The following is a 57,671-nucleotide window of genomic DNA, read 5'->3' on the forward strand; positions in this document are numbered from 1 at the left end:
TCGCTGGTTGAGCGCCGGGCATTGCTTAGTGATGCCGCCCAGCTCACCCATGCGTGGCTGTCGGCATGGCTTAGGCAGGGAGCCAGCAACAGTATCCGGCTTGACCGGCTGGCTGAAAAGGTCTGGGGGCCGCCCAGCAAGTCTGTTGCCACCAATCGCAAACGCAGAGAACGAATCGGCAAAGCGCTGGATGATATCGGCAAACTGCATGGCTGGCAGGTACTGATCGAGGGCCGGGGAGCTACTGCGAAAGCGACCATCAAACGCCCACGGTCAGTCGAGCGCGAGTAGTACCGTATCAACGGTCACGCTCTACCGTATTAACAGTCACGTTTTACCGTATTAACGGTCACGTCTAGGCTTCCAAAAAATCGCTGGAAAGCCCGCCAATACTGGCTTTCCGCGACCTCGCCAAAATCCGTACTAGTAGTTACTAAGAACTACTACCTGCGCGGCACAGCCCGCGCCTGGAAGGCGCGGGCTGGCCTTGCTGATTGAACGCCAAAAAGAAGGCCTTCACCCCCGCCCGCTCCGAGCCCCGATGACTGCCCGGCCTATTTCGGGGGCTGGTGAAACGGCACTGAAAGCACACCCGTGGCCATAAGAATAATCAGAATATTATTCTTCTTATTATTATGGATGGGCTGACCATACTGATTTCGACGTCAAGGCAAGCACTCCTTTCCCTTTTTGGCGTTAAAACGCCGGGTAGCGCCCGGCACAGTCAGTACTGGTGATGAGACTTTTCAGCCAGGGGGGGGCGATTATACGTAGGGGGGGTCCGATTATGCGTACCGCCCCTACGCGACAGGTAACTTTAATGGCAACGGTCAGGCATCAAGATTGCCGTTACGATCTTGGGGTTCTGGCCGCCACGAAACGGCTTTCATGATGAAGGGATAGCATACCGGCAGCATCAGCCAGGCAATCCATGACCCGGTGATGACGAAGCCGACCAGCAAAAGCACTATTCCCAACCAGGCTAGCAGATACCAAACAGGAGCTTGCGGGCGTTCATTGATCATCGTTCAGTCTCCGTGCAGGTGACATGTAGGGCTGCTGTGAGCCGTCATGCTCGCTACTTGCCGGTTCAAAGGGGGGGCGATTATGCGTGGCTTGGGGGGTCTGATTATGCGTACTACCGCCGTCAGTAGAAGAAGCGCCTCGGATAGTGCCGCTCATGGCACCGGTCTGGCCGCTGTTCTGCTGGCCATCCGTATGTGCTGGCTCGCCACCTTCCGACATGCCGAGCCGTTCAGCCCGAAGCTTCTGCGCCATCGAGCCACCGAAGGAACCATGACTGGCGTTGTAGTCACCCATGATCTTGCCCCCCAGGGTTTCACCTGCCGCTTTCGTCAGATTCTTCATGGTCTGACCGGCGTGGGCCATGCGCCCAGCCCCCGATGTAACACCAGCCGCCGATGAACCATTACCTGGCATGGGAAGCGGCCCTGTTCCAGCACTTGGTGCACTACCACCGCCTGGCGAACCAGCAGTTGGAACACCCAGGAAGGAACTGCCGCCCGGTGATCCACCGGCTGGAGCTGCTGCTGAGGCAAACGCTCCACTGCCACCGAGCTGCTCACCCGCCAGCTTTGAAGCCTCACGTACGGCCATAGCGCCGCCCGCCGCGCCTACAGCAGCCCCTACAGCAACAGACCCGGCAGCCCTTGCCATACCGCCTACAGTCGGCGTTGCACTGCCGAGAGAAGCCCCGTTGATGATTCCCTGCACCGCGTCAGGAATCATCTTCACCAGAATGGCCATCATCAAAAGCACACCAATGATGGCGAGAATGGCACGGAACGACTCGTGATCCTGATTCACCGCCCACTGGTGGATAAACTGCTCACCCGCGCCGATGACCAGGAACATGACATAGAGCTTGGCACCGATGCTGATAGTGTAAGTGATGTATTTTTTGGCGTAATCAACCGTCCACTGAGAGCCACCAAAGCCTAACAAGACGATTCCCGCTGCTGTCACCACATACATTTCAGCCAATACAAAAAAAGCGTAGGCAGCAATTAGCGTATATAGGATCACAACCGGCAGCGCCAGAATGGTGTAAGCAATCCTGCTCAAGCCACTGCCTGCTGAAATAATATCGCCACCAAGGGTAAATCCGCGCTCCAGGATTTCCGGCACACTCAGGCTCAAGCTGGTACTGGTTGCCTGACCACCGATCCATATCCAACCCTTGATCATGGTTTCCGCCAACTGCTGGCCACCCTGGATCAGAAACAGGAAGAACCCAGTGAAGATCACCAACCTGACGAACTCAGCCACGAACTCGCCCAAATCTGCATTTCGCAACACCATCTGACTTGCTGACCAGGTATAGGAAATTACCGCAAGCGATAGCAGCAGCCAGGTCGCTACTTGCTGCAGCGGGGCGTACCACAAAGCTACAGAGTCTCGGAAACCCTCTTGAAGCTCGCGGACTATATCGCCATCAGCAGCGGCGACAGGCCCGCTGAGCAGCGCCAGGCCAGCATAGAGCAATGGATATAGCCAAGATCTCATTGCCCATCCTCCCCGGCTCCTGAGCCGAACAGATCATCACTGGTGATAGGACGCTGCGAAGATGGCTGGCTTTCACGCGGAGCAGTAGCCCGCTCCCAGGCGGCATCTTCTTCCGCCTTGCCGGTCTGCCACAAGGCCGCTGCGGTTGCGATAGTCGCCATCAGCCCAACAATCACAATCACAATTTTGGTATTGGTATTCATTTCTCACTCCTCAAAACAGGTCATTGGCCTGGATGGGCTGCTGGGTATCAGGGTTGTTATCACGCGGCGCAACTGCACGATGCCAGGCAGAATCGTCCTCTGCTTGCCGATCCACCTGACCACCTACATGGCTGGCCTGTAGCTGAATTTGAGCCATTTGGAGCTGCCGGAGCTTTTGGAGCTGTTCCACCTGCATGGCAGCGATAGAGCCCCCCGCCTGGAGCAGTTGCTTAGTACCGGCCGCGCTTTCCATTTGCGCTTCGATGGTGCGAAGCGCAGAGTCTTCCCGGTCGAATTGCTGAGCCTGGAGACCAGCCGCCCGGAGTGCCCCACGTACGCTGTCATGGTTAGATTGAGACCAATCTAGGTACCGCTCTGCCAATTCATCATGGGTGCCTTGCTGGCGTTTCGAGTAGTATTCGAAGTCGCGGTATTCTCGCTGATAGTCTTCGTCGATCTGCCCAGAGCTATAAGCCACAGCCCGGCCAGTGGACACGATACTGGCCAGCGCCTGTAGATCCGCCAACGCTTGTTGTTTGATTTGGTTGGGCAGGTTGCGGAAGTTCTCATACATAATTTCATACTGCCGAATTTGATAGGCCAGGTTTTCCGCTTCCTTAATGGCTATATCCAGCAACTCAGCATTATTAAGTAACTGAGTTACTTCCGTGGCTCCACCTGTTAAGCCTCCACCACCAGAATATACTGGTAATGATACAACCAGGGTTCCAATCAATATAAACACGGTGATTTTTTTCTTCATTGATCGCATCCTCTTATAAATCTCCTGACATACAACGCAAACTGGTTGTAGTTGATTTTTATTTCTCCATTAGTATGCAAAACTCTCCACACATCCACAGCTGTATAACCCTGATCTAAAGCTATTTTGATTTGGTCAATATTTTTCAGGAAAGCTACTTTTCCATTAGTGGGTGGCTTATTAAGTCTAGCAATACGAAGTTCTTCTATAAGCTCCATAGGCAATCTCCTCTTATCAAGCTATAAAATGATACCCTTGCAACAAACAGAGAACACTTACGATATATCGTAACCAACTGTTTTAATTTGGAGGTTTTAGTTCTTATCGCACAATAAGCGCACTGCAACCGCACTTTCCCGCACAATAGCCGCACTACAACTGAAACTTGTCATTAAGGGGATTAAAATTAAGATATTTATTAATAAATATTCTAAGAAATTATAGAATCCAGAATAAATATGCTTTCGAAGCGGCATAAAGCGGTATCATGCGATGGATTAGGAGGGCAGGATAGGTATTTGCTATACCGCCGCAAACGTTGGTATGGCAAATCCATGAATTTACTCGCCCTGACGGGCTCAACAATCCTACTTACAAAGGAAGCAACTACCGCTGCCAATACAGCAAGTTAAATATTAGGTTATCAAAGTTTGGAACTTTTTTTCAGGAATAAGCAACAGAAGGAAACGACTAAAGCCCGGCTAAAAATGCATTAAATGCATATCACAATATAAAAATTAAATATATCCAAAACGAAAACAACTACTTGGGTAAAACATATTTCCCAAAAGTATCAACATGAAGACTATTCATAAAACTAAAGAGAGCATCAAACACCTCATTCAATTCATTTTTACTAGTTCTTCCAAATGCAATACTCAAAGACATGTCTACATCTTTTCTTGCTCTAACTTTAGAAGAAACCAAATCAAAATCTGAAGATTTTAAAATGATAAACATTGCTTCTTCCATGCTTATCATTCTTGCCCAAAGCGAATCAACTAAAGCCATTCCTTCAATCTTTGATAGCGCCACGAAAGCTCTCTTATCACCACTAAGCAATGAGTCATCACTCGACTCATACAGTGCAGCGAATAATATTGCTTCACCGGTATCAATATCGGGTCTATTAAGCTCTAAAATTGGGTTGGCAGACTCAGCAATAATTTCCACTTCTAATGCGTTTTCAACCAATAACCTTGCCTGCTCCACTGACTCCGGAGAACCGAGCTTTTCCAAGGCCTTTTTATCATCCTTAAGCTTCAGTTGAAACTTCAGTTGAGGTAGCACTAAAAGGTCATCTAAGCCACACTTTAGAGCGCCAGTGAGCTCATCTAGCAACTGGTATTGACAAATTTTCTTTGCAACATCACTGTCTAGGAGGTACAAATCAACTACCTTAATATCCTTGAACTGATAAGATGTATTCTTTACTTTCATCACCAAGCCGTGAAAGGTCTGAATTTAAGTAAAATCTTTCCTTCAACACTTCAACTGCACTAACACGCTGCTCTATAAAGTTTAGAGCCTGACTTGCTCGAATCCAGTCATCATGCTCCTTGGCGTAAGAAACTATTAAGTGTCCAGCATCTATACCCATCTGTGCCCCGATTCCAATTGCAGTGGCAGCGAGTACTGCTGATGAGGTCTGTCGAGGAATAAGATCAGTAACGTCAATATTTCCATTTCGCAAAATATTAAGTGCAAAAAGATCAGCCTCTATTTCCTGCCTATCTTTACGAATAGTCGCACTACCCTCCAATCCTTCGCTAATCCCTGAAACCTCTTCATCTATTAAAGCGCCATTGTTTTCAAGATGACCACAAACAATGTGAGCTAACTCATGAGCTAGTACGAACAACTGTTTTGCATATTGGGAGTAGTTAAAACCAAGGAGTATTACCGGTCGACCATCAACCATTACCGCCATCCCAGTCATACGCTTTGTATTTCTAGGCATTTCCTTCAAAAATAAGACAGGTATACCAGACAACCAGCAGAAATCTAGTAATCCTTCATAATCCACGCAATTTTTACCTGATAATTGGAGTATATTTTCATATAAGAGCTTTGGATTACACGAAAGTGGTTTGTATGGAACCTGAGAAGTTATAACAGCTATGCGAGCTGCAGCGACTCCTAGGTTTGCAGCCACATTTAACTCATTAACATTTGTATCAATTCTACGCTTAAAATTAGTATGGGTCTTATTTGATTGAGGTTGAATACACAAAACTCCATCTTGACCGAATTTAACATCGAGGCCTAAACGTTGCTGGAGAATCAGTGCGAACTGTAGAGCCCCTGCGCTTGTTTTCAGCAGACTATTATCCCACCACTCCGGCAAGAAACGCGTAACAAAAGAGCGCGGGTAACCCGCTGCTTGAAGAGATTGAAAAGCTGCTTTAACTGTTATCGGAGTCTTTGAATCACGCATAATATACTCCTTTAACCTCTCAGCCCCTATCATACATCCGTAGTCTTACACTCACACCATAACGAACAATGAGCAATGCAACGATCTGAACTACACACTACACACTACTCACTACTCACTACTCACTACTCACTACTCACTACTGTATCAAACACCAGCAAACGCATGTATAAGAGCATGTTATTATTAACCCGGCCGTAATTTATGTTAGGTCGATACACGAAGCCATTGAGCTTCGAGGTCATCTAAAGCACATGTAAATCGCGGCTTACTAAATATGGTCAAGCACCCCAGGCTTCAAGTTCAAGAAAAGCTCTTGGACTCCTAAATTGCTCAACAAAGGTCTTACTGAGCTTCTCTGGCTAATCATAGATTGTTTTTTATGCAGCTGTGATTCATGCAACCCTACTAGACTGGCTCGTGAATCACTTGCTGCACAATATTTTTTCTTAAAGCAGCACTACAGCTCATCACTTACATAGGGCATTGGTCTGACTTTACTCAACTGCCTTATTGTAGCATATTTGACGCACTTAGAATGTAAAAAATTCACTTTTTCAAGGTTTAGACGAGACGAGCATGGCTCAAAGATGGCAAAATAAAGCTCGTTCCGAGAGACCCAGATATGCGCGAAACCGAAATCAAGCAAGCACTTACTCAACACCTAGGAGCATCGTCTCCCGGTGTATCTACTGTATTTTTAGAAGAGCTTTCCTTGAGCGGAGGAGAGGTGCGTGCCGATTTGGTCAGAGTTGAGGATATGCATTGTTTCGAGATCAAAAGCGCGGGCGACTCCCTCAAGCGCCTTGTAGGACAGGGATCCAGATATGCCAGAGTTTTCGATCACATCACCCTCGTCACGGCGGCAAAACACTTAGAAAAAGCAAGGCCAATGCTACCTGCATGGTGGGGAATCATTGTAATACCTGAATCCCAAGGTAAACCATTCAAACAAATTAGGAAAGCACGTGCAAACAAAAGGCATGAACCAGAGGTTTTAGCTACACTGCTAAATCGAGAAGAAGCGCTTAGCATCCTTAATGATAAGGGTATAACCAGAGGATTCAAAAGCAAAAGTCTCTATGTTATTCAAGCCAAGGTAGCGGAAGTCCTTAGTCTTAGCGAGTTAAGAATAAATGTACAAAAATGTCTACTTTCTAGAAACAATAGATAAGGTACTATTCAAGAATCAATACTGCTCTTTAAGAACGTATGCTATATGGTGACTCCATGCTTCTGTTATATGATAGTGGCCACACTTCTTATTCTTAACAGGGATGTTTGCATCCGCACGGTCCGCAATCAAATCATCGCCAAACGAATATCCACGCCCCTTGAAATCTGAAGAGTAGTTATTCACAAGAATCGTAGAAATTGCAATAGAATCTTGCGTAGTCTTTCCATCAGCCCTCAAAACAAGCCAATCGTTATCACGCGTATATCGTATAGCGATTCGGTTACTACGCAATTGTTTTATGTCTTCAGTCCAGCCTGGAGCCAATATACCGTAATCTCCATAGCCTATAGCTTTATCAATCCTTCCTGAGACAACAGTCCAAAAATCCCAATCCCGCCGCCTAAAAGTTGCCACACCAGTTTTAATTGACGCAAGACTTTCTGGATAAGCTCCTGATATAAGATGCAAGCTTAATGCGTCAAAGTTCATTAATGATTGAATAGATGTAGAAAATAAATCCACATCCTCCTCACTCCAAGAGAGAGGGCTAACTCCTAAATCAACAATAATTTTATAAGAGATATTCGATTGTTTTAAAACTTTAACTGCTCGTTTAACTAGGACTACATCATTATCATTAATTAGTAGAGAGTCCTTCCGCAATCTAATTACAATATATGAGACTTTAGTTACAGTACTCAATAGTTTAGAATCCATAGCAATTATATCAGCTGGACTAAACACCGGTCTTACAGGCATAGATTTTTGAATTGAATTATTTAAAAAAAACAACAATTCATGACTACGACTTGAAGTTAATTTACCTGAAGGGTTGGCATAGTCCACAAGAGTCTCATGTGGCCAAACTGTGTTTAAGTTTAATAGTATATTTTTATGCTGATCTGAATCACGCACTTCGATACAAGGCAGCAGTCGCGACTTTATAGTACTGTCTACTTTTTCAAGCGCTTTTTGTTCCCAGCGCTGCCATTTTATAACCGGAATATAGGTAAAAATCGAACTAACCACGCGTCCCTCCTTGGTATTATCTACCGTTCAAATACAACACTAACTACTTGAACATACTATCGATCTACTTTGCATATAGTAACAAACATTAACATAGCGACTCGCATCGGTACAGTACTGGTACATCCATAAGCTTGCTCACCTTACCCAAAAATACGCTAACTTACTGTCACCAAAGTACTTTCCCTTACGCTCAACTATACCAATATACCATTGATTTATAAAGACTTATGGTTTAATATTCAAACTCATAATCCGTTGGTCCCAGGTTCAAGTCCTGGTGGGCCCACCATTTCAAATCAGTAAATTTAAAGTACTGTCAGCTCATGGAGCTGATGTTGCCTATCCCCTCTACACACCAAAGCTTGCAAAATCATCTCACCGGAACCATTTCGACACGCGGTCTTTGTGAATATTGCAGCCTTGAAATAAGCTCAAAGCAGTGTAATGATCGAACTGATCACCCATCACCGAGAGCCTCTATGAATATTACAGATCTGATCGATGTTACCCTGCCAGCAGATGATACTGATTCATTCCTGCCAGATGCCCATAAAATCATCAGTGGCAGCCCAGTTCAGCGCGTCTGGAATCTGATGAGTTCCGCGGATGAGCGCTTTCACAGTGGCATCTGGGATTGCCAGGCCGGACACTGGCGCATTCAGTATACGGAAGATGAGTATTGCCACATTCTGGAAGGAGAATCGATCATTCATGACGGCCAGGGTGGCAGCAAACAGGTCTGTGCCGGCGATCACTTTCTGATACCTGCCGGGTTCAGTGGCTCCTGGGAAGTGCCGGTTTACTGCCGCAAAATCTACGTGGTTTATGAATAAACCAGATAACGTCCAGCCGATACATGACCATTCAGGACCACCGATTCAGGAGCCACCCATGCGCATCGCAACCCTCGGCCCTGCCGGCAGTAATCACGAACTGGTGCTGACACGCTATATACAACGCAAGCAACTCCTGCAGGCCGAGATACTGCTTATCAGCCACTTTGAAGACGCGTTTCAGGATCTGATCAGCGGTCGCATTGATTACCTGCTACAGTGCACCGCTCACCCTTCACACGGTGAATGCGTCGGGCGCTTCATGCATCGCGCCTTTCCGATAGACTGTTTTATTGATGAGAGCAAACCTCTGGCCCTGCTGGCACGCACCGATACCCCACACCCGCAGCGTCTCGGACTGCAGCCTGCCACACGCCACTACACAGATTTGAGTGAGTTCTCTACCCAGATAGATCTTCCTTCCATTGTCACTGTGGCTGAGCAACTGCTGAGCGGGGAGATCGAAGCTGGCATCTGTGCCGAAGAGGTACTGCAGCAGCACCCGGATCAGTTAAGGCTGCTCAAACCTCTGGGTGCTGCGCTGGATGTATGGGTGTTGTTCGGCAGGCACAAAGCGGGCATGGAGGCGTAGCACGCCCCCGCATCCGCTCGCTGTTCACTTAACACTGACTTACATAACTCTCAGCTTACTTAAAAAGCAAAGATCACAGCCGCACCGATCACCACCAGCAGCAGTCGCAACCAGGCTGCGCGACGCGCAATCACACCGTAGGAGATAGCCGTCAGACCGATAGCGATCTTGACGCCGTCATAGATCGCCGCTGTTGGATCAAAGGCAAGGCGAATCACATCCGGATTGGCGACCATCGCCAGCGGGATGATATAGAGACCTATCCCCAGCGCCATCGCCTTGATCGCGACTTTGAGCCAGTTCTCATCCACCATCCCTGCCGCAATGAACACACACCCACAGACCGGCGGTGTGATCGTTGACAGCAGCGCAAACCAGAACACAAACAGGTGTGCCAGCAGCGGCTCAAGCCCCAGCGCTATCAAGGCCGGCCCCGCCACCGACACGCAGATCACATAAGCCGCAGTAGTTGGCACCTCCATTCCGAGCACCAGACAGGCCAGCGCGGTCAGCAGCAGTGCCGGCCAGAGCATCTGGTTCGAGAGCGACAGGATGCCCGAAGTGATCTTGACGCCAAGCCCCGTCAGCGAGAGCACGCCGATCACCAGCGACGCACAGATGATGATGGCACCGATGATCGCCACCTGCCGGCCCGAGGTGACCGCCGCTTCGGCCATTTTTCTGCCGAATCCTCTGATCGAGAACTTCAGCTTCACATCAAAGAAGAGCAACAGCATACCGGCAAAGATCGCCACACTGGCTGCATACTGGGGTGTATAGCCGCCAAGGAAAATACGTTCCAGCAGGAGAGCAAAGGGCACGGCAAAGAACAGCGAGGTGATCCACACCTCCTTGCTGCTTGGCCTGTCACTCTCAGCCAGAGGGCGCAGTTCATGGCGCGTGGCATAGGCATTGATCCCGACCCAGACGGTCACGAAATAGAGTATCGCCGGCAACAGCGCTGCTGCCATGATCTGGGTATAGGGGGTTCCGGTCAGCTCGACCATGACAAACGCACCCGCTCCCATGAGCGGCGGCATGATCTGCCCACCAGATGAGGCCACAGCTTCGACAGCACCCGCCAGCGAACGCGGATAGCCCAGCCTGACCATGCTGGGGATGGTGATGGCGCCGGTGGACGCCACATTGGCAGATGCGGAACCAGAGATCGAACCCATCAACGCTGAGGAGATCACCGACACCTTCGCAGCACCGCCACTGAGACGTCCGGCAACCACGTTGGCCATGTTCATGAAGCCTCGCCCGGCCTCACCGGCATTCAATACGGCACCGAAAATCACGAAAATGGCGACCACGCCAACACTGACACCGGTCAGAGATCCCCACAATCCACCTTCGGCAATGGTCAGGGTACCGACAAAGCTCTGCATCGGCAGCCCCGGATGACCGAACTGGCCAGGAATATGCTCACCGAAGACGGCATACATCAATGCGACAACCGCCACCATCGGCAGCGGCCAACCTATGGCACGTCGCGCGGCCTCCAGCACCAGAACAATCAGAAAAACACCGATGACCATCTGTAGGGGAGTATCGATAAATCCATACTGATTGGACAAGGCGCGTTCATTGAACACGATATAGGCACAAGCCGCCATACCAAGCAGCGTCAGTACCCAGCCACTGTAAAGCTGCAAGCGGGTGCGGGCGGCAAAGATCAGTATCCAGGGCAGTGCCAGCGCCAGATGTATCGGGCGGCTGATCAACGCAGGCGTCAGGCCGTAAAAGATCAGTCCCAGATGAAAGACCATCGTGATCGCCCCGAGTACAACCCAGGCTGGATGAAAGGACAGTTCAGTATTGGCAGATGTTGCTGTGGAGAGTTCTGTTGCAGATGAAATCGACATATCCTGCGTTCCCGGTCAGGCAAAAGCCTGCCACAGCCGGATTCGGCCATGGCAGATTCAGTGGATCAGCGCAGGCTATCCGGCACTGCGATTCCGGCTTCATCATAATAGCGCAACGCACCCGGGTGAATACCACCGGCGATATTGGCGACCATATCAGGCGTGATACTTCCCCACCAGGCGGTTTCAGCAGCCATCGCATCACGACGCTCCCAGAAGGTTTTGGTCAGCGTGTAAGCAGTATCATCGTCCATAGCGGTCGTGGTATAGGCGATAACCGGCAAAGAGGTGGTCTGAACATCCTGATCAACACCGGTATAGGTGCCTGCGGGGATGGTCTGGCGTGCCGCACCGGTCAGGGCTATCTGCTCGTCGGTCAGGCTGACCAGGCTGATCTTTTTGCTGGCAGCGGTTTCAATGACGTTGGGCGTAGGAAAGGAGCTGGCTGTGACAAAGGCATCTATCTGGCCATTTTTCAGCGCATCCGGGCCACTGCCTATCTGAGCATCGGCTACGCGGACTTTATCTGTCAGGCCAAAGAGTTCCAGATAGCGTTCCGCTTCACGAGCTCCGAAGGTTCCGCGCCCGATCAGAATATGCTTGCCCTCCAGCTCTTCAAGACCGATCACCCCATCGCCATCGGCGACCACAAAGTGCATGGTGATGGCAGGAATCGGGAAGAGCCCACGGATATCTTTAAAGCGCTCGCTCTGGCGTTCAGCAAAAGGCCCCTCACCTGCTACGGCCTGATTGATCAAGCCTGGCGGCGTGGTGAATACGTAGTTACTCTGGCGCGCCATCACTTCCATGACGTTCTGCACCGAGCCCTGACTCTCTTCCAGCGTCAGTATGACATCGCCACCGGTGCCGATACGAATCGCTTCAGAGAGCTCAACACCCATCTGATAATAGGCTGTACCGGCAGAGGCTGATTTATAGGTGACACGGGTTTCGGCATGAGCTGTAACGGCTGTCGCACTGACGGCAATAACCGCAGCGGTGAGCAGATGACGTGCTGAAGGGAAAAGTCTGAATCCGGACATGTGTAACTCCTGTATTTTCCAATGAAGGAAAATCTGTTCATTCATTATTTTTATGGAACACTATTTGGATAATGCATGATTTTGATAGATCAATGTTTTCTATAGCGATGATAAGTGTGACAGTATCCTGTCATAATTAATTAAGAATCTCGAATATATAGTGGAGTTACGCAAATGCCAAGCAGAGTTGCCGTTGTCATCGGTGCCGGTGGTGGTATCGGCAGCACCATCGCAGCTGAATTGATCAAGGCGGGGGATAAGGTGTATCTGCTCGACCTGGAAAGCAATCGTCATCGGCTGATGGAAGAGCTGGTGCAGAGGTCTGGCGGCCGAGCCGAGTTCATCCCCTGTGACCTGAGTGACTCAGAAAGCATTCGATCCGCTTTCAAAATCCTGGCCGACACAGACGGCAGGCTGGATTGCTGCATTAATGCTGCCGGAATTATTCGACGCGGTGCGTTTGTGGAGCTCAGCGAGAAAAGCCTGTTTGAGATGGTCAACATCAATATCACTGGCAGTTTTATCGCACTGCAGACAGCTGCTGAGCTGATGATAACCTCTGGTGGTGGCCGTATCGTTAATCTGACATCCGTGCATGGCTTGAGAACAACCGATCAGCGCGCTGCCTATGCGATGTGTAAAGGTGCAATGCTCTCACTGACCAGAGCGCTGGCTGTCGAACTGGCACCTCACGGCATACTGGTCAATGCGGTGGCTCCTGGCCCTGTATCAACCGGTATGCAGGAGGGCACTTCGGCTTCCCGTTCACGCTGGCAAAGCAGTACTCCCCTCGGGCGAGTGGCCAGCAGTATCGAAGTGGCTCGCGCCGTAATGTTTCTGGCATCTGCCGAGAACAGCTTCATCAATGGCGACACACTCATCATTGATGGCGGCGCCAGCGTCTCGATGGGATCCATTACTGAGCAGTCATAATATGCTATGGTCAGCAAAAAGAGTGCAGCCAAGGAATTTCATGGAGTACAGGCATAGCTATGCAACTGCAGATCAATAACCGACAGCCCCTTACAGTTTTTCTGCTGGCCATCTTCCTGTGCTTGCCGGTAACCGCGCAAGCACGTGATGCCGAAACTCAGTACCGAAAGGGGCAGCAGCATCGACTGCAGGCTAGCAAGCCATCAGAAGTAGCACTAGCAGAGTCCTATCTGCTCAAGGCTGCCAGACTGGGCCACCTCGCCGCCCAGACCGAACTGGGTACTCTTTACTATCTGGACTTCCCAGACTCACCACGACTGGATTCTGCACATTACTGGTGGCAAACAGCCGCCCGCAGCGGTGACCCTCGTGCGCAGCATCTGCTGGGACTTTTCTATCTTAATGGCCAGATCAGCGGTCAGGAAAAAGGCCAGCCGGATCTGGTACGAGCCCATGCATGGACCAGTCTGGCTGCCGATGCAGACCTTCCAGAAGCCTTGGACACACTCAGATCTCTGGAGGAGAAGCTCGACAGCACGCAGATCCAGGTTGCACGTCAGTTTCGAGAATCCCTGCCGGTGATGCGTCAGGCTGTGGCAGCACGCACTCAACCTCGCTCTGTACCGACACCCTCACCTGTCGCACTGTCATCATCAGTTGCGCGGCCCTCATCACCTGCTCTGACCTCACCAACCGCTCCGCTCGAAGAGGTCAGCGAAAGCGTACCAGCAGGCTATTTCGTTCAGAGTGGCGCACTGGCTGATGCCACTATTGCCCAGCGAGAGTTACAGCGCATACATGCCAGAATAGATCGCAATACCCATAAGGGCTTCGTAAAACCGCTGAACAATGCCAATGGACGCTGGTTATATCGTCTGTTGACCGGTCCTTTTGCCGAGCGCAGCGAGGCTGCCAATCTCTGTGCAGAACTGAAGGATCTGGGAGAGGATTGTTTTGTGGTAGCTGAGTTTCCCGATACAGATACCTGACCTCTAACTCCCTTGGATTCTTCTTATGTCCAGCACTTCAAGCTTCAAAGCTCTGTGGCGCCTGCTGCAATACGCTCGCGGCTATCGCCGTCGTATCATCGCAGCCTCCACCTGCTCGGTGATCAACAAGATTTTTGACATAGCACCCGAGATTCTGATCGGTATCGCCATCGATGTGGTCGTCAATCGTGATGAGAGTTTTGTCGCTCGCCTGGGTTTTGTCACGCCGGAGCAACAGATCATGATGCTGGGCGTCCTGACCTTTTTCATCTGGGCCGGTGAATCCCTGTTTGAATATCTCTATCAGATTCTGTGGCGAAATCTTGCACAGCGCCTGCAGGCCGATCTGCGACAGGACACCTATGAGCATCTGCAGCAACTGGATATGGGCTATTTTGAGTCGCAGAGCTCCGGTCGTCTGGTGTCGATCCTGAATGATGATGTCAATCAGTTGGAGCGCTTTCTGGATGGTGGCGCGAATGCGATGATCCAGGTGGTGGTGACGGTGCTGGCCGTAGGCGCGGTATTTCTTGTGCTGTCCCCCCAGATCGCGCTGCTGGCCTTCACCCCGATTCCGGTGATCATCTGGGGCGCCTTCTATTTCCAGCAGAAAGCCAGCCCACTCTATATGGATGTGCGGGAAAAGGTCGGTGAACTGGCCAGCCGCCTGGCCAACAATATCGGCGGCATAGCCACCATCAAGAGCTTTACGGCCGAGGACCGGGAGGCAGAGCGCCTGCGGGTCAGCAGTGAAGCCTATGTTGAAGCCAACCGCCAGGCGATCAGAATCAGCTCCGCATTCATTCCTGTGATCCGCATGGCGATTCTGGTGGGTTTTCTGGCCACCTTTATTGTCGGTGGTCTGAAAACACTCGATGGCACACTGAATGTCGGCGCCTATGGTGTGCTGGTCTTCCTCACTCAGCGCCTGCTCTGGCCACTGACCGGTCTGGCCCAGGTGATTGATCTGTTTGAGCGTGCCATGGCCAGTACGCGACGCATACTGGATCTGTTGCACACTCCGATTCATGTCAGCAACGGCCATCTGAAGCAGCTACCTGAAACGGTCAGAGGGGAAGTGGTATTTGATCAGGTCAGTTTCACCTACCCTTCCAGCCAGGCCGGTATCAAGGATATCAGTCTGACCGTCAAAGCCGGTACCACCCTCGCGTTGGTCGGTGCAACCGGGTCGGGAAAATCAACGCTGATCAAACTGCTGCTGCGCTTTCACCAGGCGGATCAGGGCAGAGTATTTCTGGATGGAACGCCGATCGAAACCCTGGATATGAAGGCCCTGCGTGGCCACCTTGGACTGGTCAGTCAGGAGGTGTTTCTGTTTGAGGGGACAATCCGCGACAACATCGCCTACGGCAGACCCGATGCCAGCGACGAACAGATCATTGACGCCGCCCGCTCGGCCGAGGCCTGGGAGTTCATCACCCGCTTGCCAGAAGGGTTGAACACGGCAGTTGGTGAGCGAGGCGTGCGCCTGTCCGGTGGGCAGCGTCAGCGCCTGTCACTCGCCAGGGCCTTGCTGAAGGACCCCGCCATACTGATTCTGGATGAAGCAACCAGTGCCGTGGATAACGAAACGGAAGCCGCCATCCAGCGCTCACTCAGGCATATTGCACACCAGCGCACGGTGATCATGATTGCACACCGACTGTCGACCATCGTGCATGCCGACAACATCGTCGTGATTCATCAGGGTGAACTGATTGAACAGGGTAACCATGAACAGTTGATTGCCGCTGGCGGACTCTATGCCCAGCAGTGGAAGGTGCAGACCGGACAAATCAGTGAGGTGGAGCCGATCCCTGGCACCGCCTTCTGAAGCATGCCGTGATCAGGCAGGCAGCAGGGACGCCGCCACCAGCAACATCAGGCATCCGATCACTGAGTCAAACCAGCGCCAGCGGGTCGGTGAGCTGAGAAAACGGCTCAACCGCCCCGCCATGCTGGTCAGCGACACAAACCAGAAGCAGGATGCCATCGCCGCACCCAGGACAAACAACGCTGGAGCCGCCTGTTGTGCGCCAACACTGCCGATCAGTATGACCGTATCCAGATAGACGTGCGGATTGAGCAGCGAGATCATCATCGCCTGCAACGCAATACCGCCAGCACTTGCAGTCGGGCCAGCTGCGTTTGTCTGCAGCCCGCTCGAGCCCTGCCAGGCCCTTCGAAAAGCACCGATAGCCAGCCAGCTCAGCAAGCCAATCCCCAACCAGGTCAGCACCGGCACCAGCAGCGGTACATAGCCCTGCACGATACTCAGACCATATACACCCAGAATGATCAATGAGGTATCTATCGTGATACACACTGCCGCAATCACCTGCGGATGCTCACCCCGGATACTTTTACTCAACACCCAGGCATTCTGCGCCCCTATCGCTATGATCAGGCCCAGTGCGACAACAAATCCGGTTAGCAGTGATCCCATAATACCCTCTTGCTCCTCACTCTATTGAGTGACAGAGCTTAGGCCTGCCGCTATTATTAATCCAACGAATAATAATACTGATACATTAATAATACTTATGATTGATTATCGCCTGTTGAGTGCTCTCGCTGCCGTAATCGAACAGCGCGGGTTTGAAAAAGCCGCACAGAAGCTTCATCTGACACAGTCGGCGATCAGTCAGCGCATTCGTCAGCTGGAGAATCAGATGGGGCAGCCTGTTCTGCAACGCTCGACTCCACCGAAGCCGACCGATCTCGGTATCCGCCTGAACAACCACTATCAGCAGGTAAGACAACTTGAGGCCGGCCTTGGGCTGGTCAATGACAGGATGCCTCGGGATCTGGTGATCCGCCTGACAGTGAATGCCGATTCCCTTGCCACCTGGCTTGCACAGGCACTGGCCGCTTCACACCTGCGCGATGAAGTGACCTTTGATCTGGTGGTGGAGGATCAGGATGTCGGCCTGAGTCGTATGCGACGAGGTGAAGTGATGGCCTGCCTTTGTGCGGAAGGGAACCCGGTGAATGGCGGGAAATCGGTGTTTCTGGGTAACTTCCGTTACCGAGCTCTGGCCAGCCCTGATTTCATTTCACAATACCGACTGCATGAAGATCTGCTTCAAGGGCTTCAGCAGGCGCCTTGTCTGATTTTCAATAATGACGACCAGCTACAGCACCGTTTTCTGCAGCAGGCAGGTCTTGGTGCACCTGCACGCGTGCACTTCTGCCCGTCATCCGAGGGATTCATGCAACTGGCACAGGCTGGACTGGGTTACGGCATGATGCCGGAACTTCAGGCCGACTCACTGATAAAAAAGGGTTTACTGTGCGATATCCAGCCTGATTACTGCCTGGATGTACCGCTTTACTGGCACTACTGGCAAACCGAAAGCCCGGTGATGCGTCGACTGCGCGAAGGTGTCATACAGACTGCAAAACACTTTTTACGCGACTGAAAAGGTTGCTTTTCATCAAAACCACTGCTGCAACTGAGCATATTATACGTATATTCCCTAATACAATCAGCGAGTTAAGTGTTTATAAGCACTAATTGTAGACTCTAATCATTACCGCTATACTTCGATGGCTCTATTTTGAGCCACCAGGATAACAATAAGAAGTCGCATAACCTGTTCCGGTGTCTGTCCCGTTTTAATATCTGGAACAGCAGGTCGACGCACTCCGAAGCGATTCCAGGCCCTTTTATTCAAAGAGCGCTTCAAGTAGGTTTCAACCAGAGATCTACCAGATATTAACCAAGTTCAACCAGTTTTCGAACGGAGCATACAACCCCTATGAGTTTGTTCTGGATACCCCTGCTGCCTGCATTGGGTGTGTTGGTGCCGCTCTTCACCGAGCGTTTTGGACGCACACGCTGTGCCTGGGCGACAGCCGTAGCTCCGGCTCTGGCGTTGATTCTGGTTCTGCTGATGTCACCCAGCGTGTTCCGTGGTGAAACGCTTATCGCAACCGTCAACTGGATACCGGCACTCGGCATGAGCCTCTCCTTCCGTCTGGATGGACTGGCGCTGCTTTTCTCGCTGCTGATTCTCGGCATCGGTCTGCTGATCATCCTCTATGCTCGCTATTACCTGTCATCCAAAGACTCGATGAGCCGTTTCTACGCCTATCTCATCCTGTTCATGACAGCCATGCTGGGAATAGTGCTGTCCAACAACCTGATCCAGCTATGGATGTTCTGGGAGCTGACCAGTATCAGTTCGTTCCTGCTGATCAGCTTCTGGTCGGATAACTCTGATGCGCGCAAGGGTGCCCGTATGGCGCTCACCGTGACAGGTGCCGGTGGTCTTGCCCTTTTGGGTGGTCTGATCCTGATCGGGAAAATTGTCGGCAGCTACGATCTTGAAGTGGTGTTGAACAGTGGCGATCTGATCAAAGAGCATGCAGCCTACCCCATCGCGCTGGGCCTGGTGTTACTCGGTGCATTCACCAAATCGGCACAGTTCCCCTTTCATTTCTGGTTGCCGCATGCGATGGCCGCGCCGACACCGGTCAGCGCCTATCTGCACTCAGCGACCATGGTCAAGGCGGGTATATTCCTGCTGGCACGTTTTTATCCGGCATTGGCTGGCACCGATATCTGGTTTGTCACCGTCAGCCTGACCGGTCTTGCCACCCTGTTGATCGGTGCTTACGTAGCCCTGTTCAAGCACGATATCAAAGGACTGCTGGCTTATTCCACGGTCAGTCATCTGGGATTGATTACACTGTTACTGGGGCTGGGTACGCCACTGTCGGCAGTCGCTGCGATTTTTCATATCATCAACCATGCCATCTTCAAGGCCTCTCTGTTCATGGCGGCCGGCATCATTGACCATGAAACCGGCACACGAGATATGCGCATTCTCTGCGGACTATGGAAATATATGCCCCACACCGCCACTCTGGCGATGGTGGCTGCCGCCTCCATGGCCGGCGTGCCCTTGTTGAACGGCTTTCTGTCCAAGGAGATGTTCTTTGCCGAAACCCTGCACCAGCACACACTGGGTTCGCTGTCCTGGATGATCCCTGTGCTGGCAACGCTGGCGGCAGTTTTCTCGGTGGCCTATTCGCTGCGTTTTATTCACGATGTATTTTTCAATGGTGAGCCGGAAGACCTGCCCAAAACACCTCATGAGCCTCCACGCTTCATGAAGGTACCGGTCGAGATACTGGTGGCACTGTGTCTGCTGGTGGGTATTTTCCCCGGGTTTATCGTGGGGGGCTTACTGCACACCGCCTCCTCTGCCGTGCTGCTCGGAGATGTTCCTGAGTACAGCCTGTCGATCTGGCACGGATTCAACCTGCCGCTCTTGATGAGTTTTGTGGCACTGGCACTCGGCATCATCATCTATCATAACCGCCGCAAAATGTTCAAATTCCAGAGCCAGTTCCCTGAACCGGATGCCAAGCTGATCTTTGAACATGCCATCGTGAAGCTGGTCGATATCTGCCGTCGTTTCGTTGATCTGTGCGACAACGGTTCACTGCAGCGCTACATGTTCCTGCTCTTGTTGATGGTGGTGATCTTTGCCGGTAAGCCGCTGCTTGGTCTTTACGAGATTGAAGGATTGCGACCCCAGTTGCCGGTCGATCTGTTTACCCTGACCATGGCTGCGATCATGGTAATGGCAGCCATTGCAACAGTCGTCTGGCACCGCAAACGCATGCTGTCACTGATCACACTGTCGGTTGTCGGGCTGGTCGTATCCGTAGCGTTTGCCTACTTCTCAGCGCCTGATCTGGCGCTGACACAGTTGTCGGTTGAGGTGGTGACAGTCATTCTGCTGATGTTGGCACTGTTTTTCCTGCCGCAGAAAACGCCCAAGGAATCCAGCCCTCGCAGAGTGGTACGGGATCTGAGTATCGCTGCACTGATCGGTGGCATTATCGGCACCATCAACTACGCCATGCTGACGCGCCCCCTGTCCAGCATTTCGGACTACTTCCTCAATAACAGTGTATCCGGTGGCGGTGGCACCAATGTCGTCAACGTGATTCTGGTGGATTTCCGCGGCTTTGATACCTTGGGCGAAGCCTTGGTGCTGGGCATTGCTGCTCTGGGTATCTTCAAGCTGATCAACCGCATGCGCCTGTTCATGCCGTCCGGTGATGAGCAGGGGCGCCCCTGGACGCGCGACAGTCACCCGATGATTCTCGGCTCCGTATCCCAGGCCTTGCTGCCACTGGCACTACTGGTATCTGTCTATATTTTCCTGCGAGGCCATAGTCTGCCGGGCGGGGGCTTTATTGCCGGCCTGATTACTGCCGTAGCGATTATTCTGCAGTATATAGCCCACGGAGTGGATTGGGTGAAACCACGCCTGCGCATCAACTATGAGTGGGCAGTTGCAGTCGGCGTATTGATCGCAGCCCTGACAGGTATGGGAAGCTGGCTCTTTGGCAAACCCTTCCTGACCAGTTGGTTTGACTACTTCTCGCTGCCGTTTGTCGGCAAGTTCGAACTGGCCAGTGCCATCGCTTTTGACCTGGGTGTCTATATCACGGTTGTATCAGCCACACTGCTGATTCTTGCCAATCTTGGCAAGCTGACCACTTCACACCGAGCGACCATTAAGGAGAGTGATTGATGGAAGCGCTGTTTGCCTTCTGCGTGGGTGTTCTGACAACCTGCGGCGTATTCATGGTACTGCGTGGGCGTACCTTTCCGGTTGTGGTCGGGCTTACACTCCTCGGCTACGCCGTGAACCTTTTCCTGTTCTCGAGTGGTCGCCTGAGCATTGATGCGCCTGCCGTGATCAGCGGTGCTGAGCGTTACAGTGACCCACTACCCCAGGCACTGGTGCTGACTGCCATCGTGATAGGCTTTGCCATGACGGCCTATGTCGTGATCCTGGCTCTGCGTGGCCGAGCGGATCTGGGTAATGATCATGTCGACGGCCGCCTGCCGGAAGCTCCATCTCGTCAAGAGCGGGAGAAATCCTGATGCTGCATCTGGCGATTCTTCCCATTCTGATTCCGATGATCGGTGGACTGCTTCTGGTTTTGCCGCCCCTGCAAAACACGCTGTCACGTCAACGTATCGCATCCATCAGTATCTGCTCGCTGCTGCTGATCGCTTCGATTGTGCTGCTTCACAGCAGTTATACCGAAGGCACGCGCCTGTATATTCTGGGTAACTGGGTGCCACCTTTCGGTATTGTCCTGATTGCTGATCCTCTGGCAACGCTGCTGGTGACCCTGACCAGCCTGCTCGGTCTGGCTGCCCTGCTTTATGGTTGTGCCGGAGATGATCAGAAAGGGATGCATTTCCATACCCTGATGCTGCTGCAGATTGCAGGCGTCAACGGAGCATTTCTGACCGGAGATCTGTTCAACCTCTTCGTATTCTTCGAGATCCTGCTGATCGCCTCCTACGCTCTGCTGATTCATGGTGGCGGCAAGCAGAAAACCCAGGCCAGCCTGCACTATGTGATCCTCAACCTTGTGGGCTCCAGCATCTTCCTGTTTGCACTGGGCATCATGTACGGCATTCTCGGCACGCTGAATATTGCCGATATGGCCGTACAGGTCCGCGGACTCGATCCTGCCGAGCAGGCAATTGTGAAGGTTGCCGGTCTGCTGTTGCTGATCGTGTTTGGGCTGAAGTCAGCGATGCTGCCACTGCATTTCTGGCTGCCACGCACCTACTCATCGGCCAGCGCGCCGATTGCAGCACTGTTTGCGATCATGACAAAAGTAGGAATTTACAGCATTTTCCGTGTTCATACCGTCATTTTCGGTGATGAAGCAGGTGCCTTGGCCAATATCGCTCAGTTCTGGCTCTGGCCACTGGCACTTTTGACGCTACTGATCGGTGCTGCCGGAGTTCTGGCCAGCCCGAATCTGAGAATGCTGACCGCCAATCTGGTGATCATATCGGTCGGTACCCTGCTGGTGGCTGCAGCGCTTGGGCGTGTCGATGCCACCGCTGCTGCACTCTACTATCTGCTGCACACAACACTTGTTTCCGCTGCGATGTTCCTGATCGCCGACCTGATCGCACAGCAGCGCGGCAAGGCAGGCGATCGTTTTGTTCCAGCTCGCAGCATGGTGCAACGACACCTGCTGGGTGGGCTCTACTTTGTGGCCGCACTGGCACTGGTGGGCATGCCCCCACTGTCCGGTTTCGTCGGCAAGGCACTGATGATGCAGGCGGCTCAGACTGCGTCCGAGATGGCCTGGATCTGGCCTCTGATACTCCTCAGCGGACTTGCCGCCCTGATCGCTCTGTCGCGGGCTGGCACGACGCTCTTCTGGCAGGTCACCGGCACGGCGCGCGATGGCGAACCAGCCAGGAGAATCCAGTTGATGGCGGTTGCCATACTACTGTTGTCGTCGCCTCTGCTGGTCATCTTCGGCGGACCGATGACCGAGCTGACGCAAGCCGCAGCAACACAACTGCATGACACAGCTTATTCGGTTGATGCATTACTGCCGCTTTACCTTCCGGGAGGTGCAAAATGAAAGCCAAGCCCACCTACCGCTGGCTGCCAATGCCCTATCACAGCATTCTGCTGTTTATCACCTGGCTGCTGCTGAACAACACCATCGATAACGGACACCTTGTGCTGGGCGCATTTCTGGCCTTAGTGATTCCGCTGCTGACGGCAGGTCTGAGCAAGCCACAACCCGCCATGCATAAACCCTGGCTGACCATCAAACAATGCTTGCTGGTGTTGGGCGATATCGTCACGGCCAACATTGAGGTCGCAATACAGGTGATGGGGCCTCTGGAGAATCTCAATCCAGCCATGGTCGCTATTCCACTGGACCTGAATGCAGAACTGCCGATCACCCTGCTGGCGAGTACCGTATCTCTGACCCCCGGCACGGTCAGCGCAGAAGTATCCAGCTGTCGTGGCTATCTTTATGTGCATGTACTTAACCTGAAGGATGAGCAAGCGTTGATCAACACCATCAAGCAGCGCTATGAAGCCCCATTGAAGGAGATTTTCGAATGCTAGCCATCACCATCAACCTGGTCAGTGCCATCGTCTGTATTGCTCTGGTTCTGAATCTATGGCGGCTCTTTGTCGGACCTGAGCTACCAGACAGACTCCTGGCGCTGGATACCATGTATATCAACTGCATTGCCCTGATCATTCTGCTTGGTATGTGGCTGGGATCACCTCTCTATTTCGAGGCTGCCCTGCTGATTGCAATGCTTGGATTTGTCAGTACAGCCGCTCTGTGCAAGTACCTGCTCAGCGGCGATATCATCGAATAAGGACACAGTGCGCATGAATTTTTTCATCGAGTTGATCATCTGTATCTTTCTGTTGATCGGAGGGTTGTTCGTGCTGGTGGGTTCGGTCGGACTGATACGACTGCAGGACTTCTATACGCGCCTGCATGCCCCTACCAAAGCCACCACTCTGGGAATGGGCGGGCTGCTGATCGCCTCCATGATCATGTTCACGATTCAGGGAGGTGGGCTGAGTGTGCATGAGCTGCTGATCACGCTGTTTCTGTTTATCACCGCACCCGTCAGTGCGCACATGATGGCCAAAACCGCTCTGCATCAGAAAACACGCATGATGAAACGTACACAGAATCAGGAATTGTCTGAAACAGCCAGACTTCAGGAGCCGCCAGTTGATAAAAAAGCGACAGCCACTGAGTAAACCTGAATTCAACTCCTTGTGAATATGCGCCCATATCTCAAGGTGAGAAAAAAGTCGCCATATTAAGAAGTACTGGATATTGAGAGGGAGTTGGCAAACAATCCAACTCACGTTATAGTTTCGCCGCTGCTATTCAGGTCATAGGCAGCCTCATGCAGGAGCCCGCATGAGTCATTTTCAACAAGGAGCGTTTCATGAGCAAGCCCGCCGCCCGCTTAGGCGACAAACACGTCTGTTCGTCCACTACCAGCAAAGGCACCCCGATCACCAGCGGCTCTCCGGATGTCTTCATCGGTAATCATCCGGCGGCACGTGTGGGCGATACGGTGGCATGTGGTACGCCTCCAGCGGTGATCACCACCGGCTCCTCCAGCGTATTTATCAATGGCCGACCAGCGGCACGCATGTTGGATGGCACTTCCTGCGGTGGTGTGATTATCGAGGGGCTGGGCACGGTACTGATCGGTGGCGGCTCCGTCGGTGCGCCACGTGAAGGCGAAGCTGATACAGTTGCACCTTGCTCCCCGAGCTGCGGCAACCCGGTCAATCCCATTCTCGGCGCCAAACTTCTGCCCGCCAGTACCGATTTTGCCCTGCCGGCACCAGCTCCGTTTGTTTTCAGCCGCGGCTATGTGTCCAGCAATGCACAGGTCGGGATTCTGGGACAGGGCTGGTCGGTGACGGGGAACAATCTCCGGCTGACACTGGAGCCGCCTGAAGAGGAGGAATCAGACGCGTCTGAGGCGGCCTCTGAGTCAGCGGGTATCCCTGATCTGACTGCTGAAGCACCCAATGACGACTCCGCTGCACAGTCGAAACCCTCCCTGATCCTGCAGGATGCCCACGGGCGGCGTATACGCTTTACCGCGCTTGAATCCGGTTGCATGGCGTTTTCCGACACCGAGCAGTTCTGGCTCGCCCGCGGTGGTCTCTGGTCACCCGAGGATCACCCGCTGCAGCACCCTGCGTTCCAGGGCCTGAACGAGATCGATACGCTGAATGACACCTACTACTTCGTGTCTACCGGCCAGCGGGTGTATCTGTTAAAGCCTGGCCCTGTCCCTGACAGCTGGCAACTGGCCGCTGAGTACACGCATCAGGGCTACTGCACCCAGTATCAACGCGATGCTGCCGGTAATATCCAACAGGTGATCGACAGCGCCGGACGCCGGTATCATTTTCACTACCAGTCGTCGCCCGCGTTGCAAGACGGCGATCCCGGTGTCCGCCTGACCTCGGTCAGTCTGCTATCTGATCATCTGCAGGTGGCCAGTGATGTGGCAGGTGGTGTTGTAGGTGGTGTTGTAGATAGCAGCGACGATGAGGCGGTCGGCACGCTGGTCAGCTTCAGCTACAACGCCAGTGGTGACCTGATCGCCGTGCATGACCGGGCCAACCGGATCGTGATTCAGTATCAGTGGCAGAATCATATCCTGACCGGTTATACCGTCCCCGGGCGCCTGACGATGCGCTACGAATGGAGCGAGCACACCCCCGAAGGCAAGGTGCTGCGCCAGATAGAGGTGGACGGCCTGACCCGCACCTATGACTATCAACCCACCCATACAAGCGTGACCGACAACCTCGGGCGTGAAGAACGCTATGCGTTCGTCGGCAGCGGCCCCGGTCTGCGCTGGCACGCCCACCACCGGGCCGATGGCAGTGAACTGCATTTCAACTACAACGGCGATGGTCAGCGCATATCTGAGATCGATCCGCTGGGCGGAGTTACTGTCTTCCAGCGCGACAGCCTGGGCCATCTGAGCAGCTTACGTCTGCCCACCCGAGAGATCTATACGTACCGACGCGACCCTCTGGGCCGTCTGACCAAGGTGACCACACCCGATAATGCCGTGCGCCAGTTTACCTATGATGATCGGGGCAATCTCACGTCGATCATCGATGCCAATGAGCACCGTACCCGCTTCGAGTACGGACTCCGGGCGTTACCCGATCGCCCCACACGTTGGATCGATCCCGAGGGCGCAACCCATCGCTATACCTGGACATCCCTCGGTCAGCTCGCCAGTATCACTGACTGTTCCGACCACACCACCCAGTATGTCTACAACGCACTGGGTCAGTTGATCCGTACCACCGATCCACTGAAACAGATCACTGAGTTTGCCTACAACGCTGTTGGCCAGCGCATCAGCGTCACCCTGCCGGATCGCACCCAACTGAAGTACGCCTATAATGAGCACGGCTTGCTGACCCAGGCCAGCGATGCCAAGGGGGTGTACCAGACCCTGCGCTATGATGACCAAGGCCAGGTCATCGCCGAGACCGATGCCAATGGCCATACCCGTCAGTATCGTTACGATATCGCCGGTCGGTTAACGGAGATCATCAATGCCCAGGGCGCATCCTACCACTTTGAATATGATGTGATGGATCGGGTGGTGCGCGAGGTCGGCTTTGATGGTCGGGAACGCCGCTATACCTATAACCGATGTGGCGATCTGATCCAGCAGCAGGAAGTGGTCAACGCTGAAACGCACACAACCAAGATGTATTATGACGGCGTAGGTCGCTTGCTGGCCCGTGAACTGCCCGCCACCGAGTTGTCGCCGACGCTGCTGGAGCAGTATCGTTATGATGCCGCCGGTCGGATGATTCAGGCGGATAATATCTATGCCCGGGTGGAGTGGGCCTACGACCCCACCGGCGCACGCCTGATAGAACAGCAATGGCATAAGAACGCGCACCTCGCGCTGCAATATGCCGAGGCTAATCCACCGGAACACAATGATCAGCTTCTGCCCCCCTTGACCACGGATCTGGTGGTTTGGGAGTGGCGTAACGAAACGGAATACAACGCTCAGGGCATTCCCCGGATCTCGCAGCAGGGTGAGCATGCCATGGGGGCCCTCCTCTACGGCAGCGGGCATCTGCTGGCCCTGCGTCTGGGTAATCTGGAGATGACGCTGGAGCCGGATGCATTGCACCGCGAGCAACAGCGCCAGATCAAGGCACGTTCTCAGGCACAACCCTTAATGCAGCGTGAGCGGCGTTACAGCCCCGTTGGCTTACTGGCAGCACAACGCGATATCTACCTCGGTGGCACTCAACCACTCAGTGATCACTCCGACCCAATCCAGATCAACCAGTACCAGTACGATGCCCGTTACCGCCTGACCGGCATCACCCAGTCCGTGCCGCCACTGGAGTCCGGTCAGCCGCTGATCACGCAACAGACCCAGGCGTATCAGTATGACCCCAGTGGGCGTTTGACCGGCAGTTCGCTGTACAGCCCTCACTACCCGACCCGCAACACCGAACAGCACTACACCTTGGATAAGGAAGGCAACCGCGTCGGCTCCGGCGCCCATGCTGACCCCACCGCCTGTCACAGCAACCGCCTTGAGCAGTTGGGTCATACACAGTTCCGCTACGATGATGCTGGCAACCTGATAGAGCGCCGTGCATCTCAGGATCTGCAAACCCTGCAGTATGACGGCCTGCACCGTCTCTCCTGCGTTGAACGCCAACGCCCCGGCTATCCCACCACAAAAACCTATTACCTCTACGATGCCCTGTCGCGCCGCATCTGCAAACAGATCATCCCCGAACGCAGCCAAAGCCACAGCATCCGCTACGGCTGGGACGGCGATCAACTGGTGCATGAAGACAACGGCGATCAACGCACCACCGTGTTCTACGAACCTGGCAGTTTTGTCCCACTGTTCAGAGTGGATGAAACCAAACGCACCGAAGCGTTTGATGAACACTGGATGCTCAGGGAGCCACAGGATCAGTCAGACAAGCCCACATACGACACTCACTACAGCGCCTTTGTCACTGACCACCTCGGCACCCCGCTGAAACTGATCGGCTCAGACGGACACCTGCTGTGGACCGGCAAGCCGGATGATTGGGCGGCGATCCGAGACGAAAAAGCCGTCCCGGACCTGAAACAACCGATCCGCTTCCAAGGGCAATGGCTGGATGAAGAAACCGGGCTCTATTACAACCGCTATCGGTATTATGATCCGAGGCAAGGGCGCTATATCACTCAGGACCCCATCGGATTAGCGGGTGGGATGAACAGTTATGCCTATGTGAGTAATCCAAAGGGGTGGGTTGATCCATTGGGGTTAAACCCTGTTAGTGTAGCTGTTGAAGTGGGCGTAGTAGGTCGGGATCTCTACTGTTATAAACAAGGTAAGTTGTTGAGTGATGCAATGGAACAAGGAATACCTGAGATTGATAAACATCGTAAAGAAATGGAAGCATTAAGTAAGGACAGTAATATTACAGATTGCAAAGTAAGAAGAAAAAATCAAATGGCACTTCCTTACAGTAATGAAGAAATAGAAAAAAAGTACAATCAGTGCTTAGTGAAGGCCGATAAGGATTATAGGGATCGTTTAGAACAGAATCATACCCTCATAGAGGATATGATAGAGCAACGCCAAGCTGACTATGATCGTTTGAAATGTGATAGTCCGACTGCTCTAAACCGCATAAAAGTTAAAAAATATTAATGTCATGATTGAAATGAATCGTTCAAATTTCAAATACATACTGATATGGCTTTTTATATTATCAGTATTGAGTGCTATTTTCTTATACATCAAAGATAGCCATCGTCAAAGTGAGATATGGAGCTTTAAAACCTTAAGTCTTTCTACCAGCCGTATGCTGCTGCATGATAATAATATTTACTTCACGGATCAGGCTAATCACGTATATTCACTTTCCACTGATGGAGATCTGAATTGGAAGTTAGATTTGGGATGCCCTATTACAACGTTAAAAAAAATAATTATTTACGAAAAATATATCGCTGCGATAACTGCCGCCAGCTATCAGACTTTATATCCCGAAACAGTGACTAGCTGTCAGAATGAAGAACGGCTCCATATTATTGATCGCAATAAGGGCAAGTTGATTAACATAAAAGGAGGGGATTTAATTTATTCGAATGGTTTTTTTAATGGAAAGGTTTACTATTCAACGTCATCTGGTTTATACAAAAGCGAAATCACTGGCACTGAGGAAGAAATAATTATTGATAGTGATATTGAAGGTGATATGACACGCTCTTTATCTTCTCATTTCTCCTTCCATGATTCAATGCTATACATGAAAAATATGGATCAACATGTGTTTGCTTTTGACTTGATAAGCGATGAAATAAAATGGCAGCATGCTTCCGATTGGCAGCCAGATCAAAAAGACTCGGTAGAGCCCACTCGCACATCTCGTTCACTGGTTTATGATGAAGGTGTAATTTATACAGTCAACAAAGTTCAACATTCAACAGCAGCCGATGTCTATGCCTTTGATGCTGAAAGTGGTGTTATTTTAGGACGTTACCGCATTGAAGCTGGTGCAAGCCCTGGGCGCCTGTCAGCTTCTGATAAATACATTTATATTCCATCAAGAGATTCACGAGTTCATGCTTTAACCAAACGTGACCTTTATCCTGTTTGGGATGTGCCCACCATCGGGCCAGTTCGAGGGGCGATGGTACCTTATCAAGGAGTCGTCTACGCAGGAACACAAGCGGGTAGCATTATTGGCCTTGATGAAGAAACAGGTGAGCGTGTCTATCGCTACCCTACTGATGATCCGATTCCTGGGACACCTGCGATTCAGGATGGCATCATCTATTTTGCCACCAATGGTGGCTCAATTCATGCAGTGCGCTTACCTGACAAATAAAGATCATTTGGAACACTTTCGCTCTTTAACAATTCTCAATAAACAATACAGCGATACAGATTGATATCTGTGCCGCCATACTCATTGAATCCACTCCCTACGGCAATGGGCATCTAATGGCCCTGCATCTGGGTAGCCTTGTCAACAACAGCGCAGTTTGACCGCTTTTCATCAGTTTAGATTGTCCGGTTTTCATCAGTCCTCATTGTTCAGTTCTTGATTGTCTGTGTCGTTGGAGTCCTCTTCTTGTTTGGCCGTAGCGGGTATGAGTCCGGCCTTGCGTTTATCCTTCAGCCGGTAGCTCTCGCCCTTGATGTTGAGTGTTGTCGAGTGATGCAACAGCCGATCCAGTATCGCTGTTGCAATCACCTGATCGCCGAACACCTCACCCCAGTCCATAAAGCTTTTATTTGAGGTGAGCAGTGTGCAAGCTCGCTCGTAGCGGCGATTGATGAGCCGGAAGAACAGACTGGCCTCTTCACGGGTCATGGGCAGGTAGCCGATCTCATCAAGGATCAGCACTTTCGGGTAACTCAGTTGTTGCAACTGACGCTCCAGTCGGTTTTCTTGACGGGCTTTGACCAGCGTACTGACCAGTCGATCCAAGGTCATGAACAACACACGGTGACCGGACTCAGCGGCCTTAACACCCAGCGCCACGGCTAGATGGGTTTTGCCTACCCCCGGTGGGCCGAGCAGGATCACGTTTTCATTGCGTTCCACGAACCCAAGCCCTGAGAGCTCTCGCACCAGCTTACGGTCTATGCTGGGCTGGAAGCTGAAGTCGAACTGCTCCAGTGTTTTGATCCAGGGCAGCCTGGCCTGTTTGAGGCGAGTCTCCAGACCTTTCTGGTGACGTCCACCCCATTCCTGAGCCAAGGCTTGCTCCAGGAACTCACGGTAGTTCAGATCCTTCTTGCTGGCATGTTCACAGAGGGTATTCAGAGAGGCTTGCAGATGATCCATTTTAAGCCGATCCAACAGTTGGTCCAGGTTCATCTCAGTATCTCCTCATACACGGCCAGGCTACGGTGCTGCACCGGCATGGCCTCCTGCCATAAGGAGATGTGGTGCTCCTGTGTAATCTGCCAGCCATCACTGCGATCGGTCAGTCGATGATGAGCCATCTCCTGACCCTGGATGTTATACACCGTCAGTTGATCATCGAGGCTGATACGGATGGTCACCTGCTGCCCACAGCACTCTGCAGGCACGCTGTAGCGATTACCCCGCACATCGATGTAGGCATCCCAACTGACCTGGCGGATCTCATGGTAACGGGTGTCGAAGTCCATGACCGGCAGCGGTAACAGATGGGGCCTTTCTAGCTCGAACCGTTGTGCCGGTGTTTGCTGGAACTGCTTGAGGGTGCGCTGCAGCGCACAGGTTCCAAGCCATTGCTCCAATAACTGGTTCAGGTGTGCATAGCTGTCAAAGCTCCGATAGCGCTGGAAGAAGTGATGCTTCACATAGCCGACCATGCGTTCAGTTTTACCCTTGGTTCTGGGTCGCTGCGGGCGACAGGCTTTAGCAATAAACCCATAGTGGTTGGCCAGTTCCAGAAAGCCGGTATTGAAGGTCACCTTGCCATCAGGCTCATGCCGCACGACAGCGGCCTTCTGATTGTCGACCAGCACATAGGTAGGTACACCACCGAAGTAGCGGAAGGCCTGAACCAGAGACTCATAGGTGTGTGCTGCATCCTGCCTGGGGCCTGCCCAGACATGGCCATGGCGGGAGTAGCCCAGCACGTTGACAGCAAAGTTGACGGAACAGATACGACCAGCCACTTCCGTACGGATCTGTCCCCAGTCATGTTGTAATTGCTGACCCGGTCCTGTTTCATAACGGACCGTTTGCTTGCTGGCACGCAGTACTCGTTTGGGTTGGATGTACATACGCAACAGAGACCGGCCACCGCTATACCCTTGCTCCTTGATTTGCTGGAAAATCACTTCAGCATTCCAGACCTGACAGGCCAACTGCTGGTCGATAAACGCTTTGAAGGGATCGAGTTTGTGTGGTTTTCGCACGACAGATTTCCCGGTCGGCGGAGCTGGCAGGGCAAGGCAGCGACGCACGGTGCGCTCTGAGCAACCGATACGATGGGCAATATCCACAATATGTGCCCCTTGTTGGCGAAGTTGTTTTATCATGTGAAAGTCCTCTCGGCTTAGCATGGCGACTCTCCTTTCCGGTTTCGTCACCTTCAAGGAAAGACCCTGCGGGTCGGGAGGACAATCTATTCTGATGATTTACGGACTTTTAGCACTGTTGCTGACAGCCTGGAGATGACACTGGAGCCGGATGCGTTGCACCGTGAGCAACAGCGCCAGATCAAGGCCAAGGCAGACGCTCAGACGAACTCTCTGACACAACCCCTAATACAGCGTGAGCGACGTTACAGCCCGGTGGGGCTGTTAGCGGCACAACGCGATGTCTACCTCGGTGGCCGTCTGCCACTGTCGGATCGCTCCGATCCGATCCAGATCAATCAGTACCAGTACGATACCCGTTACCGCCTGACCGGCATCACCCAGTCTGTGCCGCCACTGGAGTCCGGCCAGCCGCTGATCACGCAACAGACCCAGGCGTATCAGTACGACCCCAGTGGGCGTTTGACCGGCAGTTCGCTGTACAGCCCTCACTACCCGACCCGGAGCACCGAACAGCACTACACCTTGGATAAGGAAGGCAACCGCGTCGGCTCCGGCGCCCATGCCGACCCCACCGCCTGTCACAGCAACCGCCTTGAGCAGTTGGGTCATACACAGTTCCGCTACGACGATGCCGGCAACCTGATTGAACGCCGCGCACCTCAGGATCTGCAAACTCTGCAGTATGATGGCCTGCACCGCCTCTCCTGCGTCAAGCGCCAGCGCCCTGGCTATCCGACCACGGAGACCTATTACATCTACGATGCCCTGTCGCGCCGTATCTGCAAGCAAATCATCCCCGAGCGCAGCCAAAGCCACAGCATCCGCTACGGCTGGGACGGTGATCAGCTGGTGCATGAAGATACTGGCGATCAACGCACCACCGTGTTCTACGAGCCTGGCAGTTTTGTCCCGCTGTTCCGCGTGGATGAAACCAAACGCCCCGAAGAGTTTGATGAACACTGGATGCTCAGAGAGCCACAGGAGAGCGCATCCGAACCGGGATACGACACCCACCACTACAGCGCCTTTGTCACTGACCACCTTGGCACCCCGTTGAAACTGCTCGGCTCCGACGGACACCTGCTCTGGACCGCAAAACCGGATGACTGGTGTGCGGTCCGCGACGAAAAAGCCGTCCCGGACCTGAAACAACCGATCCGCTTCCAGGGGCAATGGCTGGATGAAGAGACCGGGCTCTATTACAACCGGTATCGGTATTATGATCCGAGGCAAGGCAGATATATCACTCAGGACCCCATTGGTTTAGCGGGTGGAATGAAGAGTTATGCGTATGTGAGGAATCCTACGGGGTGGGTGGGTCCGTTAGGGTTGAGTGATAAAGCAAACTGGCCTTCTATACAAGTTGAAAGTGTTGCTACTGATCCAGACCCTATTGTTAGAGTTTTGAAAACCTTGATAGCTTATGGTCGTATGGCTGGAGGAGGCCTTCAGGTGGCCGCTGGAAAAGGAATGTGTGCATCCGGAATACTATGTTCTATAGGAGCTCCTCTAGCTACACAAGGAGCAGGTAACATTGGTGCTGGTGTTAGTGATTATTTAGAAATTTTAGGATATAAGACCGACTTAAATGCTACAAAGCATGCATATGATCTAATATCAGAAGGTAATGGAGAAAAAATATTTTCGTGTGCCGATCTTGCTACCGGTGCAGCAGGCCTTGCCGCTGGTTTTAGACAGGTTCCTGTTGTTATAGACAAAGGGTTGACCATTACTCAATATACAAAGGTTTTCGCATACAAAGTCGAAGGCACCCCACTTCCTGCGATTGGTCTTGATCTTATTGGAACCGTTGAATCTGGCAAAGGATGTTTTGGAAATGATTAGCTCATTTTGGTTATTCCTATTAGTACTTTTATCATCTGCCAATATAATTTTATTACTTGTGATGAAATTTATAATAAAACGCCTACCAAGTAATTTTTACTTAGGCATTTGCCATAGCTTATCTTGTTTACAAATTTTAATTTTCGGCATTTATGCATACTCTCATATCGGCCTTGAGAGAAACTATTTATTCGAATTCATGTATATGTTATTTACAATGACAGGGCATTACGCAACTTTAAAATCAAAAACATCAGATCAGACTATCATTAAAATGGTTAAAAAAAGATAACCGCATAAAACTGACCTTTAAAAAAATTTTAGGTCATATAGAAATACAAATTGATATGCGTTGCTAAAATGGGCCATACCTGAATCCATGACTTCGGTTTCAATAAAAACGCTCAAATCAGACCCTGCAATAGCAAGGATTCCAGCGTCAAAATAGACATCACTATCTATTCACCCAAACAGTGGAATAGCGGTAGCTTTCAAGCAAGGCTGTAGGTTCTATTGGAGCTATTTTAGATTCCCGCATGCAAGAGCGAGCTCTCTTCTTCAATTCGCCCACTGCCAAAGGAGTCGGACCAACACCGAAGAGACCACTGCTCGACTGTAACAGAGCTTCATCACTTGAGGCTCACCACCAGGATGAGATACCGGCAACGCCCTGAGCGCCTGAGTTCCAGGCCTGTTCCAGACAGGTTTCATCCATCCCGCCCAGAGCATAGACCGGCAGCGTGACACCCTCTACCCACTCCTTGAACAGATCCCAGCCCAGATTAGGTTGATCCGGATGAGAGTTCGTCGGCATGACGGGCGACAGAGTAACGAAGTCTACCCCTTTGCGCTGCGCCATCTCCAGCTCTTGTGGGTTATGGCAGGAGGCACTGAGCAGACTTCCAGTAAAGGCTTTACGATCGGTAAGCTCGCGCAGACGGTCAGCAGTAAGGTGCAGGGCATCAGCCTGAAGATCATTCGCCACATCGATAGAGCCGTTCAGCACCAGTCTGGCATTGTGATCATCACAGATCTGATTCAGTTCATGCCACAGAGGCTTGAGCTGATCCAATCCAAGATCATGAGCCCGCAGCATAACCAGCCTGACGCCCTTCAGCAGCGCAGCCTCTACACGTGCAGGATATTCATCGAGCCCGGATTCACCGGTAATCAGCATGCACTCGGGTAGGCGCAAGGCCGTGATGATCGGCGTGTTGGCTGCGGGGAAGGCATACTCGTCCAACTCGGCTTCATCCACCCAGCAGATCGGTTGCCCTTCTTTGCCATGCGCCTCACCACTGAAGCCATCCACACGCCAGACATCCAGCTTGACGCTTTTATCCGGGTAACGGTGCAGTATCTGGATCAGCGGGCGGGCCTGGGTCACGTCGATACCCAACTCCTCATGCAACTCCCGCTGCAAGGCATCGAGCGGCGCTTCACCGACCTCCACCTTGCCACCTGGAAACTCCCAGAGGCCGCCCTGATGCTTATTCTCGGGGCGACGGGCTATCAGAATCTGACCTGCTGCATCGACAATGACCGCCGCCACAACATGAATCACTTCGCTCATACTCAGCTGCGATACTCGGCATTGATTTTGACATAGTCGTGCGATAGATCTGTTGTCCAGATACTTTCTGCCGCATCACCACGATGCAGCACGACACGGATAAGAATGTTTTCACGATTCATCACTGCCTGACCCGCCTCTTCGGTATAGCTGGCAGCACGTGCACCGTTATCGACTATGCTGACATCATCCAGCCAGATCTGCACTTCATCCACATCCAGATCCTGCACACCGGCTCGGCCGACACACGCCAGTATGCGCCCCCAGTTGGGATCGCTGGCGAACAGTGCGGTCTTGACCAGTGGGGAGTGTGCGATGGTATAGGCTACCTTCAGCGCCTCATCCGTGTTGCCAGCACGCTCGACACGCACTTCGACAAATTTGGTCGCGCCTTCACCATCCTTGACGATCGCTTGCGCCAGTTCCAGCATCACCTTATTCAGGGCGGCCTTGAATTTATCAGCCAGCAGAGGATCAAGATTATTCACCTCAACCCCGCTTGCACCCGTAGCCACCAGCATGCACGCATCATTGGTCGAGGTGTCGCCATCCACCGTAATGCGGTTAAAGGACTTGTCGGTGGCATCGCTGAGCAGCAACTGCAGGTAGTTGGTATCGATTCTGGCATCTGTTGCAACGAAGCCCAGCATGGTTGCCATATTCGGCATGATCATGCCTGAACCCTTGGCAATACCGGTCAGAGTAATCGTCTGACCATGATGTTCGATCTGTACACTGGAGCCCTTGGCGCGAGTATCTGTGGTCATGATGCCAACAGCGGCATCCTCCCAGCCTGACTCAGACAACTGCTCACATGCTGCATCCAGACCCGCCAGAATCTTGTTCACGGGCAGTGGCTCACCGATCACACCGGTGGAAAAGGGCAGCACTGCCTCATGATCCGTCTGGCACAAGTCAGCCAGCGCCTGGCAGCAAGCCAGTGCGTCACGCATTCCCGCCTCACCGGTACCGGCGTTGGCATTGCCGGTATTGATCAGCAGGTAGCGGCAGGCTATTCCGCTACCCAGATGACGCTTGGCGATATGAACGGGGGCTGCACAGAACTGGTTAAGCGTAAAAACACCCGCAACACTCGCGCCGACGGGGATCTCCATCACGACCAGATCCTTGCGGCCCGGTTTTTTGATGCCGGCTGATGCGGTCCCGAGCCTAAAGCCTTTAATCGGATGTAATACTGATATTGTTTCCGGACCCACAGCCATTCTCACAGCCCTCATCAAAATTAGTCATCTGCACCAGGCTGTTTTACCCAGCGGTTTTGCCTGTTTATACAGCAGGAGAGCAGCGATTGCTGCTCTCCTGGATTCATTTTTCATATCGCGCTTTTTACTATTGCGCTTTGTTGTCACGTCAGTCGATCAAAGCTTGCCGTGACACTGTTTGTATTTCTTGCCGGAGCCGCAAGGACAGGGATCATTACGCCCCACCTTGGGCATATCGCGCACGTAAGGGTCCTGTTTATCAGCCTGCTCTTGATCTGCACCAGCCTCTGAATCCGATTCACCCTTCATGGCACTCGCCTGAGAGTGTTCAAAATTCATCTGCTGGCGCTCTGCCTGTTCGCGGCGCTGACGCTCGATGGCATCAACATCTTCCTGCTCACGTACCTTGACATGGCTGATGATGCGAACCACATCACGCTTGATATTATCGAGCAGTGTCTGGAAGAGTTCAAACGCCTCACGTTTGTACTCCTGCTTCGGGTTCTTCTGCGCATAACCACGCAGATGTATCCCCTGACGCAGCAGCTCCATGGTCTGCAGATGCTCTTTCCAGGCCGTATCCAGTACCTGCAGCATCACCTGCTTCTCGAACATGCGCATGGTAGGCGCGCCCACCAGGTTTTCCTTCTCGGTATAAATTCTGGCTATCTCTTCACGAATCTTTTCGCGCAGAGGCTCCTCATGCAGATGATCATCTTCATCCAGCCACTGCTGAACAGGGAGCTGCACAGAGAAATCTGCTTCAAGCGCTTTTTCCAGGGCCGCGATCTCCCAGGTTTCCGCCAGACTCTGAGGTGCGATGAAATCACTGATCAGGTTATCCACCACCTCATCACGAATACTGTAAATCGTTTCGGATATATCATCACTTGCCATGACATCGTTACGCTGTGCATAGATCACCGAACGCTGATCATTGGCAACATCATCATATTCAAGCAGATTCTTACGGATATCAAAGTTGCGGCCTTCAACCTTGCGCTGCGCTTTCTCTATCGCGTTGCTGACCATCTTGTGTTCGATCGCTTCGCCCTTCTCCATACCCAACGCCTGCATGAACTGGCGTACGCGATCAGAGGCGAAAATACGCATCAGATCATCTTCCATGGACAGGAAGAAACGTGATGAACCCGGGTCACCCTGGCGGCCCGCACGACCACGCAACTGATTATCTATACGACGTGATTCGTGGCGCTCGGTACCGAGAATATGCAAGCCACCCGCTTCGATGACCATATCATGGCGCTGTTTCCAGTCAGCCTTGACCGCTTCAATCTGCTCGGGTGTCGGATTATCCAGTGCCTGAAGCTCGGCCTCCAGATTGCCGCCCAGCTTGATATCGGTACCACGACCAGCCATGTTGGTAGCAATGGTCGTCGCACCAGGACGACCGGCATCAGCAATGATGGTAGCTTCGCGGCCATGGTTCTTGGCGTTCAGTACATTGTGCTTGATCTTCTCCTTGGTCAGCATGCTGGAGAGCAGCTCCGAGGATTCAACCGATGCCGTACCGACCAGAACAGGCTTGTTCAGTCGCTGTGATTCACGGATCTCTTTCACGATCGACAGGTACTTCTCTTCCATCGTCAGGAAGATGACATCGTTATGGTCAACACGCTGAATCGGTTTGTTGGTAGGAATAACCACCACATCCAGACCATAGATCTGATGCAGTTCGAAGGCTTCGGTGTCCGCGGTACCGGTCATACCGGACAGTTTTTCGTACAGCCTGAAATAGTTCTGGAAGGTGGTCGAGGCGAGCGTCTGGCTCTCCTGTTGAATTCTGACACCCTCTTTGGCTTCCACCGCCTGATGCAGACCTTCGGACCAGCGACGGCCCGGCATGATACGACCGGTATGCTCGTCTACTATGACTATCTGGTTATCCTGGACGATATAGTCCTTGTCGCGATGGAACAGATAATGAGCGCGAAGTCCCGCCAGTACGTGGTGCAGCAGGTTGAGGTTATGCGGGGCATACAGACTCTCGCCCTCTTTCAGCAAGCCTTCCTTGATCAGCAGATCCTCCACCAACTGATGCCCGGATTCGGTCAGCTCAATGGTGCGGTTCTTTTCATCAACGGCGAAATGCTCGTCAATGATCTGAGTTTCATCCTTGATGTCGATTTCGCCGTGATACTGCTGCAGTGTCGGAATAAGCAGATTGATCTGCCTATACAGCGCAGAACTGTCTTCCGATGGGCCGGAGATGATCAGTGGTGTTCTGGCTTCGTCAATCAGAATGGAGTCGACTTCGTCGACAACGGCAAAATTGAAGCCACGCTGCACCTTATCCTGCAGGCTGAACGCCATATTGTCGCGCAGGTAGTCGAAGCCGAACTCGTTGTTGGTGCCATAGGTAATATCGGCAGCATAGGCTTCGCGCTTGGATACTGAATCCTGACCCGATACGATCACGCCGACACTGAGCCCCAAGCCTTCATAAAGGGGACGCATCCACTCGGCATCACGGCTGGCAAGATAATCGTTGACGGTCACAACATGAACGCCCTTGCCCGTCAGTGCGTTCAGATACACGGCCAGAGTCGCCACCAGGGTTTTACCCTCCCCGGTTTTCATCTCTGCGACTTTACCTTCATGCAGGGTAATACCACCAATCATCTGTACATCGAAGTGGCGCATCTGCATGACGCGCTTGGATACTTCACGAACAGTGGCAAAGGCTTCCGGCAACAGTTTGTTGAGACTTTCGCCAGATGCAAAGCGGTCACGATATGCCTGTGTCAGCGCCTTAAGCTCATCATCACTGAGTTTTTCAAGTTCAGGCTCAAGCGCATTGACCTCCTTGACAATACGCATCATCCGTTTGAGTTCGCGCTCGTTCTTGCTTCCGAAAATCTTTTTTAGCAGTGATGTCAGCATAATCAGACTTTTTAACCGTTTCAGAAATTATCAGGGACCGTGCCGGGCAGACCAGCGCAACATTCTACACATATTGGGGCAGTTAGTTGATATTTAAACTGTAAAACCTTAGACGTATATCAACTTTATTTTCTACACAGCAGGCAGGGATCAGGCGATCCGGCCAGATGCGCTGTTCTAAAGCGCGCTATTGTAACGAAAAAGCCGGGAAAACCCGGCCTTTCTTTACCAAAACTCACGCTCGTCTTCGAGGGCTGTTACAGCGCAGCTAGCGGACGCTGATAGGCGATAGGAACATGCTGCACCACTTCATCATAGGTCACAGCTTCCCAGGCCCCCTCCGTTGCCAGCAGCTTTCTCAGCAACAGGTTATTCAGATGATGACCAGACTTGTAACCGTAAAACTCACCGATCAGACTTTTGCCCAACAGGTAAAGATCACCGACGGCATCAAGAATCTTGTGTTTGACGAATTCGTTGTCATAACGCAGGCCATCTTCGTTCAGGATGCGGAAATCATCCACCACAATAGCATTATCAAAACTGCCGCCCAAGGCCAGGTTCTGTGAACGCAGGAACTCGATATCACGCATGAAACCAAAGGTACGGGCGCGACTGACCTCCTTCACGAAGGAACTGGTCGAGAAGTCCAAAGAGGCTTCAAGATTGCGATCAGAGAACGCAGGGTGGTCGAACTCGATACGAAAACCCACCTTGAAACCATCAAACGGACGGAAGCAGGCGGTCTTGCCATCAACCTCGACCGAGACCTCTTTCTTGATGCGGATAAACTGCTTCGGCGCATCCTGCTCGGCAATACCAGCAGACTGAATCAGGAAAACAAAGGGCGCAGCACTGCCATCCATGATAGGAACTTCTTCGGCACTGAGCTCGACGATCGCATTGTCGATACCCAGACCAGCCATCGCAGACATCAGATGTTCAACTGTTGCTACTCTGACACCATTTTCGGTCAGATTGGTAGACAGCGTTGTATCCGTTACGCTCAGCGCATCCGCCCTGACCTCGGCCACCGGATCCAGATCCGTGCGACGGAAGACGATACCATGATCCGCCGGTGCCGGCTTCAGAGTCAGATAGACTTTATGCCCTGTGTGCAGACCGATACCAGTCGCCTTGATACTGTTTTTAAGTGTACGCTGCCTGATCATCGAGCCCTGCCAGTCCAATCTACCTGATTTTCAATCGCGAATGATAACAGAAGAGTCCCTTCTGTCCAATCACGAACTTGACCTCTCGGTCGGATCAATCCGCCTGCTTCCGCAGAAAAGTCGGAATATCCAGCGCACCATAGTCATTACCAGACGCCGTTTTACGGACTTCTCCAGACTGACGCTCTTTAGGGTCCGGACGATCCAGCAGTGCTTCCTGCTTCTGGCGTCGCAGAATCGCCGGCAGCTCTATCTGATCGAAGCTTGCAGGTGTTTCTGTCGCTTTCGGTTCAACCTTGGGATTATGGCTGACCATGCGCACTTCAGGCTCTTTCTGTCGATCCAGCCCGGTAGCAACAACAGTCACTTTCAGCTCATCACCCAGTTGCGGATCAATGACGGTACCCACAACAATCGTGGCATCATCAGCCGCACACTCTTCGATGATACTGCCTACCTCGTTGAACTCACCCAGGCTCAAATCTTCACCGGCAGCAATATTCACCAGAATACCGCGTGCACCCTTGAGATCGATATCCTCCAGCAAGGGACTGCGAATCGCCGCCTCTGCTGCTTCCTGCGCACGGTTATCGCCTCTGGCAATGCCGGTACCCATCATCGCCATACCCATTTCGGACATAACGGTACGCACATCGGCAAAGTCGACGTTGATCATACCCGGACGGGTAATCAGGTCGGCAATCCCCTGCACCGCACCCTTGAGGACATCATTAGCCGCGTTGAAGGCATTAATCAGGCTGCAGTTCTTACCCAGCACCTGCATCAGCTTTTCATTCGGAATGATGATCAGGGAGTCCACATGCTCACGCAGCTCGCGTATCCCCTTCTCGGCGATATCCATGCGCTTGCGACCTTCAAAACGGAAGGGGCGCGTCACGATAGCTACCGTCAGGATACCCATCTCCTTGGCAATTTCAGCCACGACAGGCGCTGCTCCAGTGCCAGTACCACCACCCATGCCAGCCGTGATGAACACCATATCCGCTCCGCGCATGGTCTCGGCAATACGGTCACGATCTTCAAGCGCGGCCTGGCGACCGATATCGGGATTGGCGCCTGCACCCAGCCCCTTAGTCATATGACCACCTATGTGAAGCACGATGCGTGTCGACATTCTGTCGAGAGCCTGGGCATCAGTGTTAGCACAGATGAAATCAACCCCACCCAGGTCGAAATTCACCATATGCTCCACGGCGTTTCCACCGCCACCACCAACACCAACCACTTTTATCACAGCGTTCTGCGGTACATTATCAATTAATTCAAACATCTCACCCCTCCCCAGTATCGCCTGTGACTACAATCCGGCAGTACTGAATTTTGTAACTGGTTATTAAAAATTGCCCTTGAACCACGCCTTCACCCTCGCCAGCAGCTCACCTGGCCGCAGTCGTGATGATGACCTTTCCTGTTTATTCCTGTCCTGCCCCTGATTTATCTGGATCCTTGTTTCCTGCACCTTTTTATCTGGCGTTTTTCTGTCTGTTGTGTTTCGTTCTGAAGCCCTTGCCTGAGCAACTGGCTTGAAACCTCTTCTGGCGTGTTGGAGCAGACCGATCCCCGTCGCATAGATCGGGTTCTGCAGCATTGACTCCATCCCTCTGACCCCCTGAGGAACTGCAAGACGCACCGGCATATGAAATATTTCCTCTGCCAGCTCCACTGCGCCTTCCATTTTTGAAGTGCCGCCGGTCAAAACAATACCCGCTGCCACCATATCCTCATACCCTGAACGCCTGAGCTCTGCCTGAATCAACGCAAAGAGCTCTTCGTAACGCGGCTCAACCACTTCGGCAAGAGCCTGGCGGGACAGATCACGCGCCGGCCGATCACCGACACTCGGCACCTTGATCATCTCATTGGCGCTGGCCAGTTGGGTCAGTGCACAGGCATACTTGACCTTGATTTTTTCAGCATGCTGGGTCGGAGTTCGCAAGGCCATCGCAATATCGTTAGTCACCTGATCACCGGCAATCGGTATCACTGCCGTATGCCGAATCGACCCCGCAGTAAACACGGCAATATCCGTGGTACCGCCGCCGATATCCACCAGGCAGACTCCCAGATCACGTTCATCCTCGGTCAGCACCGAGTAGCTTGATGCCAACTGCTCCAATACGATCGCATCGACCTCAAGCCCACAGCGCCGAATACATTTCTCAATATTCTGTATCGCATTGCTGGCGCCGGTGACCAAGTGCACTTTGGCCTCAAGACGGACACCCGACATCCCCAGAGGTTCCTTGATACCCTCTTGATTATCAATCAGATACTCTTGTGGAAGAATGTGAATAATGCGCTGATCGGCTGGAATCGCAACCGCCCGTGCAGCATCTATCACTCGCTCAAGATCCTGATCCGATACTTCGCGATCCTTCACGGCAACTATGCCATGCGAGTTCATACCACTGATATGACTTCCTGCAATCCCCACAGTCACAGAGTGTATTTTGCTGCCGGACATCAGTTCGGCTTCTTCAACTGCGCGTTGAATCGACGTCACGGTCGACTCTATATTCACAACCACACCGCGTTTCATGCCACGTGAAGGATGCGAACCAACACCGACTATCTCTATGCTGCCATCAGCACATATTTCACCGACCAGGCACAGCACTTTGGTGGTGCCGATATCCAGCGCCACTATCATGTTACTGTCAAACGCCGCCTGCTTAACCTGCATTGTCGGGCTTCTCCTCGGCGCGCCACTGAACTGCAACGCCATTGGTGTATCGAATGTCAATCTGTTCAATCTGCTCAACCTTAAGGTGAAGCTCTGCTTCATAAATTTTGATGAAGCGCCGGAGCCTCGGCATCATCTGTTCACGCCCGGCGACCACGCGTATGCCATTATCCAGTTCAAGGTTCCATGCCCCCCTTCCTTCAAGGGACAGGCCCGTCAACTGAACGCCGGTGCCGGCAAATACGCGGCTCAGGTCATGGTATTGCTGCATCACTCTGCGCGTTTCATGTGATGGACCATTCAATCTTGGTAACTGCTCGTACTCTGGCTTGAGTTCGGGCCAGAATATATCTCCCTGATGATTAAGCAGCCCTTTATCACCCCAGCGCGCCACAGCCACCTCTTCAGTCACGATCACTTCCAGAGCCGGTGGCCAGTGACGTTTGAGAATCGCATTGTGTACCCAGGGGTCCGCCAGCACCTGCTCACGCAGACGCTGCAGATCCAGTGACAACAACGGCTGGGCCAGACTCTGGCCAAGCTGCTGAGCCAGATGGGTTCTGTCCAGATGTTCCACCCGGCCGCTCACCTTTATCTGCGCCACCGGCTGATCCAGCCAGGCAACAAAATCGCGGGCCAAAGTGCTGCTGATACCGACAAATACCATCAGCAGTGTCAACAGCGTCAGCGGACGCCATATACGATCAATCTCACCCTGACCGGAAACTGATGCCGGCGCTGCCTGTGCAACACGACTGGCACCCTTTATCGGCTCCGGCGCAGTTGCCTGCGCCGGCTGTTTCAGCCAGGGCAGGTGAAGGTTCATACTGTAACGCCCTCCTGCAGGGGCAGAGAGGTGCGCAGAATCTCAACCACCAGCTGTTCAAAACTCATACCGGCCCGCCCTGCTGCCATAGGCACAAGGCTGTGATCAGTCATACCCGGCAGTGTATTCACCTCCAGTAACTGAAACTGACCGGCCCGAGTCATCATTACATCAACCCGCCCCCAGCCACTGCATCCGACCATACGGAAAGCATTCAGAGCCAGTTGCCCCAGAGCCGTTACCTGTTCATCAGAAAGGCCTGTATCAAACAGGTAGCGTGTATCCTCAGCTTCATATTTGGCATTGAAGTCATAAAACCCATGCGGCGTTTCCAGCCTGATCGCAGGCAGTGGACGATCATGCAGTATCGCTACGGTAAACTCCGGCCCATCGACCCACTGCTCGGCGATCACACAATGGTCATATCGAACCGCTTCGTCATAAGCGGCTGAAAGTTCATTCAGTGAAGCCACTCGGCTCATCCCGATACTCGACCCCTCATGAACCGGCTTCACCATCAAGGGGTAGCCGAGCTGCTGGCCCACCTGCGCAAGATCAGTCTGCTGATCCAGCAGCGCAAATCCAGGCGTCGGCAGACCCGCGCCTATCCAGAGCTGCTTGCAGCGAAGCTTGTCCATCCCCAGCGCAGAAGCACTGACATTACTGCCGGTATAGGGCTTTTGCATCATCTCCAGCAGCCCCTGCAGCGTACCATCCTCACCGCCACGACCATGCAGTATCAGAAAGGCACGATCAAAATGCTCTGCCTGAAGCTGTTTCACCGGATCTTGTCCGTCTGCATAAAGATCTATCGCAAAGGCATCAACACCTGCACTCAAGAGTCCTTTCAATACCTGAGCGCCACTGCGCAGCGAAACACTGCGCTCCGCCGAGTTGCCACCCATAATGACAGCCACACGTCCAAATTCGGCAGATTCATTCGCTGATATCCTGTAGGTGCTCATGCAGGCCCCTTATCACTGTTTGCTAGTAGGTTCTCCTGACGCAACCGATGGGCCAGAGCCGTAATATCTCCGGCCCCCTGAGTCAGCAGCAGATCACCGGGACGCAATACGCTGCGCAGTACTTCGACCACTTCCGTCGCATCCTCAACAAATACCGGTTCCACGCCTCGCTGACGGATGCTGCGGCACAGACTGCGCGTATCCGCGCCGGGGATAGGCGCTTCTCCTGCCGGATACACCTCCATCAGCAGCAACAGATCAACATCGGTCAACACCTGGACGAAATCGTCATAGAGATCGCGTGTACGACTGTAGCGGTGCGGCTGATAGATCATCACCAGGCGACGATCCGGCCAGCCATCCCTGACAGCCTGAATTACAGCCTTAACCTCTCTTGGATGATGTCCATAATCATCCACCAGCGTTACCTCGCCGCCGTCTACCGGCAACTCACCCAGCACCTGGAAACGACGACCCACACCACCGAACTTCTCCAGCGAACGGCAGATGGCGTCGTCATCGATACCCTCATCAGTCGCTACGGCAATGGTAGCCAGAGCATTCAGAACGTTGTGCCGACCCGGCATGTTGAGTGTCACCTCCAGATCACGGTATCCGGCTGGACGTATCACTCTGAAACGTGTCAGCATCGCCTTCTGGCTGATATCGACAGCCCTGAAATCCGCCTCTTCAGCGAACCCATAGGTCAGCACAGGGCGGCTTACCTGTGGCAGCAACTCTGCAACGACAGGGTCATCAATACACAGCACCGCCAGTCCGTAGAAAGGCAGGTTATGCAGAAAGCTGATAAAGGTCTGCTTAAGCTTGTTGAAGTCACCCTCATAGGTGTCCATATGATCGGCATCAATATTAGTCACTATCGCGACCATCGGTTGCAGATGCAGGAAGGAGGCATCACTTTCATCAGCTTCAGCAACGAGGTAACGACTGTCACCCAGCTGTGCATTGGTGCCGGCACTGTTGAGGCGCCCACCGATAACAAAAGTTGGATCAAGCCCCGCCTCCGCCATCATCGAAGCCAGCAGACTGGTCGTGGTGGTCTTGCCATGCGTTCCGGCAACGGCAATACCATGGCGATAGCGCATCAGCTCAGCCAGCATCTCAGCTCTGCGCACAACCGGTATGCGCTGCTCGCGTGCGGCGATCAGTTCAGGGTTGCTCTCATCAACAGCTGTTGAGATCACCACAACATCAGATGTTGCAATATTGCCGGCATCATGCCCGATATACAGAGTTGCCCCAAGTGCTTTGAGTCGCTCGGTGGTCGCCGATGGACGAATGTCCGAACCACTGATCATATATCCCTGATTCAATAATACTTCTGCTATGCCACACATACCGACACCGCCAATGCCAACAAAGTGGATCTGACGGATACGGCGCATTTCAGGCACCTCATATACTTTGGCACTGCGATTGATTGGTTTCATGACATCGCCTCCATACAGGCTCTGGCCAACCGCGTACTGGCATCCGGCCGTCCGAGGCTTCGAGCCTTGATCGCCATCTGCAGCAACAGTTCACGCTGCCCCAGCTCTTCAAGTTGTTGTGCCAGTTTCTCGGCGGTGAGCTCGGATTGCTGAATCATACGTGCAGCCCCTGCATCTACCAGAAAACCTGCGTTTATGGTTTGATGGTCGTCAACCGCATGCGGAAAGGGCACAAACAAAGCCGCAACGCCGGCAATCGCGACTTCGCTGACCGTCAGCGCTCCCGAACGGCAGATCACCAGATCTGCCCAGCCCCAGGCCTCATCCATCCGTTCAATAAATGGCACCACCTCGGCATCCACGCCAGCTGCCTTATAGGCATTCAGAGTGCTTTCAAGATGATTATGCCCCGTCTGATGCCAGACCTTCGGACGTTTCGCTTCCGGCATTAACGCCAGTGCCTGCGGCAGTAGTTGGTTCAGTGCCTGTGCACCAAGACTGCCACCGACAACCAGCAGGCGTAACGGTCCCTGACGATCTTTCATGCGCTGTTCTGGTGTCGACAGACGCAAAATCGGGCCACGTACCGGATTACCTATGCAGTCCGCCTCCGGAAGATTCTTGAATGCACCGGGAAAAGCCTGAAGTACTCGTGAAGCAAAGCGCGACAGGGCACGATTAGTCATGCCCGCAATAGCATTCTGTTCATGAATCAGTACAGGTACGCCCTGCAGCCAGGCAGCCAGCCCGCCAGGGCCGGAGGCAAATCCACCCATACCCAGTACCGCATCAGGTTTGAGCTTTTTCAACACGCGGCGAGCCTGCAACAGTGCCTTACACAGACGAAAAGGTGCCAGCAACAGGCTGATCCGCCCTTTTCCACGCAAGCCTGTCACTTCTATTCTGTTCAGGGTGATGCCGGCAGCTGGTATCACTCTGGCCTCAATACCCTTGGCGGTTCCCAGCCACTCGACATGAACCCCCTGTTTTTTCAGCTCTTCGGCAGTGGCAAGAGCCGGGAAGACGTGTCCGCCAGTACCACCTGCCATCACCAGCAGTGTTTTTGGCTTATCCATGACGCGCTCCCCGTGGCACTGTGCCTCTGCCTTTTTCCTGTTTACTGTATTGCAACTTATTCAACTCATAGTCGACTCTTAAAATAAGGGTAATCATCGCGGCTGATACCAGCAGGCTACTGCCGCCATAGCTGAACAGTGGCAGAGTAAGACCTTTGGTCGGCAGCGCACCAACATTGACACCGATATTAATCAGCGCTTGCCCCGCAAAAATAAATCCAAATCCGTAGCAGGTGTATGCCATGAAGAACTGATGCAGTTTCTCGGCACGACGACCAATCAGAAATATGCGACAAACCAGCAATATGTAGAGCGCAATAATAACCAGCGCACCGACAAGCCCGAACTCCTCAGACAGCACCGAATAGATGAAGTCGGTGTGTGCTTCCGGCAGATAAAACAGTTTCTGAACGCTGTTACCCAGCCCTGTACCGAACCATTCACCTCGTCCGAATGCGATCTGCGCCTGAGACAGCTGATAACCTGCTCCAAAGGGGTCTGCCCAGGGGTCCTGAAACGATGTCAGACGCTGAAGTCGGTAGGGCTGGAAGATAGCCATCACATAGGCCAGTAACCCTGCACCCACCACAACAATCAGAAACTGACCAAAGCGCATGCCGCCCAGAAAGATCATCCCCATCACGGCACCCATCAGTATTACCGTGGCACCAAAATCCGGTTCCAGAATCAGAAGCGCAACATAGAAGGCCAGGGGAATGATCGGCTTTACAACGCCCCACCAGCCACTGCGCACCTCAGACAGGCGGCGCACCAGGTAGCCGCTCATGAACAGGACCATGCACATCTTGGCTACTTCGGAGGCCTGCAGATTGAAAAAACCCAGTCCTATCCAGCGCCTGCTGCCATTCACTTCACGACCGATGCCAGGCACCAGCACCAGCACCAGCAGCACAAAACCCAGTACCAACAGTGCTGCACCATGACGATGCCAGACCCAGACCGGCACCATCGCAACAAACGCCACAACGAACAGGGACAATCCGATAAAGATACTCTGGCGCATGATGAAAAAGGTCGGTGAACCAAAGTCCCTGGCCGCCACATCCATGGATGCCGATGCAATCATCACAAAACTGGTCAGCACCAGTGCAATCGCACAGAGTGCTAGACTGGCATCAAAGGGCATTCTGCCGGGTGCCAGATCCAGCGCAGCAGGCCATTGCAGCTGTGGGAGCAGAGGTCGATTCAACATAACGCCTCCACCTGTTGCATGAACTGATCGCCACGGTCGCCATAGCCGCTGAACATATCAAAGCTCGCACAGGCCGGTGACAGCAATACGATATCGCCCGGCTGAGCCGCCGCCGCTGCCGCTTCAACCGCCTCCTGCAAGGTAGCGGCGCTGATTTTAGGCAGGCTGGTAATATCCTGATCCAGCAGGGGGGCATCCTCTCCGATCAGCACCAGCGCCCTGCCATATTGGCCCAATACAGGACTCAGCTCTGTAAAACTCTGCTCCTTGCCGACGCCACCGGCAATCAGCACGATTCTGGATTCGCCCTGCAGCGTTTCACCCAGCCCTTTGATCGCGGCCAGAGTCGCCCCAACATTGGTACCCTTTGAATCATTGACATAGATAACACCCTGCTTCTGTGCCACCCATTGGCAACGATGCCGCAGACCAGTGAAGGACTTTACTGCCTGCAGCATCGCTGGCATCGGTATGGAAACGGCATCACCCAGTGCCAGCGCGGCCAGAACATTGGCCAGATTATGCTGTCCCGGGATTTTTACCTCAGATGCCGGCATCAGCGGCTCCAGCCCTTTGTGCAGCCAGAGTACGCCATCGGTCATGACCAGTCCGAACTGCATCAGATCAGGGCGAGACAGGCCGAAACTGCTCAGCTTGACCCCCTGGGACAGCAGCGGGGCTGTCAGTGGATCATCGCGATTGATCACCGCATGCAGACAACCACGATAGATACGATGCTTCGCCTGATAGTACTCTGTCAGCCCAGCGTAGCGATCCAGGTGGTCGGGGCTGATATTCAATACGGTGGCAGCTGCAGCACGCAGCTCATTCAGAGTTTCGAGCTGAAAGCTCGACAGCTCAAGCACATACAGATCCGCCTCACCCTCAGCCAGTAGATCCAGTGCCGGAGTACCGATATTACCACCCACGCCAACCTTCATGCCGGCCGCTCTGGCCATCTCACCAACCAGTGTGGTCACTGTACTCTTGGCATTGGAGCCTGTAATCGCCACAATCGGCGCGTTCGCCTCACGACAGAAGAGATCTATATCACCCGCCAGCCTGGCTCCTGCCGCCACTGCCTCCTGAATTGCAGCCGCTGATTTGGCAACACCCGGGCTGAGAAGCAGTTCATCAGCCTGTCGCAGCAGGCTTGCATCCAATTCACCGCAACGCAGTTCAATATCGGGAAACTCAGCCCTGAACTGTGCAGCAAGTGGTGGTTCATCACGCGTGTCCACAACGGCAAAGGGCCAGCCCTTGCCAGCCAGATAGCGTGCACAGGAGAGCCCGGTCTGTCCCAGACCGATAATGATGCGGAAAGTATCTGTCGCAATCAGGCTCACGCGTAACTCCTGCTATCGTATTTTCAAGGTTGCCAGGCCGATCAGCACCAGCACCACTGTTATGATCCAGAAACGGACGATAACGCGGGGTTCAGGCCAGCCTTTGAGTTCAAAGTGATGATGGATCGGTGCCATGCGAAATATTCGCCGCCCGGTCAGTTTGTATGAAGCCACCTGCAGAATCACCGAGATGGTTTCCAGTACAAAGATCCCTCCCATGATCACCAGCACAAGCTCCTGCCTCACTATCACGGCGATGACGCCCAGCACTGCGCCAAGGGCCAGAGCACCGACATCACCCATAAAGACCTGAGCCGGATAGGTGTTGAACCAGAGGAATCCAAGGCCGGCGCCAACAATTGCACCACAGAAGATGATCAGCTCACCTGCCCCCGCCACATAAGGAATATGCAGATAGTTGGCAAACTGTACATGGCCGCTGAGATAGGCGAACACTGCCAGAGCACCTGCCACCATAACGGTTGGCATGATGGCCAGTCCATCCAGCCCATCGGTCAGGTTAACCGCATTGGAGCTGCCGACGATCACGAAATAGGTGAATACGATAAAGAAAATACCCATCTCGATAATGATTTCTTTGAAAAAGGGCACGATCAGTTGCGTTTCGACCGGACTCTGCGCGGTGGCATAAAGCGCAATGGCGGCCCCCAGGCCGCCAACCGACTGCCAGAGATACTTCCAGCGCGCAGGCAGGCCTCGCGGATTTTTTTCCACTACTTTGCGCCAGTCATCCACCCAGCCAACGGCGCCAAACACGATCAAAACACCCAGTGTTATCCACACATAGCGGTTACTGAGATCACTCCATAACAATACACTGATCGCTATCGCCAGTAGAATCAGGCCGCCTCCCATGGTTGGCGTGCCGGACTTGCTCAGATGCGACTGCGGACCATCATTACGCACAGCCTGACCTATCTGCCTGCTACGCAGCATATTGATCAGATAAGGACCAAAGATCAGTGAGATCGCCAGAGCCGTCAGCACCCCCAGAATACCACGCAGGGTGATATAACGGACGACGGTGAAACCGCTGTAAAATTGGGACAGAAACTCTGCCAGCAGTAGTAACATATCTCAGTTTTCCCCGTCTTTAAGCGCGTTCACCACGCGTTCCATACCGGCGCTGCGCGAGCCTTTCACCAGTAATGTGACCGAATCGTTCAGCTCGGTTTTCAAGCGTTTGACTATCTCTTCGCAGCTTGCAAAATGCTCCGCTGCTGCACCTGCGGCCTGCGCAGCACCTTGCAACTCCTGGGTCAGGCTTCCGGTGGTCAGAATCAGATCAAGGCCAGCAATAGCCGCATATTCGCCGGTTGCGGCATGCAGTTGAATGGCATCAGGCCCCAGCTCTGCCATATCGCCAGCTACCAGAATGCGTTTGCCGGGGCGCGAAGCCAGCAGGTCAATCGCCGCCCGCATTGCGTCCGGATTGGCGTTATAGCTGTCATCAATAATCAAGGCTCCTGAAGTCAGTCGAATGGGCTTCATCCGCCCGTTCACCGCCATGCAGGACTCCAACCCCTGCTTGATCTGCTCAAAGGGCAGCCCTGCAGCAATCCAGGCCGCACTCGCTGCTGCGGCATTCGCCACATTGTGCCGGCCCAGCAGATTCAGGGTGATACGCAACTGCTCCTGCTGCCAGCACAGGTCAAAACTGAAGTTACCGGATGCTTCCTGTGTCAGGTTTTCGGCACTTACATCTGCCTCTGAGTTATTCACTCCGAAAGTCACGGCACGCCGCTGTATCTGCAGCAGTTTTTTCAACCATACATCTGCATGCGGATCATCCAGATTCACGATACCCGCACCATCGGCAGGCAGCGCGTCAAAAATTTCTCCTTTCGCCCTGACAATCGCTTCAAGGCTACCGAAACCTTCAATATGTGCGCCCAGAGCATTATTCAGTATGGCCACCGACGGTCTGGTCATGGCGACGGTTTTGGCTATCTCACCAACTTCACTGGCCCCCAGCTCAACCACCGCGCTGAGGTGCTGATTTGTCAATGACAGCAACGTCAGTGGTGCGCCAATCAGGTTATTGAGATTACCTCGCGTAGCCAGTACCGGTCCACGCACGGCAAGCATGCTTGCCAGCATCTCCTTGACTGTTGTCTTGCCACCGCTGCCGGTCACAGCAAACACCCTTCCCTGAAAACGACTGCGATTCAGAGCTCCCGCCTGACCCAGCGCCTTCAGCGTATCCTCAACAATCAGTTGTGGCAGCTCATCTTCCACCTGATGATCAGTTACAGCTGCCACAGCACCCTTGCCTCGCACCTCAGTGACAAAGGCATGACCATCAAAAGTGGGGCCGCGCAACGCAACAAACAGGTCTCCAGCCTGGATCTGTCGGCTGTCGGTACTGATTCGCAGACACTCGACATCCGCGCCGACGAGTCTGGCATTCAAAGCCTGCGCCAAGGCTGATAGTCTCCAGTCACCGATCATGACGCTGCCCTCCGGCGTAAGGCTGCCAATGCATACTTCTGATCACTGAAGGGGTGACGCTTCCCGTGAATTTCCTGATAATCCTCATGCCCCTTACCTGCAATCAACACAATATCGTCACTGCTGGCCTGCATCACAGCCATCTCGATCGCTTTGGCGCGATCCACTTCAACCTTAAAGGATGCACTTGCCGGTATGCCGGCGACTATCTGAGTCAGAATCTGATCAGGTGACTCTGTTCGAGGGTTATCACTGGTCACAACAAGCTGATCAGCCAACTCTGCCGCGATGCGTCCCATCTCTGGCCGTTTGCCAGCGTCTCGATCACCTCCGCAACCAAAAACACACCAGAGCTGCCCCTTGCCACTTTTATGAACACTCAGTGCTTTCAGTGCCTGATACAGGGCGTCCGGCGTATGAGCATAGTCAATCAGTACTGTCGGCTCATCAACCTGATAAGCAACCCTCTCCATGCGCCCCGCGACTGCCGTGACACCAGCCAGTGCGATGGAGATCTCATCTGCACGATACCCCATCAGACCAAGCACACCTGCCACCAGCAACAGGTTGCTGATGTTGTAGCGTCCGATCAATGCTGTTTCAAAAGCGACCGGACCCCAGGGCGTTTTGAAACTCAAACGCATACCCGTTGCCGCCAGTGACATGTCAATGACATTCAGATCAGCCGATGGATGTTCAATACCATAGGTCAGCAACTGGTCTGCCACGGCTGCCGCACTTTTTGCCAACATGGCACCGAAAGGGTCTTCCAGATTGACGACCTGCAGAGGAACCTGCTTATCCAGAAACAGTTTCGCCTTGGCAGCGCCATAGGCCTGCATGTTCTGATGATAATCAAGATGGTCGCGACTGAGGTTGGTAAAGGCTGCCGCCGTGAAACGAATACCCGCCACACGCTCCTGATCCAGCGCATGGCTGGATACTTCCATAACAACGCAGTCTGCGCCCTGATCTTTCAGCTCTGACAGTAACTGGTGCGCCCTGATCGCATCCGGTGTCGTATGTGTGGAGGGCTGCAGCTTCTGTGGAAAGCCATTGCCTATCGTTCCGATAACGGCACAGTGCTTGCCGAGACGATTAAGCGCCTGTGCCAGAAAGTGGCTGCATGAGGTTTTACCATTCGTACCTGTGACCCCGATAACACTCATTACCGGTTCTGCATCCGTTTCATAATAGCGTCTGGCTGCATCTCCGATAATCACATCCAGTTCCGATACCGGAATCACTGGAATACTGCTTGTCTGGCCACTCCACTCCAGCCTGTCAGCAACAGCCGCTACCGCACCTTTTTCGGCCGCCTCTTTGATAAAATCCGTCCCACGATGATGTGCTCCGGAGCGGGCAAAGAAAAGATCGCCCGGGACCACTTCGCGACTATCCTGAGTCAGACCGCTGACAGCAATGCTGGCCTGCTTTCCAGTTACACCCGGAATAAGGTCAGTCAATAGCATATTTTTGCGGATACTCATCGTCTGGCCACCTCTCTCCTGTCTGCAGGCCAGTTATCCGGGGCGACATTAAGCAGTCTCAACGCACCTGAGGCGACACGTGAAAAAATCGGCGCCGCAATTTCGCCACCGTAGTACTCTTTACCCTTAGGGTTATCGACCATGACGGCGATAACGATACGCGGATCAGATACCGGAGCAACACCTGCAAATACAGCGATGTATTTGTCTCTGATATATCCGGAAGGCCCTATTTTGTGCACCGTACCTGTCTTGCCAGCCACTCGATAACCTTGGACTGCAGCACGGCGCGCCGTACCGGCAGGACCTATCACCGTTTCCATCATATCCAGTACCGTATCCCCCAGCCCCTCAGGCATGATGCGGGTTCCGGTGACCTGATCTGTTTTCAGCAGGGAGATGGGACGAGCGATGCCATCTGTCGCCAGAGGCAGATAAGCCTGAGCCAGCTGCAAGGGGGTGACAGAGAGACCATAACCATATGACATGGTAGCCCGCTCAACCACCTGGCGTTCAGCCAAAAAGGGCAAGTGACCACTGCGCTCACCGGGAAAACCGGATGTTGTGACCTGCCCCATTCCCATATTGCTGAGCAGGCTTCTCAGTCTGTCTGGTTCCATATCCAGGGCCAGTCTGACCGAACCCACGTTACTGGATTTGGTCACAATACCGGTCATATCCAGCTTTCCATAATTGCGATGGTCACGCACGGTGGCACTGCGCACCCGCATAAACCCTGGTGTGGTATCGATTACTGAATCAACCTGATATTTTCCTGTCATCAGAGCGGCAGCGACAGTGATTGGCTTAATGGTGGAGCCAGGCTCAAACAGATCAGTGACTGAGCGATTACGCATCGCATCGCTGGTACGACGGGCACGATCATTAGGGTTATAGGAGGGTTGGTTGACCATCGCCAGAACTTCACCGGTATGGACATCCAGAATGACCACCGAACCTGAATCCGCACCATGCGATTCAACGGCTGACTTCAGCTCGCGATAAGCCATGTATTGCAGACGCAGGTCGATACTGAGCTGAAGATCACGCCCCGGCTCAGGGTCCTGAATGGAACGAATGTGGCGTATGGTTCTGCCGACGCGATCACGCATCACCAATTTACGCCCGTTCTCACCCTGCAAGGCATCATTATAAGCCAGCTCAAGCCCTTCCTGGCCTTCACCGTCAACATTGGTAAAACCAACCAGATGCGCCGTCACCTCACCTGCCGGATAATAGCGTTTGTATTCACGATCGACATGCACACCGGGAATATTCAACGCCTGAACCTGCTCAGCCAATTCGGGCGTCACCTGACGGCGCAGATAGAGAAAGCGCCGATCATTGTTCTCTAGCAACCGGTTACTCAGATCATCACGCTTGATATCAAGAATCTGGGACAGTCGATTAAGGTGAGGATGCTGAAAATCTGTCATTTTGGGATCAACCCATATGCTGGCAACCGGCGCGCTGACTGCCAGAGGCTCACCATGTCGATCAGTGATCAAGCCACGATGGGCCGGAATCAGCATGGTGCGCAGGCTTCGCGCGTCGCCTTGGCTCTGCAGAAACGCCTGGTCCACAACATAGAGCGATACCAGCTTCACGGAAACAGCCGATATGATCAGAGCAAGCAGGGCAAAAACAAGCCAGAGCCGCCAACTGCGCGCCACCTGTGCCTGTATGTTTTCAGTTTTGCCGCTCATCTCTGATTATCTCAATCTGTTTGTGTTCCGGTATCAACATCCCCAGGTCTTGTCTGGCCTTGTTCTCTATTCGGTTATGCCCAGCCCAGACACTTTGCTCAAGCAGCAACTGCCCCCACTCAATCTGCATCTCATCCCATTGGTAAACCAGCACCTGATGATCATTGAATAACCGTCGATAATCGTATGCCGACTGCACCACCATCAACGCACTCACCAGCAACAAGACAGCAAGTATCAACAGCAGCATGGCAGGCCTGAACAGGTCTGCGCCGGTCAACATCCGAAGCTCAGATGTACTGTCGGTTGTCTGCCTGGATGCAGCCACGCGCTCAGCTTTCTGTTCCTCTCGCCCTGTGAAAAGACGTTTGATCACGCGCATTTCACCGCCGCCCGCATCACTGCACTGCGTGCCCTGGGATTGGCATTCACTTCCGCCTGACTCGGCTTGATTGCCTTGCTGCTTGCTTTCAACCGGATCCGCAGCATCTCATCCGTGTATGGCATGCCTTCCGGGAGATGCTCATTGCCTTTTACATGCTTGCGAATGAAACGCTTGACGATGCGATCCTCCAGCGAATGAAAACTGATTACAACCAGCTTGCCGCCGATCGCCAGCACCTCCAGGGCCTGCTCAAGACACTGCTCCAGATCATCCAGCTCATGATTGATAAAGATTCGAATACCCTGAAATGCACGTGTAGCTGGATTCTTGCCCTTCTCCCAGCGCGGATTGGCATCAGTGATGATCTGCGCCAGACGACCGGTTGTCATGATAGGGCTCTGTTGACGCGCCTCAACAATCGCTTTTGCCATCCGGCGCGAAAACCGCTCCTCGCCATAGGTGTACATCACATCGGCAATCTCTTTTTCAGACGCACGATTGATCCATTGCGCTGCACTTTCTCCGACAGTTGTATCCATCCGCATATCCAGCGGCCCATCCTGGGCAAAGCTGAACCCTCTTTCAGGATCATCCAGCTGCGGAGAGCTGACACCAAGGTCCAGCAACACGCCATCGACCTTCCCCACCGACCCGTGTTGCTGAACAAACTCCTGCAGACGCGCAAATGAACCATGCTCTATTACAAAACGCTGTTCCCCTTCAAAAACAGCTTGTGCATGACTCAGCGCCTGCAGGTCCTTATCGATAGCGAGCAACCTCCCATCGGACTCCAGCTCTGCCAGAATCCGACGGGCATGCCCTCCCCTTCCAAAGGTGCCATCCACATAGAAGCCTGACCGATTAACGATCAATTCAGCTACTGCTTCTTCGAGTAGCACTGTGGTATGACTGTACTGGTTGCTCATCCGCTATCAACCGCAAACAATTAAAGTGAGAGTGACAACATCTCATCAGGAATAGTGTCTGGCGACCCAACCTCCTTCAGATAGTCATCCCTGGTCTGATTCCAGAGCTCCTCGCTCCAGATCTCAAACTTCCTGCCCTGCCCCAGCAAAACAACCCGTTTATCAAGCGATGCATAGTCACGCAAGGGAGATGGCAACAGCATTCGACCGCTACCGTCCAACTCGATATCCGTGGCATGACCGATCAGCAAGCGCTTGAGACGAACCGCCGCCGCATTAAAACTGGGTAACGCATCAATCTTTGCCTGAATCTCTTCCCAGTCAGGCAATGGATATAACAGCAGACAAGGTGACTGGGCATCGATAGTGGCGACCATCTGGCCAGCACAATAGGCTGCTATCGACTCGCGATAGCGCGATGGCATGGCCATCCTGCCTTTTGCATCCAGATTGATCGGATTCACTCCGCGGAACATTGTATCCCACCTTGCCTCAGATTTTTACCACTTTGACCCACTTTTACCCACTATCACACACTATAGAAATTAACCAAGGGCAATGCAAGGCAGGAACGAC

50 protein-coding genes (1 of these 50 cut by a window edge) are annotated in these 57,671 nt (G+C 52.9%); 17 read left to right on the plus strand and 33 right to left on the minus strand.

Translation table 11 applies throughout. The features are described from left to right. Positions 1-291, plus strand: the final stretch of a protein-coding gene (gene repC / locus F7R27_RS08485; RefSeq protein ID WP_151703815.1) for a replication protein C, IncQ-type. The gene continues 564 nt to the left of window position 1, outside the view; the window shows 291 of its 855 coding nt (coding positions 565-855); its start codon lies off the left edge, out of view; it ends in the stop codon at positions 289-291. 539 nt (positions 292-830) lie between these two features. Here repC and F7R27_RS08490 read toward each other — a convergent pair. The 7 genes from F7R27_RS08490 to F7R27_RS08520 form a co-directional block, all read right to left on the minus strand. Then, positions 831-1,025, minus strand: a complete 195-nt coding sequence (locus F7R27_RS08490; RefSeq protein WP_151703816.1) for a hypothetical protein — start codon at positions 1,023-1,025, stop codon at positions 831-833. Continuing rightward, a complete protein-coding gene (gene trbL / locus F7R27_RS08495; protein ID WP_151703817.1) occupies positions 1,015-2,526 on the minus strand; it encodes a P-type conjugative transfer protein TrbL in 1,512 nt (503 codons plus the stop codon). The genes F7R27_RS08490 and trbL overlap by 11 nt, the downstream gene beginning before the upstream one ends. Continuing rightward, positions 2,523-2,729, minus strand: a complete 207-nt coding sequence (locus F7R27_RS08500; RefSeq protein WP_151703818.1) for a hypothetical protein — start codon at positions 2,727-2,729, stop codon at positions 2,523-2,525. Before F7R27_RS08500 ends, trbL begins: the two co-directional genes overlap by 4 nt. A 10-nt stretch (positions 2,730-2,739) precedes the next feature. Continuing rightward, positions 2,740-3,492 (minus strand): P-type conjugative transfer protein TrbJ, encoded by a 753-nt coding sequence (trbJ, locus tag F7R27_RS08505; protein ID WP_168927462.1) that lies wholly within the window; start codon positions 3,490-3,492, stop codon positions 2,740-2,742. Continuing rightward, on the minus strand, positions 3,489-3,710 hold the full coding sequence (locus tag F7R27_RS08510) for a TraK family protein (RefSeq protein WP_151703820.1): 222 nt from the start codon (positions 3,708-3,710) through the stop codon (positions 3,489-3,491). Before F7R27_RS08510 ends, trbJ begins: the two co-directional genes overlap by 4 nt. Before the next feature lie 544 nt (positions 3,711-4,254). Further along, on the minus strand, positions 4,255-4,932 hold the full coding sequence (locus F7R27_RS08515; RefSeq protein ID WP_151703821.1) for a hypothetical protein: 678 nt from the start codon (positions 4,930-4,932) through the stop codon (positions 4,255-4,257). Further along, a complete protein-coding gene (locus F7R27_RS08520) occupies positions 4,892-5,929 on the minus strand; it encodes an ImmA/IrrE family metallo-endopeptidase (protein ID WP_168927463.1) in 1,038 nt (345 codons plus the stop codon). Before F7R27_RS08520 ends, F7R27_RS08515 begins: the two co-directional genes overlap by 41 nt. Positions 5,930-6,554: 625 nt before the next feature. Between F7R27_RS08520 and F7R27_RS08525 the strand changes: the two genes are divergently transcribed. Continuing rightward, positions 6,555-7,103, plus strand: coding sequence for a sce7726 family protein (locus F7R27_RS08525; RefSeq protein ID WP_151703823.1), 549 nt, complete (start codon positions 6,555-6,557; stop codon positions 7,101-7,103). Positions 7,104-7,118: 15 nt separating this feature from the next. On the opposite strand, the gene F7R27_RS08530 is transcribed toward F7R27_RS08525, so the two are convergent. Further along, the gene (locus F7R27_RS08530) at positions 7,119-8,135 is read right to left on the minus strand and encodes a beta family protein (protein WP_151703824.1); all 1,017 of its coding nucleotides are present in this window, start codon (positions 8,133-8,135) and stop codon (positions 7,119-7,121) included. Between the two features lie 482 nt (positions 8,136-8,617). Here F7R27_RS08530 and F7R27_RS08535 point away from each other — a divergent pair, with 482 nt between their 5' ends. Together F7R27_RS08535 and F7R27_RS08540 are read left to right on the plus strand one after the other, a co-directional pair. Then, positions 8,618-8,971 carry a cupin domain-containing protein gene (locus F7R27_RS08535; RefSeq protein ID WP_151703825.1) on the plus strand — a complete coding sequence of 118 codons (354 nt, stop codon included), beginning with the start codon at positions 8,618-8,620 and terminating at the stop codon, positions 8,969-8,971. A 58-nt stretch (positions 8,972-9,029) separates the two neighbouring features. Next, a complete protein-coding gene (locus tag F7R27_RS08540) occupies positions 9,030-9,563 on the plus strand; it encodes a hypothetical protein (protein ID WP_151703826.1) in 534 nt (177 codons plus the stop codon). Between the two features lie 59 nt (positions 9,564-9,622). On the opposite strand, the gene F7R27_RS08545 is transcribed toward F7R27_RS08540, so the two are convergent. Together F7R27_RS08545 and F7R27_RS08550 are read right to left on the minus strand one after the other, a co-directional pair. Next, a complete protein-coding gene (locus F7R27_RS08545; protein ID WP_151703827.1) occupies positions 9,623-11,431 on the minus strand; it encodes a TRAP transporter permease in 1,809 nt (602 codons plus the stop codon). Between the two features lie 65 nt (positions 11,432-11,496). Continuing rightward, on the minus strand, positions 11,497-12,474 hold the full coding sequence (locus tag F7R27_RS08550) for a TAXI family TRAP transporter solute-binding subunit (RefSeq protein ID WP_151703828.1): 978 nt from the start codon (positions 12,472-12,474) through the stop codon (positions 11,497-11,499). Positions 12,475-12,648: 174 nt separating this feature from the next. Here F7R27_RS08550 and F7R27_RS08555 point away from each other — a divergent pair, with 174 nt between their 5' ends. The 3 genes from F7R27_RS08555 to F7R27_RS08565 are packed head-to-tail and all read left to right on the plus strand — an operon-like array spanning position 12,649 to position 16,230. Beyond that, positions 12,649-13,407, plus strand: a complete 759-nt coding sequence (locus F7R27_RS08555) for an SDR family NAD(P)-dependent oxidoreductase (protein WP_151703829.1) — start codon at positions 12,649-12,651, stop codon at positions 13,405-13,407. Between the two features lie 59 nt (positions 13,408-13,466). Beyond that, the gene (locus F7R27_RS08560; protein ID WP_151703830.1) at positions 13,467-14,396 is read left to right on the plus strand and encodes an SPOR domain-containing protein; all 930 of its coding nucleotides are present in this window, start codon (positions 13,467-13,469) and stop codon (positions 14,394-14,396) included. A 25-nt stretch (positions 14,397-14,421) separates the two neighbouring features. Further along, the gene (locus tag F7R27_RS08565) at positions 14,422-16,230 is read left to right on the plus strand and encodes an ABC transporter ATP-binding protein (RefSeq protein WP_151703831.1); all 1,809 of its coding nucleotides are present in this window, start codon (positions 14,422-14,424) and stop codon (positions 16,228-16,230) included. A gap of 12 nt (positions 16,231-16,242) precedes the next feature. Here F7R27_RS08565 and F7R27_RS08570 read toward each other — a convergent pair whose 3' ends face one another. Then, on the minus strand, positions 16,243-16,842 hold the full coding sequence (locus F7R27_RS08570) for a LysE/ArgO family amino acid transporter (RefSeq protein WP_151703832.1): 600 nt from the start codon (positions 16,840-16,842) through the stop codon (positions 16,243-16,245). Positions 16,843-16,939: 97 nt separating this feature from the next. Here F7R27_RS08570 and F7R27_RS08575 point away from each other — a divergent pair, with 97 nt between their 5' ends. From F7R27_RS08575 to F7R27_RS08615, 9 genes are all read left to right on the plus strand, one after another. Then, on the plus strand, positions 16,940-17,818 hold the full coding sequence (locus F7R27_RS08575) for a LysR family transcriptional regulator ArgP (RefSeq protein ID WP_151703833.1): 879 nt from the start codon (positions 16,940-16,942) through the stop codon (positions 17,816-17,818). 339 nt (positions 17,819-18,157) lie between these two features. Then, positions 18,158-20,953 carry a monovalent cation/H+ antiporter subunit A gene (locus tag F7R27_RS08580; protein ID WP_151703834.1) on the plus strand — a complete coding sequence of 932 codons (2,796 nt, stop codon included), beginning with the start codon at positions 18,158-18,160 and terminating at the stop codon, positions 20,951-20,953. After that, positions 20,953-21,309: a Na+/H+ antiporter subunit C gene (locus tag F7R27_RS08585; RefSeq protein WP_151703835.1), complete on the plus strand. Its 357-nt coding sequence runs from the start codon at positions 20,953-20,955 to the stop codon at positions 21,307-21,309. The genes F7R27_RS08580 and F7R27_RS08585 overlap by 1 nt, the downstream gene beginning before the upstream one ends. Continuing rightward, positions 21,309-22,829, plus strand: a complete 1,521-nt coding sequence (locus F7R27_RS08590) for a monovalent cation/H+ antiporter subunit D (RefSeq protein ID WP_151703836.1) — start codon at positions 21,309-21,311, stop codon at positions 22,827-22,829. The genes F7R27_RS08585 and F7R27_RS08590 overlap by 1 nt, the downstream gene beginning before the upstream one ends. Then, complete coding sequence (locus tag F7R27_RS08595; RefSeq protein ID WP_151703837.1) at positions 22,826-23,329, plus strand: Na+/H+ antiporter subunit E; 504 nt, start codon at positions 22,826-22,828, stop codon at positions 23,327-23,329. The genes F7R27_RS08590 and F7R27_RS08595 overlap by 4 nt, the downstream gene beginning before the upstream one ends. Further along, complete coding sequence (locus tag F7R27_RS08600; protein WP_151703838.1) at positions 23,323-23,592, plus strand: K+/H+ antiporter subunit F; 270 nt, start codon at positions 23,323-23,325, stop codon at positions 23,590-23,592. The genes F7R27_RS08595 and F7R27_RS08600 overlap by 7 nt, the downstream gene beginning before the upstream one ends. A gap of 13 nt (positions 23,593-23,605) precedes the next feature. Beyond that, positions 23,606-23,989, plus strand: a complete 384-nt coding sequence (locus F7R27_RS08605) for a Na+/H+ antiporter subunit G (protein WP_151703839.1) — start codon at positions 23,606-23,608, stop codon at positions 23,987-23,989. A gap of 194 nt (positions 23,990-24,183) precedes the next feature. Further along, on the plus strand, positions 24,184-28,476 hold the full coding sequence (locus F7R27_RS08610; protein WP_151703840.1) for a PAAR domain-containing protein: 4,293 nt from the start codon (positions 24,184-24,186) through the stop codon (positions 28,474-28,476). A 13-nt stretch (positions 28,477-28,489) separates the two neighbouring features. Beyond that, positions 28,490-29,659: an outer membrane protein assembly factor BamB gene (locus F7R27_RS08615; RefSeq protein WP_168927464.1), complete on the plus strand. Its 1,170-nt coding sequence runs from the start codon at positions 28,490-28,492 to the stop codon at positions 29,657-29,659. A 195-nt stretch (positions 29,660-29,854) separates the two neighbouring features. Here F7R27_RS08615 and istB read toward each other — a convergent pair whose 3' ends face one another. The 3 genes from istB to F7R27_RS18600 all read right to left on the minus strand — a co-directional run bounded on the left by istB (position 29,855) and on the right by F7R27_RS18600 (position 32,427). Next, complete coding sequence (istB, locus tag F7R27_RS08620) at positions 29,855-30,658, minus strand: IS21-like element helper ATPase IstB (protein ID WP_151703842.1); 804 nt, start codon at positions 30,656-30,658, stop codon at positions 29,855-29,857. Next, positions 30,655-31,839 (minus strand): IS21 family transposase, encoded by a 1,185-nt coding sequence (gene istA / locus F7R27_RS08625; RefSeq protein WP_151703843.1) that lies wholly within the window; start codon positions 31,837-31,839, stop codon positions 30,655-30,657. The genes istB and istA overlap by 4 nt, the downstream gene beginning before the upstream one ends. A gap of 240 nt (positions 31,840-32,079) precedes the next feature. After that, the gene (locus F7R27_RS18600; protein WP_168927465.1) at positions 32,080-32,427 is read right to left on the minus strand and encodes a hypothetical protein; all 348 of its coding nucleotides are present in this window, start codon (positions 32,425-32,427) and stop codon (positions 32,080-32,082) included. On the opposite strand from F7R27_RS18600, the gene F7R27_RS08630 reads away from it, so the two are divergent. Next, positions 32,419-33,663, plus strand: a complete 1,245-nt coding sequence (locus tag F7R27_RS08630) for an RHS repeat-associated core domain-containing protein (RefSeq protein WP_168927466.1) — start codon at positions 32,419-32,421, stop codon at positions 33,661-33,663. The genes F7R27_RS18600 and F7R27_RS08630 overlap by 9 nt on opposite strands. Before the next feature lie 640 nt (positions 33,664-34,303). Here the strand turns inward: F7R27_RS08630 and F7R27_RS08635 are convergent. From F7R27_RS08635 to mraZ, 19 genes are all read right to left on the minus strand, one after another. Continuing rightward, entirely contained in the window at positions 34,304-35,236 is a 933-nt protein-coding gene (locus F7R27_RS08635) for a Nudix family hydrolase (RefSeq protein WP_151703845.1), read from the minus strand. Between the two features lie 2 nt (positions 35,237-35,238). Continuing rightward, positions 35,239-36,459, minus strand: coding sequence for a bifunctional glutamate N-acetyltransferase/amino-acid acetyltransferase ArgJ (gene argJ, locus F7R27_RS08640; RefSeq protein WP_151703846.1), 1,221 nt, complete (start codon positions 36,457-36,459; stop codon positions 35,239-35,241). A gap of 156 nt (positions 36,460-36,615) precedes the next feature. Next, complete coding sequence (gene secA / locus F7R27_RS08645) at positions 36,616-39,363, minus strand: preprotein translocase subunit SecA (protein WP_151703847.1); 2,748 nt, start codon at positions 39,361-39,363, stop codon at positions 36,616-36,618. 257 nt (positions 39,364-39,620) lie between these two features. Then, positions 39,621-40,535, minus strand: coding sequence for a UDP-3-O-acyl-N-acetylglucosamine deacetylase (lpxC, locus tag F7R27_RS08650; protein WP_151703848.1), 915 nt, complete (start codon positions 40,533-40,535; stop codon positions 39,621-39,623). Positions 40,536-40,629: 94 nt separating this feature from the next. Continuing rightward, positions 40,630-41,826 carry a cell division protein FtsZ gene (gene ftsZ, locus F7R27_RS08655; protein WP_151703849.1) on the minus strand — a complete coding sequence of 399 codons (1,197 nt, stop codon included), beginning with the start codon at positions 41,824-41,826 and terminating at the stop codon, positions 40,630-40,632. A gap of 63 nt (positions 41,827-41,889) precedes the next feature. Next, positions 41,890-43,239, minus strand: coding sequence for a cell division protein FtsA (gene ftsA / locus F7R27_RS08660; RefSeq protein WP_151703850.1), 1,350 nt, complete (start codon positions 43,237-43,239; stop codon positions 41,890-41,892). After that, entirely contained in the window at positions 43,229-44,065 is an 837-nt protein-coding gene (locus F7R27_RS08665) for a cell division protein FtsQ/DivIB (RefSeq protein WP_151703851.1), read from the minus strand. Before F7R27_RS08665 ends, ftsA begins: the two co-directional genes overlap by 11 nt. Next, positions 44,062-45,030: a D-alanine--D-alanine ligase gene (locus F7R27_RS08670; protein ID WP_151703852.1), complete on the minus strand. Its 969-nt coding sequence runs from the start codon at positions 45,028-45,030 to the stop codon at positions 44,062-44,064. Before F7R27_RS08670 ends, F7R27_RS08665 begins: the two co-directional genes overlap by 4 nt. Next, on the minus strand, positions 45,027-46,481 hold the full coding sequence (murC, locus tag F7R27_RS08675) for a UDP-N-acetylmuramate--L-alanine ligase (protein WP_151703853.1): 1,455 nt from the start codon (positions 46,479-46,481) through the stop codon (positions 45,027-45,029). Before murC ends, F7R27_RS08670 begins: the two co-directional genes overlap by 4 nt. Then, positions 46,478-47,557, minus strand: a complete 1,080-nt coding sequence (murG, locus tag F7R27_RS08680) for an undecaprenyldiphospho-muramoylpentapeptide beta-N-acetylglucosaminyltransferase (protein WP_151703854.1) — start codon at positions 47,555-47,557, stop codon at positions 46,478-46,480. Before murG ends, murC begins: the two co-directional genes overlap by 4 nt. After that, positions 47,550-48,770 carry a putative lipid II flippase FtsW gene (gene ftsW, locus F7R27_RS08685; RefSeq protein WP_151703855.1) on the minus strand — a complete coding sequence of 407 codons (1,221 nt, stop codon included), beginning with the start codon at positions 48,768-48,770 and terminating at the stop codon, positions 47,550-47,552. The genes murG and ftsW overlap by 8 nt, the downstream gene beginning before the upstream one ends. Continuing rightward, complete coding sequence (gene murD / locus F7R27_RS08690) at positions 48,764-50,116, minus strand: UDP-N-acetylmuramoyl-L-alanine--D-glutamate ligase (RefSeq protein ID WP_151703856.1); 1,353 nt, start codon at positions 50,114-50,116, stop codon at positions 48,764-48,766. Before murD ends, ftsW begins: the two co-directional genes overlap by 7 nt. 12 nt (positions 50,117-50,128) lie before the next feature. Beyond that, a complete protein-coding gene (gene mraY / locus F7R27_RS08695; RefSeq protein WP_151703857.1) occupies positions 50,129-51,211 on the minus strand; it encodes a phospho-N-acetylmuramoyl-pentapeptide-transferase in 1,083 nt (360 codons plus the stop codon). Positions 51,212-51,214: 3 nt separating this feature from the next. Further along, complete coding sequence (locus F7R27_RS08700; RefSeq protein WP_151703858.1) at positions 51,215-52,588, minus strand: UDP-N-acetylmuramoyl-tripeptide--D-alanyl-D-alanine ligase; 1,374 nt, start codon at positions 52,586-52,588, stop codon at positions 51,215-51,217. Next, positions 52,585-54,078 carry a UDP-N-acetylmuramoyl-L-alanyl-D-glutamate--2,6-diaminopimelate ligase gene (locus F7R27_RS08705; protein WP_151703859.1) on the minus strand — a complete coding sequence of 498 codons (1,494 nt, stop codon included), beginning with the start codon at positions 54,076-54,078 and terminating at the stop codon, positions 52,585-52,587. The genes F7R27_RS08700 and F7R27_RS08705 overlap by 4 nt, the downstream gene beginning before the upstream one ends. Then, positions 54,075-55,784: a peptidoglycan D,D-transpeptidase FtsI family protein gene (locus F7R27_RS08710; RefSeq protein WP_151703860.1), complete on the minus strand. Its 1,710-nt coding sequence runs from the start codon at positions 55,782-55,784 to the stop codon at positions 54,075-54,077. Before F7R27_RS08710 ends, F7R27_RS08705 begins: the two co-directional genes overlap by 4 nt. Further along, positions 55,768-56,166 (minus strand): cell division protein FtsL, encoded by a 399-nt coding sequence (ftsL, locus tag F7R27_RS08715; RefSeq protein ID WP_168927467.1) that lies wholly within the window; start codon positions 56,164-56,166, stop codon positions 55,768-55,770. Before ftsL ends, F7R27_RS08710 begins: the two co-directional genes overlap by 17 nt. Beyond that, positions 56,157-57,095, minus strand: coding sequence for a 16S rRNA (cytosine(1402)-N(4))-methyltransferase RsmH (rsmH, locus tag F7R27_RS08720; protein WP_151703861.1), 939 nt, complete (start codon positions 57,093-57,095; stop codon positions 56,157-56,159). Before rsmH ends, ftsL begins: the two co-directional genes overlap by 10 nt. Before the next feature lie 20 nt (positions 57,096-57,115). After that, positions 57,116-57,571, minus strand: coding sequence for a division/cell wall cluster transcriptional repressor MraZ (gene mraZ / locus F7R27_RS08725; protein ID WP_151703862.1), 456 nt, complete (start codon positions 57,569-57,571; stop codon positions 57,116-57,118). Positions 57,572-57,671: the final 100 nt, after the last annotated feature.

It is taken from the genome of Nitrincola alkalilacustris (assembly GCF_008973755.1).
GTDB lineage: Bacteria > Pseudomonadota > Gammaproteobacteria > Pseudomonadales > Balneatricaceae > Nitrincola > Nitrincola alkalilacustris.

Coding starts and splice junctions, on each gene's coding strand:
- F7R27_RS08490 (WP_151703816.1), bottom strand. CDS start 1,025: ATGATCAATGAACGCCCGCAAGCTCCTGTTTGGTATCTGCTAGCCTGG.
- trbL (WP_151703817.1), bottom strand. CDS start 2,526: ATGAGATCTTGGCTATATCCATTGCTCTATGCTGGCCTGGCGCTGCTC.
- F7R27_RS08500 (WP_151703818.1), bottom strand. CDS start 2,729: ATGAATACCAATACCAAAATTGTGATTGTGATTGTTGGGCTGATGGCG.
- trbJ (WP_168927462.1), bottom strand. CDS start 3,492: ATGAAGAAAAAAATCACCGTGTTTATATTGATTGGAACCCTGGTTGTA.
- F7R27_RS08510 (WP_151703820.1), bottom strand. CDS start 3,710: ATGGAGCTTATAGAAGAACTTCGTATTGCTAGACTTAATAAGCCACCC.
- F7R27_RS08515 (WP_151703821.1), bottom strand. CDS start 4,932: ATGAAAGTAAAGAATACATCTTATCAGTTCAAGGATATTAAGGTAGTT.
- F7R27_RS08520 (WP_168927463.1), bottom strand. CDS start 5,929: ATGCGTGATTCAAAGACTCCGATAACAGTTAAAGCAGCTTTTCAATCT.
- F7R27_RS08525 (WP_151703823.1), top strand. CDS start 6,555: ATGCGCGAAACCGAAATCAAGCAAGCACTTACTCAACACCTAGGAGCA.
- F7R27_RS08535 (WP_151703825.1), top strand. CDS start 8,618: ATGAATATTACAGATCTGATCGATGTTACCCTGCCAGCAGATGATACT.
- F7R27_RS08540 (WP_151703826.1), top strand. CDS start 9,030: ATGCGCATCGCAACCCTCGGCCCTGCCGGCAGTAATCACGAACTGGTG.
- F7R27_RS08545 (WP_151703827.1), bottom strand. CDS start 11,431: ATGTCGATTTCATCTGCAACAGAACTCTCCACAGCAACATCTGCCAAT.
- F7R27_RS08550 (WP_151703828.1), bottom strand. CDS start 12,474: ATGTCCGGATTCAGACTTTTCCCTTCAGCACGTCATCTGCTCACCGCT.
- F7R27_RS08555 (WP_151703829.1), top strand. CDS start 12,649: ATGCCAAGCAGAGTTGCCGTTGTCATCGGTGCCGGTGGTGGTATCGGC.
- F7R27_RS08560 (WP_151703830.1), top strand. CDS start 13,467: ATGCAACTGCAGATCAATAACCGACAGCCCCTTACAGTTTTTCTGCTG.
- F7R27_RS08565 (WP_151703831.1), top strand. CDS start 14,422: ATGTCCAGCACTTCAAGCTTCAAAGCTCTGTGGCGCCTGCTGCAATAC.
- F7R27_RS08570 (WP_151703832.1), bottom strand. CDS start 16,842: ATGGGATCACTGCTAACCGGATTTGTTGTCGCACTGGGCCTGATCATA.
- F7R27_RS08575 (WP_151703833.1), top strand. CDS start 16,940: ATGATTGATTATCGCCTGTTGAGTGCTCTCGCTGCCGTAATCGAACAG.
- F7R27_RS08580 (WP_151703834.1), top strand. CDS start 18,158: ATGAGTTTGTTCTGGATACCCCTGCTGCCTGCATTGGGTGTGTTGGTG.
- F7R27_RS08585 (WP_151703835.1), top strand. CDS start 20,953: ATGGAAGCGCTGTTTGCCTTCTGCGTGGGTGTTCTGACAACCTGCGGC.
- F7R27_RS08590 (WP_151703836.1), top strand. CDS start 21,309: ATGCTGCATCTGGCGATTCTTCCCATTCTGATTCCGATGATCGGTGGA.
- F7R27_RS08595 (WP_151703837.1), top strand. CDS start 22,826: ATGAAAGCCAAGCCCACCTACCGCTGGCTGCCAATGCCCTATCACAGC.
- F7R27_RS08600 (WP_151703838.1), top strand. CDS start 23,323: ATGCTAGCCATCACCATCAACCTGGTCAGTGCCATCGTCTGTATTGCT.
- F7R27_RS08605 (WP_151703839.1), top strand. CDS start 23,606: ATGAATTTTTTCATCGAGTTGATCATCTGTATCTTTCTGTTGATCGGA.
- F7R27_RS08610 (WP_151703840.1), top strand. CDS start 24,184: ATGAGCAAGCCCGCCGCCCGCTTAGGCGACAAACACGTCTGTTCGTCC.
- F7R27_RS08615 (WP_168927464.1), top strand. CDS start 28,490: ATGAATCGTTCAAATTTCAAATACATACTGATATGGCTTTTTATATTA.
- istB (WP_151703842.1), bottom strand. CDS start 30,658: ATGAACCTGGACCAACTGTTGGATCGGCTTAAAATGGATCATCTGCAA.
- istA (WP_151703843.1), bottom strand. CDS start 31,839: ATGCTAAGCCGAGAGGACTTTCACATGATAAAACAACTTCGCCAACAA.
- F7R27_RS18600 (WP_168927465.1), bottom strand. CDS start 32,427: ATGACCCAACTGCTCAAGGCGGTTGCTGTGACAGGCGGTGGGGTCGGC.
- F7R27_RS08635 (WP_151703845.1), bottom strand. CDS start 35,236: ATGAGCGAAGTGATTCATGTTGTGGCGGCGGTCATTGTCGATGCAGCA.
- argJ (WP_151703846.1), bottom strand. CDS start 36,459: ATGGCTGTGGGTCCGGAAACAATATCAGTATTACATCCGATTAAAGGC.
- secA (WP_151703847.1), bottom strand. CDS start 39,363: ATGCTGACATCACTGCTAAAAAAGATTTTCGGAAGCAAGAACGAGCGC.
- lpxC (WP_151703848.1), bottom strand. CDS start 40,535: ATGATCAGGCAGCGTACACTTAAAAACAGTATCAAGGCGACTGGTATC.
- ftsZ (WP_151703849.1), bottom strand. CDS start 41,826: ATGTTTGAATTAATTGATAATGTACCGCAGAACGCTGTGATAAAAGTG.
- ftsA (WP_151703850.1), bottom strand. CDS start 43,239: ATGCAGGTTAAGCAGGCGGCGTTTGACAGTAACATGATAGTGGCGCTG.
- F7R27_RS08665 (WP_151703851.1), bottom strand. CDS start 44,065: ATGAACCTTCACCTGCCCTGGCTGAAACAGCCGGCGCAGGCAACTGCG.
- F7R27_RS08670 (WP_151703852.1), bottom strand. CDS start 45,030: ATGAGCACCTACAGGATATCAGCGAATGAATCTGCCGAATTTGGACGT.
- murC (WP_151703853.1), bottom strand. CDS start 46,481: ATGAAACCAATCAATCGCAGTGCCAAAGTATATGAGGTGCCTGAAATG.
- murG (WP_151703854.1), bottom strand. CDS start 47,557: ATGGATAAGCCAAAAACACTGCTGGTGATGGCAGGTGGTACTGGCGGA.
- ftsW (WP_151703855.1), bottom strand. CDS start 48,770: ATGTTGAATCGACCTCTGCTCCCACAGCTGCAATGGCCTGCTGCGCTG.
- mraY (WP_151703857.1), bottom strand. CDS start 51,211: ATGTTACTACTGCTGGCAGAGTTTCTGTCCCAATTTTACAGCGGTTTC.
- F7R27_RS08700 (WP_151703858.1), bottom strand. CDS start 52,588: ATGATCGGTGACTGGAGACTATCAGCCTTGGCGCAGGCTTTGAATGCC.
- F7R27_RS08705 (WP_151703859.1), bottom strand. CDS start 54,078: ATGAGTATCCGCAAAAATATGCTATTGACTGACCTTATTCCGGGTGTA.
- F7R27_RS08710 (WP_151703860.1), bottom strand. CDS start 55,784: ATGAGCGGCAAAACTGAAAACATACAGGCACAGGTGGCGCGCAGTTGG.
- ftsL (WP_168927467.1), bottom strand. CDS start 56,166: ATGCGCGTGATCAAACGTCTTTTCACAGGGCGAGAGGAACAGAAAGCT.
- rsmH (WP_151703861.1), bottom strand. CDS start 57,095: ATGAGCAACCAGTACAGTCATACCACAGTGCTACTCGAAGAAGCAGTA.
- mraZ (WP_151703862.1), bottom strand. CDS start 57,571: ATGTTCCGCGGAGTGAATCCGATCAATCTGGATGCAAAAGGCAGGATG.